Raw genomic sequence first — 55,477 nt, 5'->3', positions numbered from 1 at the left:
AGCCGGAACATCCGGCTGCCGGCAGTGAAGCGCTGGCCGCGTGCAAACTGCCGCACAGCACAAGTGTCGCCGCACGCTGACCGACGCATCGCTCTGGTAGCTGTCGACCTTGGTCGACACGCGATGAGTGAATCGGATGGGCGCCGGCATCGGGATGATGCTGTGTGCTGGCACCGGGATTCTGGTGGGTGCCGACCGTTGGTCGGCACGTCCTCCCGCTCGCCAATCCCCCGGCCGGCCGGGAGAGCCAACCGACCAGGGGCACCACCCAACGCCCTAGATCACTTCTTCTCTTCCCACTGCACCACGTCCGGCTCGGCCGCCTTGACGCCCGCGGTCGACAGCAGCCGGGTGCTCGCATCCAGCGCCGCGTTCACCGACGGGTATTCCACGATGGCCAGACCCGCGGCCTTGGACACCTTCACCACGGTGCCGCCGGTGGCCTTCGCCGCGCGCTGTGCAGACGCCGCATCGGTAAAGAACACCTTCACCCGCGAGGTAGCCACCACAGGCGCACCGTCATTGGATACTGCCGCCGCGAACTTGCCGGCACCAGCATCAGCGCCGCCTGCTGCTGCACCATCCAGCGAACGCTTGCTGCGTGAGCTGGTCGTGGTCGCCGCCGCCTGCGGGGTGATCGTGAACTGACCGCCTGCGGCCTGCTTCACGGTGGTCGAAGGAGACAGCTGGAAACGCGCGCCGCCCACATCGAACGAACGGCCGGTGGCGGAGGCCTTCAGTTCCTGCGCATCCACGGTGGACAGGCTCCGGGCCGGTGGGGTCTGTCCCGAGCTCTGTGCCCAGGCAAGGGAGGTCATCGCCGCGAAGGCGAGCGTGCTCAACAGAATGGTCGTCTTCATCATCAGTGCCCCAGAACGCGGATCTTGAAGAATTCGAGGTTGCCGCGCGATGCAGCGTTCGCGGCCTGCCCCATGTCGGTTACTTCCAGCGTCCAGGTGCCGGTGGCGCTTTCATCCAGGAAGGCATTGCTGGACAACAGATCCCAGTTGGTGAAGTTGCGCTGCACGCCACCCGTACCGGAGCCGATCGCGGTGAAGGCCGGCTGCACCACGCTGCGGGTGCCGCTGGGCGAAACCAGCACAAACTGCAGCTGACGGGTGTTGCTGTGGTTGACCCGGAAGCCCAGCTGCACCGACTCGATGTTGCGTGCGCCATTGGCCACCTGGAAGGTCAACCGTGCCGCAGCGGCGGAGGTGTTGCCGATGGCCACTGTGCGCGTGGTGTTGCGCCAGCCCGTATCCAGCAGCGGGCCCAGCGACTGGAAGTTCTCCGCCACCTGCACGGCACGCGCCGCATTGACCACACCGAAGCCGTACCAGTTGCTGTACGCGCGGTTGGCGGCGTTCACCGTCCAGCCCGGCACCAGCGTGCGCCCGTCGGCCAGCGTCACTGCCGGCTGGTTCGGGTGGTTGCGGGTAGCGGTGGTGGCCAGGATGTACTTCACATCGCGGTAGGACAGGTTTGGATTGGCCTCCAGCACCAACGCCGCCACGCCCGATACCATCGGCGCCGACGCCGACGTACCGTTCATCTTGGCGGTGTAGTTGCAGGTGCTGTCGATCGCCGACAGGTTGCTGTCCAGCGTGTTCTGGCGGTTGGTGTTCTTGTTGCTGCCCTGCGTGCAGCCGGTCACGTCGGTGGTGACGATGGCCGGATCGTATGCACGTGCAACCAGGTTCGGTGCGTACTGCGCCTGCAGGCCGTATTCGCCGCCAAACGCCGACACCCACAGTGCCGAACCGGTGGACGAGTACGACGAGCGCACGCCGTCGGCGCGCACTGCACCCACGGTTATCACATTGAACAGGTTGTTGCGTGGATCGCGACCGGCCGGCACGCAGCCGGTGTTGCGGTTCTTGGTGTCGGTGGTGCAGACGTCCTGGGTCTGGCTGATCGAGGCGTTGTTGAAGTTGTTGCCGGCCGACTTCACGTAGATGCCGCCGCGGCCACCGCGGGTGCCCGACAGTGCCTGCTCGTACGAACTCACCGTGTTCTGGCTGTAGGCCACGGGCAGGTTGGGGTTACCTGGGCCCGCGCCCCAGCTGTTGTTGAACACCTGCACATCGGCCGACTCGGCGCCATCCCACCAGGCGTATTCGATGTTGCTCTGCTGGTTGCCCTGCGCATTGGAGGCCAACACGTTGAAGCCCTTCAGCGTCGCCGCCGGGGCTACGCCGCGCACGCCCAGGTTGTTGGCGCCCACGGCACCAGCGATGCCGCCGACCATCGTGCCGTGGTTGTCGGCATCGGGATTGGACGGCGTGGGGTTGTTGGAGCCGTTGGCGAAGTTCTTGCCCGCCACCGCTGCCACGTTCGCGGCCAGGTCCGGGTGGGCGATCTGCAGGCCGTCATCGACGATGCCGATCACCACGCCCTGGCCACGGATGCCATTGCGGAACAGGCCATCGACGTTGAGATCGTTGCCGGCCACCGGCAGCGTATCGGCCGGCACCGTCTGCCCGGTATTGAGCAGGTGCCACTGGATACCCGCCAGCGGATCGGCCTGTTGTGCCTGGGCGGTAAGGGCCAGGCTGCCCAGTACCAGGGCAGTGGCCAGGGCCAGGCGCGCAGAGCGCGGTGGCGCGGAGCGTTGCGTGTGTCGCTTCATACACGAATCCTTCTGTTGTGAATCGGCATGGCAGGACGGCGGGGCGGATCTGCCCCATCGCAACGAGCCAAACGCGACACAACGAACAACCCCCTACCTCTTCACACAGCCAATGTGCTGATGTGCCAAATGCGTCACAAACACTTATGCCGTCTGGTAATCACGACTGCGCCGGTCAGGCCTGAGTTTCGGTAGATGCCAACCTTGGCTGGCACCGCGCATCCACGCCGGGAACCCCCCGCCATGCCACCATGTCTGCAGCTCCCGGAGGACACCGGATGAAACGCCCCAATGCCCGCGCCCGCGCCGATCTGGCCCCACTCACCGTGGCCAGCATCCGCAAGGTGGTGCTCTCGATGTATCACCGTCGCCACGATTACTGGACCGACGCTGACATCGCCGAGCTTCTGCCGGAGCTCACCGCATTCAACATCACCACGGTGAAGCAGCTGCGCCTGCTGATGAAACGGCACCGCCGCGCGCTGCTGCGGGAGGAGAGAGCAAAGATGCCACGGGCGCAGACGCTGGATCTACGGACCGAGGGCGGCTGGCGTGGCATCGATGTACACGCCAACACCAGCTGGTACGCCATTGGCGGCCTGGTCCGCATCAGCATGGAACACGAGTTCGGCTTCGAGACCATGCTGCCGTTCCATGAGGTACGGGACGCTGCCATGGAGCTGGATGCGGAGGCGTAGACGTGAAGACCCTGGCTTGGCTGTTGGCGTTGGCAGCCGTGCTTTACGTGGGGGGATGCTCGGCTACTTCCATCCTGGCCGAGCGCGGCATCGCTTCCCTGCAGCCCGGGGACCGTCGAGAGGCGGTCATCGATGCGCTGGGCGCACCCGATGTCACAGAGCCGCGTGGACAACGGTTTTCCCGCTATGCCAGCACCCCATGCAGTGGCACCTGCGTGGAACGGCTGTGGTACGAAAATCCATTCCTGCCCCATATCGAGGCGTGGTCGGTGGAGCTGGATGGCACTGGCCACGTCGTGCGGACTTCGCATTGGGCATCGCCATAGCGTCGAGGCCATCCGATGCCCAGGTCATCGCACCCCCTCCCGCCCCCCTGTGCTACTACAGCCCGTGCACCCTTCCGTCCCGGAGCACGACCATGGCCAACCCCGTAGCCCAGGCCCACCGCGGCCTCGGCACAACACTCTTCAGCCTGTTGAACCCCATACCGTTCGGCTTCTTCGTGGCCGGCCTCATCTTCGACATCCTCTACCTCAACACCGCTGAAGTGATGTGGGGCAAGTCGGCGGCGTGGCTGATCACCTTTGGCCTGCTGATCGCCATCCTGCCGCGGCTGATCAACCTGTTCGCGGTCTGGCGCCGCAACGGCACCGCCACCGGCGCCGACCGCCTCGATTTCCTGCTCAACCTGGTCGCCATCGTGCTGGCCGTCTGGAACGCCTTCGTGCACAGCCGCGACGCCTATGCGGCGGCCGTGCCGGGCACCATCCTCTCCGCGCTGACGGTGGCACTGATCGCGTTCGGCTTCATCGTGCTGTCGCTGCAGCAGCCGGTGCTGCAAGGAGCCCGTCATGGCTAAGCGCATCCTGCCCGCCGTGGGCGTGCTTTCGCTGGCCATGGCGCTGGCCGCGTGTGCCGGCAAGGCCGAATACCACCCGGCCGACCAGTCCGGTGCACAGCCACCGCTGCCCGCGCCGCAGAACTACCTGATGCCGCCGATGCAGGTGCCCAAGGGCGTGGGCTGGGCCGAAGGACAGGCACCGTCGGTGGCCGACGACCTGAAGATCGAACGCATCGCCGCCAACCTGCAGCACCCGCGTCGACTGCTGTCCCTGCCCAACGGTGACGTACTGGTAGTGGAAGGCAACGGCCCTGGTGAAGAGCCGGTCACCACGCCCAAGCAGTGGATCGCCGGCAAGGTGAAGGCGCGCTCGGGCAAGGCCGGCAAGGGCGGCAACCGGGTCACGTTGCTGCGGCGCACGCCGGGCACCGGCACCTGGACCCAGCACGTGTACATCGAAAACCTGCACTCGCCGTTCGGCATCCAGCTGATCGGCGACACGCTGTATGTGGCCAACACCGGCAACATCATGAAGTACCACTACGTGCCGGGCGAAACCCGCATGTCCGACAAGGGCAGCGAGTTCACCGACCTGCCCAGCACCATCAATCACCACTGGACCAAGGAACTGCTGGCCAGCCGCGATGGCAGCAAGCTGTACGTGGGCGTGGGCTCCAACAGCAACATCACCGAGAACGGCCTGGCCGTGGAGTACCGCCGCGCGGTGGTGCTGGAAGTGGACGTGGCCACCAGCGGCAGCCGCATCTACGCCTCGGGCCTGCGCAACCCCACCGGCCTGGACTGGGAGCCGAGCACCGGCAAGCTGTGGGCAGTGGTGAACGAGCGCGACGAAATCGGTGCCGACCTGGTGCCCGATTACCTCACCTCGGTGCAGGAGCACGGCTTCTACGGCTGGCCCTACAGCTACTACGGCCAGCACGTGGACGAGCGCGTGCAGCCGCAGCGGCCGGATCTGGTGGCCAAGGCAATCCGCCCGGACTTCGCCATCGGCTCGCACGTGGCACCGCTGGGCCTGCTGTTCTACACCGGCCAGGCGTTGCCGGCGAAGTACCACGGCGGTGCCTTCATCGGCGAGCACGGCAGCTGGGACCGCTCACCGTTGAGTGGTTACGAAGTGGTGTACGTGCCGTTCAAGGACGGCAAGCCGGCCGGCCGCCCGGAAGCGGTGGTGAGCGGGTTCGCGTCCAAGGATGAGAAGACGCTGATGGGCGCGCCGGTAGGCATGGCCATCGATGCCGAAGGCGCATTGCTGGTCGCCGACGATGTGGGCGACGTGGTGTGGCGGGTGTCGGCACGATGAAGGCCGCTGGCTGGCACCGGATGACCCGATGCCGGTCATTTCGTTACGATGCTCCCCGTCGATAGGGAGCATCTTATGAAGTTGAATCATGAAACGTCCAACGTGGTCGCGTTCATCCAACACCTGCATCGCGAACTGGAGAGATCAGGGCATAGTTCCTACATCGCGCCAACCGATCACCAGGATATTTGGCTGGGTGCGGACGTGCTTGCTTCAGATGGCCGGAGTTTCTCGCTGATCGAGTTCAAGGATGAGCAGGGCGATGCACGAACTGAAGGGAACAAGCCGCGCAGAAAGCAGCTGTGCCGCTTCCTGGGTAGGTGGTCTGACATCCATGCAAGCTGCCACCTGATCGGCTGGCGATCGACCCAGGGGGCCAGTATCGAGTTCCCCGTGAGGAGCTACGGGACCTATGTCTGTACGCCAGCGATCATCAAACTTCCTCAGGCTGATATCACCTTCTGCAGCTCCATCTCCATCCAGTGCGACACGGTCCAGCAGTTTGCACAGGCGCTGGCGTCGCAGAAAGTCGGAGTCGACTTTCAGGACTTCAGGGAATACGTACTATGGCTGCTTTCGCTGGATGACGACACCGACGACAAAGGCGAAAGTAATGATGCCAACGACGTTGAACTGCTGATGAGCTGTGTGGTCGACGGCAAGCTGTACACCATGGAGTTCGCAAACCTCGCCGAACTCAAGCTCTGGATCGACAACCCGCCCGGCCCCAGTACGCGTAGCACCTTTGGGATGTGACCTGCGTCCGCGTCCACCGTGGCGCGGCCTCGCCCGTATGCCAGACCCTGCAGCCGAGTATCAGATTGAGTTGCCACGCAGCCCACTGAACACCGATTCGGCCGCAACCCCCACACCGCCCAGCAGCACGCCGAAATACACCACCGACGCCACCACGAAGCCGTAGCCGGCCGCCACCGCGGCGCCATCGCGCTGGATGAAGCCGATCGCAAAGGACATCAGTGCCAGCGCCGGCAGCGTGTTGCTGAGGGGAATCGGCCCGGCCGGCAGCATCAGCAGGATCGTGGCGAACACCAGCACCAGGTTGTTCAACCGCATCATCTTCTTCGAGCGCACCATCGCTGCCAGCCGCATCGGCCGTGACAACCGCTCCATGCGGTGCACCCATTTCAGGGCACGGCCCAGGTTGGCTTTCAGCTTGTCGGTGGCGATCTGCTTGTCGGCCAACCGCTGCGGCACCCACAACGGTCGGTCGCGTACGCGGCTCAGGCCGATCAGCAGGATGGATGCACCGAACACCGTGCTCAGCCCGGGAATCGATACCGGAATCAGGAAGATCGCCGACAGCAGGATCACCACCAGCATCAGGCCTTCGTCGCCCAATGCGTGCAGCAGGGTGCCAACGCGGATCTGGTCGCCAGGCAGGCCGTCGATCAGGTCTTCAATCTGCTGGGCCAGCGGGGCGGTGTCGCTGGTGTCGGGCGCTTGGTAGGTCATGCGTCGAAAGAATGTCCAGGGAAGGGCGGTCGATAGGGCCGTCCTGCGGTGGGGGACGCACAGGCCCGATGAGTATCTCCGGCCAGCGCTGCGCGGAGGTGAACGATCCATGAGGCCGGCAGCGCCAGGCGGCCTGGCCTAAAATGGGGGTCCCCCGCACTGGTTGAAGATGATGGACATGGGTCGCAGGCAATCGACCATCGAACTGGTCGCCATCGATATGGATGGCACCCTGCTGGACCCCGCCCACAAGCTCACCCCGCGGGTGAAGCAGGCCATCGTCGAGGCGCGCGCGCTGGGCGTGCACATCGTGCTGACCAGTGGCCGCCCGGTGCCGGGGCTGGCGCCGTTCCTGCATGAGCTTGGCATCGAGGGCGACGATGACTACTGCATCGCCTGCAACGGAGGCCTGGTGCAGCGCATCGGCCCGCGCGAGACCGTGGTCGAGTATCCGCTCAGCTTCGACGACTTCGTGTACTGCGAACAGGTCGCCCGCGAGATCGGCGTGCATTTCCAGGCACTGGACGCACAGCGCATGTACACGCCCAACCAGGACATCAGCATCTACACCGTGGCCGACTCGCATCTTTCGCGCATGCCACTGTCGTACCGCCGCGTGGCCGACATGGACCCCGGCATGTCCTTCATCAAGCTGATGATGATCGACGAACCGGACGTGCTGGACGCCGCCATCGCGCGCCTGCCGGCCGCGCTGACCGAGCGTTTCGCGGTGCTGAAGAGCGCTCCGTTCTTCCTGGAAGTATTCGACCACCGCGCCGGCAAGGGGCCGAGCCTGCAGAAGCTGGCCGAGCACCTGGGCATCGACCGCGCCAACGTGATGGCCATCGGCGACCAGGAAAACGACCTGACCATGTTGCAGTACGCCGGCACCAGCGTGGCGATGGGCAATGCCATCGATGCGGTGAAGGCAACCGCACGTTTCGAGACCACGACCAATGCCGATGAAGGGGTGGCCAGGGCCATCGAAGCCTACGTGTTGAGGTGAGCGGCAACCTTGGGCGGTGGCTGCCGGTACATGGCTTCCCCGTTCAGTTGCAACGATTCAGATCGGCGTCGCCGCCGCTTTTTTCCCGCCCGTTGTCCACGTTCGTGACGGAGTGATTCGCACGCCTCCCGGCGATGGCTGATTCTCAGCGCTTTTCACTGGCTGGGAAAGGGGGCGCTGATGGAGACGCAAGACAGACCGCAGGAGCGGCATTTTTCACACTACCGCATCGGTACAGTGCTGGGCGAAGGGGGCTTTGGCCGGGTCCACTCGGCATGGGACGAGCGCCTCGCGCGTGATGTGGCCATCAAGTTCGCTGTATCCGGCCCGCAAGGCAGCGCTGGCTTGCGCAACGAGGCGCAGCATCTGGCCGCACAGCAGCATCGTGCGTTCGTTGCCGTGCACGCGCTGGAAGAGCATCGCGGAGAGCTGGCACTGGTCATGGAGCGCGTGCACGGCAGTACGCTGGCCCAGATCCTGAAGCTGCAGGGGAGTCTGGCGCAGGCGCGGGTGATCGATCTTGGTACGCAAGCGGCCGAAGCGCTGGCAGTAGCGCATGACCAAGGTTGGGCGCACGGCGACCTGAAGCCTTCCAACCTGATGCTGGCCGCAGAAGAACGGCTGCGCATTCTCGATTTTGGTGCGGCCGACACCCTCGATCCGCTGCAGACGGTACAGGCGGTTCCCGCAGGCAATGCCGGTGGAACGCTGCGCTATCTTGCGCCCGAGCGCCTACTGGGGGCACGGGCGAGCGCGGCCGCCGACATCTATTCACTGGGGCTGGTGCTGTTCGAGGCACTGGGTGGTCCTGCCACCGGTGAGGACGAGGACGAGGCCTCGTGGCCGGTACTGCATCAACGCTTGTATGGCGATCGCAGGGGACGGCAGTTGCCGGCCCGCTTCGAGCCGGCGCTACGCGAGCTGATCGAGCGCATGACCCGCCACCGCGCGCAGGATCGTCCGCCGACCATGCTGCAGGTGCATGAACGCCTGCGGCAGCTGCGGGCCGGCGGCGATCGCGCCACCACGGCCTGCGGTCGCCGCTGGCGCACGGCGGCGAGGGTGGTCGTACTCACGATGGCGTTGTTCATCAGTCACGATCGCGCACTTGATGCCGATGCCGAACCGCGCGCGATCCCGCCGGGTGCGCAGCAGGCGGACCCGGTTACTACGGCCGAGCGCCTGCTCGCGGACTTCGACACGCCCGGCGCGCTTGCCCAGGCCACAGCGGTGCTGCAAGGCACGCTTGCCCGGGACAGTGGCGATGCCACTGCGGCGGCCGTGCTGGCCATCGTGTACTGCCTGCGCTATGCCGGTGACGAACGGGACGAAGTGTGGCTCGACCGTGCGCGCCAGGCCGCTGCGCTGGCCGAGCAGCACGAACCGCATCTGGCGGTCGTGCAGTCTTCGCGTGGTTGGGTCGAGGAATACCTCGGCAACAAGGCTGAAGCCGAGCAACACTATCGGCGCTCGCTCGCATTGGATCCTGGCGGTCGATACGCCCTGCTGGGTCTGGCACGCCTCTATGCGGGGTGGAACCGTAGTGCAGAGGCGCGCACGCTGCTGGATGAAGCCATCACCCGCCATCCGACCGAACGCTGGTTCCATGACACCCTGGGGGGGCTGCTCTATCAGCAGAACGACCTGCAGGGATCCGAGCGCGCACTGCGCAGGAGCATTGCACTCAAGCCCGATGGCGTACAGGCCTATGTCAGCCTCAGCGGCGTGCTGCTGCGCGCCGAGCGCAGCGAAGCGGCGTTGCAGGTGCTGCAGCAAGGCTTGCGTCACGGCAGCAACGGTCGTCTGTATGGAAACCTGGGTACCGTGCTGTTCGCGCGCGGCGACTATGTGGAGGCCGCCAATGCGTTCGAGCGGGCGATCTCGCAGGCCAGTGGCAGTCCCAACGACTACCTGAAGTGGGCCAATCTGGGCGACGCGCTGCGTTGGTTGCCAGGGCGCGAAGAGCAGGCGCGCACGGCCCACACACGCGCACTGCAGATGACCACCGAGCTCCTGCAGCGCAGCCCTGGCAGCGCCACACTGGCCAGTCGCAGCGCGGTCTATGCCGCACGCGTCGGTCAGCTGCCCCTGGCCCGGCAGCGAATGGCCAACGTGCTGGCCACGGGCGCCGACAGCGCCGACATCCGCTTCCGCGCCGCGATCGTGGCCGAGCTGACAGGTGACCGCAGCCAGGCGCTGCAACATCTGCAGAGCGCTTTCGCCCAAGGCTATCCGCCGAATATGATCGCCAGCGAGCCGGACTTTCTGGCTCTGCGCCGGGATCGGCGCTATCACCAGATCATTACAGAGGAAGTTCAGTGAACGCGAATGACTTGGAAGCGGATGCTGCGATCATCCGGGTGAGTTTCGATATCGAGCAGATCAGTTCGGATCTGGTGTGGCGCGCTGCAGAGGTGAAGAGCAACCGCGATCTGTTTGCTGCGGTCGGTCGTTTCGCCGGGGCGGTGCATCTGCGCCAGGACGACGCGGTCACGGTGCAGGTCACCGCCTACGGCGGTGAAGACGCGCTGGTCACCATCAACGTCATCGACGCGATGCTTTATACGGTGCCGCATACCTCCGGCGGTGTCTTCTGCGCACCGTCTCCGTTCTCCAAGGTGCGCGCGACCACCCCGGTCGGGCAGTGGTCTCCGGCCGAGATCCATCGGTGCCACGAGCGCAAGCTGAAGCTGGCAGTGCAGACGTCGTTGGCACCGTTGCAGGTCGTGGAAACAGATGGACGCTGGAAACTGTCGTTGATCATCACCGTGCTGATCGAACGATACGTCGGCAGCCAGAAGATCAGCGAGATTCGGGTGTTTTCCTTCGATCCGGAAGCTGAAGTGGGTTCGGGCACCGAACCGCCTACGGAAACCGTCCCGTCATCCAGCTCACGCGGATGATGTAGTGCACCGCCATGTTGCGTGCGCGGGTTTCGTGGACGCTGGTGCGTGCCGAGAGCGGGTCGGAGGTCGGGGTATTCGGCAAGGGCGGTTCGCACGCCAGTCCCTTGTCGCCTGACAGCGCTTTCTTCCCGGGCGCGTCGTAGCCGTGCTGATGAACCTGCAGCGCATCGAGCTGGAGTGATCCCACCCCGGCATAGCTGCCCGTGCCGTCGGCATGGGTGCGCGTGCCGGTGTCCGGGTCTGCACCGGCACCGTTGTCGACGCCGCGCACGAACAGGCCGCGCAGGTCAGGCAGGCGGAAGACCCCGCGAGTGGGGTCTCCGCCATGCAGGGTGCCAATCACCGCGTACAGTTCTTGATACTTCCAACACAGCAGTTCGCGGCCGTCGCAGACCATCCAGCCCATCGCCTCCAGCAGCGTGCCTGGGTGCCCGGCGGCCCCGGGCGTGGGCAACACGTCGGCTTGTGAGGGTGCCGGCCAGGCCGGGTTGGAAGACGATGCCAGACAGGCAACATCACCCATGTACAGGCATACCCCGCCAATCGGAACCTCGACGATCATGGCACTTCCAGGAAGCCGGGCAGTGCGTCCCCATCCTGCAGAACGCTCAGGTCGGTAGGCAGCGTCAACGACCAGGGTTCGCGTGAGGGTGGCGGCAGCGGCGCGGCATCCACTGATTTCAGGGCGTCGGCCAGATCGAGGTAGCGCTGCGTGGAAGGCCGCCTGGAGTGGCCATCGTCCAGCGTGCTCTCGAAGACGGGTGCCATCGAATCGTGTCCATTCCAGACCATGCCTGAGGCGAGGAAGTACAGCACGGAACGTTCGTGTTCGGCCGACACCGGAATCAGTACCCGCGCACAACGGGCCTGCAGGAACGCCGTGAATGGCGCCACCTGTTCGTCCAGGGACAGGGCTGCCTCGGGATGATCGATCAGCGTGTAGCTCATCTGCGGCCATTCAAGCGCGGCATCCAGCCAGAGATGGAGTGCAGGTGCCAGGCGCCCGCAGTCGGCGTACTCGTCACTGGTGCGCGCGGCCAGCTGCAGCAGGCTTGCCTGGCCGGCACGCTTCAGTGACTGGCGGATGATGCGCTGTTGCGACTGTGGATCCATTCGGGCCCCGGGACCGACGCCCGCCGCCTGCAGGTACTCGGATTGGCTGCGTCCATATGCGGCCAGCACCTGGCCATACACGCCTGCTTTCCACGCCAAGAGATGGGCGGGAAGGCAATCAAGGCAGACTTCGATGTTGAGCCCGTAGCACGGCTCCGAAGGCAGGGTGTCCGGCGGCGGAGCAAGCGAGACGGGGAGGCAGCGGGTCTGCCCGTCCAACGTGACGTTGAGCGTGCTGGCCGGGTCGCCCAGCAGGAAACCGGCGGCGCCGATGCAGCCGCCAATCTGCAGGCCGGGCTGGAGTGTGGCCAGTGACAGCGTCGCAGTCGTGGCGGCATAGCCTTCAGGCAGCGTCATGCGCTGGCTGGTCAATGCAGCCCCACCTTCCATGGTCGCACAGGCATAGGCAGTGGCTGTGGGCGGCTGTTGCTTCAGCTCCACACCGTAACGGGCGCACAGCGTGACGTAGTAGCACTCGCTGCTGGGATCCAACGAAACGTCCTGCGCACTCAGGAGGCCAAGCCGCGCCGGAGGAAGGGGTTCTTCCCACTGCGTTCCCAGCTGTTGCCGTTGCGCAGCGATCAGCTGCGCGGCCGGCTGTGGTACGAAATATTCCAGCATGATCCGGCGTCCGACGCGTTCGATCCAGCACTGGTAGTGCGCATCAAGCCAGCGGTAGATGCCGCGTTGATTCTGGTCACGACCGCGTCGATTGAAGCACTGCGAGATTTCGTTGCGGCGGGCGTGATGGCGGCGCTGCAGGCGCTGCTCGGTCAACTGGCTGGAAAGTCGCTGCGCACCGCGCTGGGTGAGCTGCCGAACCAGGCGGCGATCCTGGTCCAGCGCCTCGCGTGCCGGTGCGTCCCCCACCGGAGCGACCGTGTACGAACCGGTCTGCCTGCTTTCGGTAGGGGGCCCATACTGGGTTACGTAATCGATCTGGAAATGCTCGCGCACAGCGGCGCTGACCTGCGAATCCAGGGTCAGGCGGCACCCTTCCTGGTGACCTTCCTGCACATCGTCCTGGTGTTCGTGCGAAGTGTGCTGCGACTCCGTGGTCAGCAGGTCATGGCGTGAGCGCACCTTTTTCTCATCGGCCATCACGTTCTCGATATGGCTGATCGCGCCCAGTCCATAGCCCAGCAGCCTGCGCTTGACCTGGCACAGCTCACCGATGGCGTACGGCAGCAGGGTGACCGTCGGCGCGGTGGCACCATCGCCTTCGGCAATGGCCGGTAGCGGGAACACCGGCTCGGGCAGCACCAGCGTCGCGTGCAGGCACTCGTGCAGACGCTGTGGCGTCCACGGGGCGCCATCCAGGTTCGCGCCAATCAGCGCCAGGCGTTGCAGGAGGCTGGCCGAGCGGATGCAGGCGGTCAGCGCCTCCATCGTTGCCGTCGTGTAGCCTGCAAGACAGCTGAGGGCAAACACGTTCTGCCATGCGCGATCAAGGTGCTCGGCAAATTCGATTGATTGGAGGATCTGGGCGACGTCCTGCCAGGGCATGTCCCAAAGCCGGGAAGCCAGTTCGGTCAATCCCTCGACAGTGGCTGGGTGTTGCTCACGCGCTTCGTGCGCGAATCGCTCCAGCGCGGAGAAACCTGGCCCGAGGTGCCCCGGGTCAGGCACATGCTGGCCCTGGTAGGGCGGCTGACCCTGCACGAAGGCCAGCGCCTGGTCGAGCATCTTCTGCCGTGCTCCGGGGGTGCTGCGGTCGACGGCAGCCAGATGGCAATACAGGTGTGGGTCGTCCGGGCTGCAGCCCGCGTAGGTGTAGAACACGAAGCGATCCCACAGCGTCTGGGGTGCCGCCGGCGGCCAGTTGTTCAGATGGATGTAGGGGAACAGATCACCTGTCTGCTCGATCAGGATCTCCCCGGCCTGCTGCGCGCTCGCCTCCGGCGGCGGCACCGGTGGTGGTGGCGGAACCGGCTGCGCTCCTGCCAGTTCAACGTCGCTGACGCTGCCCGCGGGACAGCGCAGGCGGACCAGCAGCAACCGGCCGGTTTCCGGGTCGAAATCCACCTGGCCGCCCATACGCATGTGAGGGTCGTACTCGCTACGGGCATCGAACACCAGTTCGGTATCTGATCGTCCCAGCACCTTCCTGGCCATCAACTGCCCTCGCCAGCTGACGTCCACCTGGCAGGCACGGGTATCCTCGGTCAGTGTCCAGGCAATGCAGACATCCCATTGGTGGTAGCGCCCGGACCTGTCGAACTCCGCCGAGGGCAGGGTGGCGCTCATGCTGTCGGTCCTGAAATCTGCGCTTCGGCGGTGAAGCCACCCGGGTAGTGCGCATCCAGCAGCCAGAGTTGCAGGATGCCGTGGTCATCGGCGCGCAGCACGAACCTGCCGCAGAGCAATGTCGTACCGGACTGGCCATCCAGCAGCGAGTAGGGAACCTGCACCCGCTCGGGACTGGACATCAACGTGTACAGGATGATCCCGCTGTCGCCCGCGGGGATCAGGGAGCGGTCCATCACCTGCAGCGCGACGCTGAAGGTGCCGGATCTGATGCAGTCCCAGTAGACGCAGATGCTGGCATTGCCGTCGGGCATCCAGGCCTGGGAGGGAAGTGAAAATGCATGTGAGGAAAGGCTGTTGGGCATGATGGCAGGCTCGCTGGATGGGACCGCAGTGTGGAAACGGGACGGAGGGAACTCCGTCCCGTAGGGGTCAGGCCTTGCTCAGGGCATATCCCTTCCACTTCGAACCGGTCACCGTCAGCGCGTCACCCTCCAGCACTTCGGTCTGGGTGATGCTGATTTCCTCCTGCACCAGGCGCTGGCCCTTGTACGTGAACTGGGACACGACCGCGACGTACAGGCTTGCACGCACGTCTTCCATGAACAGCCCGCCCGGCCAGATGACCTGGGGCTCATAGATCGCATCCTGGCCACGCAGGATCGAGGCTTCCACGCCGATGCTGAAGTTGTTCTTGACCCGGACTTCGTTCAGTACCAGGTCGTTGAACGTCTGGTTGATGACCGCACCATTGGCCAGCCGATCCTGCGACATCACGCTGTCGATGGTGAAGGCCGCCGAGGTCTCGGCGAAGGACACCGGCTTTGCCGAGGTGTCGAGGTTGTCCGGGCGGTTGGGATCGTTGGAGTAACGCGCATGCAGGCTGAAGTCGTCGGGCAGGGCGACGATGGAAGTGCCGCCCGGCGGCGGTGCTGCAATCTGCCAGGCGATGGTGGCCAGGGTCGGGTTGTACACCGGCTTCTGGAAAATGGCCAGGCGAATGGTTTCGGCGGTGTTGTTGACCAGTACGATATTCGACATGAGCTGATTCCTTTTCCTTGGTTGAGTGAAAGTGAGGTGCGTCTGCGCCTCAGGGGTTCCATTCTCAATTTCCATGCCAACTTTCCAGACCGCCCAGACAGGGGGTTTATGCAGATAACTGCTTTCCGCAGGCGTGTCGATAATGTCGGCCGACACGTCCGACATGTCGGAAACTGCGATCCTACCCACAGTCGTTGCTGCAGACCTCGGTTACGATCCGCAACTTGGAAGAACGGGGGCGGAGACATGGGGTCGAACAGACAGGATCGGGAAGCCACGCTGGAAGCACCTGCCGAAGTGCTGGCAGCGCAGCCGCAGAAGCTTTTGGGCCTTACCGTGTTGTGGCATCCGAATCGCAAGCGCATCGGCGAACAGGCAGTACTGATGTTCGAGGGTGACCGGTGCGAGGTGCACCGCACTGCGCCCGATTTCCAGCGAGCGGGCAGCGACGTGGGTCAAGCGCTGGATCACCACGGGATTTCACGTACACCAATCCGGTTCCTGCGCAACGCCGATGGCAGCATCACCGTGCATAACAGTGCCAGCCGCATGCATTTCGAGGTGGACGGCAACGTTGTTGCTGCCTGTGCCGCATCGGAGGGGCTGCTGCTCGGTGTGCAGCAACTCGCCAATGGCGTGGTACTGCGGCTGGGAGGCAGCGTACTGCTCTGCCTCGGCCATGTCGGGCTGCTGCCATCTCCGCAGCGGGACAGCGCGCTGGCGGGTGTCGGCCGGGCGATGGCGCGGGTGCGGTCGGCCATTGCCCAGGTGGCGGCCACCCGGTTGCCGGTGCTGATCCTCGGCGAGACGGGGACGGGCAAGGAGCTGGTTGCGCAGGCCATCCATGCCGCCAGTACGCGGGAAGGGCAGGCAATGGTGAGCGTGAACATGGCGACGCTGGGTGAATCGCTTGCGGCAGCCGATCTGTTTGGTGCCTGCAAGGGCGCCTATACGGGCGCGCTGGGGGCACGCAAGGGCCTGTTTGCCGAGGCGCACGGTGGCACCCTGTTCCTGGATGAGATCGGCGATACGCCCGCACAGGTGCAGCCGATGTTGCTGCGCGCGCTTGAAACCGGGGAGTACCGGCCACTGGGAAGTGCGCGCACCGAACGGGCGGACGTACGCCTGATCGCAGCCACCGACAGAGACCTGTCATCGGCCGGCTTCAACCAACCCCTGCTACGTCGGTTGGAGGCCTACGTGATTCCAATTCCGCCTCTGCGCGAGAGGCGCGAGGACATCGGAATACTGATCGCACAGGGGCTGTCACGCTTCGGTGGCATCGACACGCCGGTACCCGAACTGCCGGTTTCGGTCATCCAGGCGCTGTGCCTGCACGACTGGCCTGGCAACGTGCGGCAACTGCAACATCTCCTGCAGCGCCTGGTACTGGCCCTGCAGGTGGGCGATCCATTGGAACTGCCAGGATTCGAGCCTGCGCCTGCATCGCGGGCTGATGTCCCTCGCGTGCCGCCTGCAGAGGCTGCGAACAAGGCGACGGCGGTGCGCTACCGCATGCCGGCCTCGGTGAGTGAAACGGAAATGCTTGAAGCACTGGAAGCGCATCAATGGTGCGTACGCAAGGCTGCCGAGCATCTTTCCCTGTCACGGCCTTCTTTCTACGCCCTGCTGTATGCCTCGCCGGCAATCCGCCGTGTTGAAACCATCCCGTTTGAAGAAATAGACGCAGTGGTACGCAGTGCGCCTGACGATCCCGCCTACTGGGCATCGCAACTGCGGACGCCACGTGAAACGCTACGGCGGCATGTGCAGCAGCTGGGCCTGCTGACGCGCTAGCGCGCTGCACAGGCGCTTGGCACGGATCATGCGTTAAGCCCGGTTGACAGGTAACGGACCTGTCTCAACCACACAAGGGGCAAGCACATGATACGTATCGACTTCGTCGGTCGCGGGCTCGTTTTGTCTGCGATCCTGCTGTTGAACGCCTGCAGCACGCTGCCGACGCCACCCTCACTCTCACCCCCACCGTTACCGCCACCGCCGGCTTCCACATCGGAGAAGGAGATGGCGGTCAGTGTCATCGATCCTGGCAGGCTGGTGATCCATACCCTGCCCATCGGCGCAGGCAACTGCCAGATAGCCCAGTGCCCGACAGGCAACAAGCTCATCATCATGGACTGCGGCTCAGGCGGTGCCGGTAGCCAGAACTGGAGTGCCGATGACGCCCGCACGTATCTCCATGGCCTGGTGAACGCCTCCACCGAGATCGCGGTGACGGTCAGCCATCCGCATGTCGATCACTACCGCTACCTGCCGCGCGTGCTGGACGTTCTTCCGGTACGCAACCTGTACATCTCCCGTCAGCTGTCCAGCTACAACGCGGATTTCCGCAACTGGGTCCATCAGCAGCAGGTGCACGCAGGCATGAATGTCATCGCCTATCCCGGGTTCTACGCCTCGACCACGCCCGAGGCTGCACTGGGCTGCTGGGCGCCGAATGGACATGGCGGACTGAACAGCGAGGCGCAAAGCTACATCCTCGGGGTGAACACCGGCACCGGTGCCAACGAAGGCAGCATGGTGGTGGCCATGCGCTATGGCAACTTCCGGACAACCTTCACTGGCGACATGACCGCTGCCACCGAAGCGCAGCTGCATGTTCCCGCCGGCCTGGGCACCCTGCGCAGCAACGTGCTGACCAGCCCGCACCATGGCAGCGAAAGCCATGGCAGCAACAGCACCACCTGGGCCGCCTCCACACAGCCGGAGCTGGTGCTGTTCAGTGCAGGAACCCGCTTCCACCATCCCCGGTGTTCGGCGGTGGCGGTCTATTGGGGTTACGTGGGCGCAAACAGTCCCGGCCACACTTTCCATTGTGGCGACAATGGCGGATGGACGAACGTGACCAACACACGCAATGTCCTGACCACTGATTCCAACGGTCTGATCCGCGTGGGCGCCGCTTCGGACGGTACCTTCAACTTCAGTTGGGGACTGTAGCGGCATCCGCGTTGTCCTGCGCTGTGCGATCAGTCGTGGCGATCACGCAGCGCAGGACGGCTCCTATACCCAGGGATAGCTGAGCAATCCGTCAGGGCAGTGTTGCCTTCCCAATGCGCAATGGCGGTATGGGCGGGCAGATGCAAGAATTCCGCACGTCGAAATCACACCACCGAATCCCACGGCAGATGATCGTCTTCATCCGCCACTGACCGGCGCGTACCGCGCCGTGATCACTTCAACGCAATCGCCGCCAGCCAGCGCGCCGCACACCGGCGCTGCATCGCGCTGGGCGTGCGCCTGCACCACCTTTCCCCTGCACCCTGGATCTGGCCATGAACACTCCACCTACGCTTATTGCCCTGGCGATCGGCACCACTCTCATTGCACCGCTGCACGCTGCCGAGTCGACCGACGCCGCCCATGAAACACCCACCACCCTGAACGCGCTGCAGGTCATCGCCACGCCGCGCGGTGCTGCTGTCGCTCCGACGCAGGTGGTGGGACCGAACCGCTACGTCATCAACGCCACCGACCTCGATGCGATGGTGTCGGGCAACAACGGCCTGTCGATGCTGAAGAACGTGCCGGGCGCGAGCTATACCGCCACCGACGGTCTCGGCCTGGACATCTCCGCCACCAGCCTGTTCGTGCGCGGGTTCCGCATGAATGAAATGGGCATCACCTTCGAAGGCGTGCCGCTGAACGACAACGGCTTCCTCTCGCTTACCGGCACCAGCGTGGTCAACGTCGGTGTGCCCGATGGCATCGGCTCGATCACGGTCAGCCCGGGCGGTGCGCCGGTCAGCGTGTTCTCCAGCAGCGTCAACGGCGGCAGCCTCGAATACCGGCTGGCAGAGCTGCAGGAAACGCCCAGCATGCGCATCAAGCAGGGCGTAGGCAGCAACAACACCCTGGTCACCACGGTCTCGGGCCAGAGCGGTCAGCTCGGCGAGCACGGCCCGAAGCTGCTGGTCGACCTGCAGCGCGTGTCGGCCGACAAGTACCAGGGCGCCGGAACGCAGAAGTTCCTGCGCGGCGACCTGAAGGCCCAGCAGGATGTGGCATGGGGTGACTTCACCGTGTTCCTGTCCGACAGCAAGGCCGCGGTGTGGGGTTACAACAACATCTCCTTCGACATGATCCGCAAGCTCGGATGGAAGGCCGACAGCTTCTATCCGGACTATGCGTGGGCGTACTACGTGGCCTCGCCGGAGAACGCCGACAAATCCTGCGGCGCCTACACCTGCGGTGAGCTGTCCGAACTGATTCCCTACGACACCGGCCAGGTGACCCGCGACCGCGTCGCTTCGATCAACCATCGTTTCCAGATCACGCCCGCGCTCAGCGGCAACGTGCAGCTGTACAACGCCAACAGCCACACCCAGGCCACCTTGACCGACCCGACCGTTCCGTCGCCCAATGGCGCGCCCTTCTCCGAACAGGTGCAGACGCCGCATCTCAACCGTTTGGGGGGCATGTTCAACCTGCAGTTCGAGACCGGTGCGCACACCATCACCACCGGCTTCTGGCAGGAGAAGAGCAATGCGGCCGCCAAGACCGAGTGGTACCAGCAGCCGCTGCTGGGCGAAGGTAAGCCACTGAAGGCCACCGGGCCGTTCGATGTGTACGGGCCGGCGTTCCAGACCGACAACGTATCGAGCTGGGTGACCCGTTCACGGCAGTTCTACCTGCATGACAACTACGCCGTCACCGACACGCTGGTGCTGGGCCTGGGCTTCAAGGCGGTGGACTTCAGCACCACCGGGGGTGGTATCGGCGATGCGCCGGAGCGGCCGGTGAACGGCACGCTGCGCGCCAAGAGCAACTTCCTGCCGCACGTGTCGCTGTACTGGAGCCCGACCGAGCGGACCGATGCCTTCATCGACCTGGCCAACACCATGAACGGCTATCGCGTGGCCCAGCGCGGCAACATCGGCTATACCGCGTCGGCCTGGACCATCACCGACCAGGAAGAGTTCGACCGCGTCGCCGGCACCCTGCGGCCGGAGAAGAACTGGAACCTGACCGTCGGTGCCAGCCACCGTTTCGACCGGCTGACGGTGACGGCGGACGTGTTCTACAACGACATCCGCAACCGCCTGCTGTCGGCGGCGATCGGCACCCAGTTCGCACAGATCAACACGGTGCGGTTGATGCCGAAGATGCACGTGATCGGTGCCGATCTCGGCATCACCGCCGACCTGACCGATCATCTGCAGTTCTACCAAGGCATCGCGCTGGCGCGCTCGTACTACGACAGCGATTTCGTGGTGGGCGATACCGTGTACCCGATCAAGGGCAACGCACAGCCGGGCTATCCGCAGTTGTCGCTGGTCAGCGACCTGTCCGCGCACTTTGGCGGCTGGCGTTTCGGTGCCACCAGCACCTCGTACCTGCGCCAGCCCTTCACCTATGAAAACGACATCCGCGTGCCGACGTTCTGGCAGGTCAACGCATACACGGCCTACAAGCTGGGGCCGGACAGCCTGCTGCCGGGGCTGGAGCTGCGGCTGGACGTCAGCAACCTGTTCAACCGCAACAACATCGGCACCGCCACCATCGCCGGTTCGTCGTTCTCGGGGGATTACCAGACCCTGCAGCGCAGCGCCCCACGGCAGGTGATGTTCAGCACCTCGATGTCGTTCTGATCCTCTGCCAGTAGATCCACGCCATGCGTGGATGCACTTGGCGTTCCTCGGCGGCTGCCATGACCGGGGTCGGATCCCTCTGCATGGCAAAGGGCTCCGACCCCATCCGCTGTTTGCACGATCTGCACTGATTTCGTGGCACCAACGCAAGGTTCCCACAATGTTGCTGGGCCAACCTGTAGGCATGGCACAGCAGAACCCCCGATTCCCTCCGGTCCGCAGGCGCGCCCATGGACGTCCGCGTCCGGTGCCGTTCGCAGCACCGGCGGTCGACCTGGAGGCTGAGTACCAGTTCTGGCAGGTCTATGACCGCGTGGTACGCCCCTTGCCCGGGGGCGGGTTCCGCCTGGCCTGGCTGGTGCTGCAGACCGTGTACCGGGCGCGGACGCGCTATCCCGCCGACAACCACAGGACCGCGCTGTCGCGGGTACTGTTCGGTACCAACATGACCGACGCGCGCGCGGCCGAGCTGGAAGAACTCTACGGGCTGGTCAGCCGCAGGCTGGCGGCGGTGGCAGTGCGCACGCTGGCACCCGGCAGCACCGCCTAGCCCGCCTTGCAGGGCATGCAGATCCGTCCCACCCCGCCGGCACCGGCGCGCAGGTCAGGGTCGAAGAACTCTTCCTGGCTGCGGATCTGCCCACAGCGGCTGCAGACCTTCTTCTCTTTCGATTCCAGCCCCTGCACCTGCTCGATCACCTGATCGACCGCTGCCGAACGGATCTCCGTGCCGGCCACTTCAATCAGGCGATAGAGGCGGTCGGACAGCGTCTGCACCGGGTCGCTGCCGAGGTTGAACCGGTTGATGCGCAGGAAGCGATAGCCGTAGCTTTCCAGCGTGAGCTGACGCTCGACATCGGCCTCCACCAGATAGCGCTCGTGGTTGCCCACATGCACCGGCTTGTCGCGGCGGAAATGGAACTCGAAGCCGTCGTACTCGATCACGATCTGCAGCGCGCCGCGCACGGTCTGCACGGTCACCAGAAAGTCCACGCGCCACGCTGGATGCTGGTAGGTCGGGTCAAGCTGGCGCAGGTAGTCGCCCACCGGGAACTGCGGAATGATCTCGACCGCATCGCCATGTTCCAACACGAAGGGCGTCTGCTGCAGCCACTGCAGCACCTTCGATTCCATCGGGCTGCGTGCGTCGGTCTGCGCGGCGTCGGGCGCGGGGCGGTCCAGCTGGCTGGCGTAGTAACGCAGCGCATGGCCAATCGCGCCGCGGAACGCATCCACCGGCATCGAATGGACGAACCAGATCGCCTCCTGCGCACGGGAGAAGCCAACATTCAGGCGCTGCACCTTCAGCTTGTCCTCCACCGCATCCACCGCGCCGGTCAGGCTGACCGGGAAGATGTAGTTCAGCGCATCCTGGCCGGCGGTCGCCACCATCGAATAGAAGATCAGCCCGCGTTCCTCACCCTGGCAAGAGTCGACCGTCATCACCTTCAGGCGAAGCCGTTCTTCGAACTCTCGGCCGCGCGGATGGTTGAACAGCGCCTTGGACAACAGCGTCTGCTGCTCGCGGAACGGCGTGATGATGCCCACCGTGGGCGGCGCATCCGTATCCAGCAGTTCCACCAGGCGCTCGGCGATGAAGGCCGCTTCGGCGTCGTTGGTGCTGCGGCTGGTGCGGTGCCCGCTGGCATCGACCTGGCTGAAGCGGATCACCTCCTGCAGCGGCCGGCTGCGGATCTTCAGTGCCTGCAGCTGGTGGTTGTAGAAGGTGGAGGACGAGAACCCGATCAGTTCCGCATAGCTGCGGAAATGCTTGCGCAGCATCACCGAGTACGAGGCGGAGAGCGAGCAGAACTCCAGCACCGAGCGCTTCACATCGAACATGGCCAACCGCTCCAGCACGTCGGCCTGCTGGCTGACGTTGGCGCGGAAGTAGTTGACCAGGTCCGAGCGGTACTTGTCGTTCAGCGCGATGCTGGCGTTGGCCGCCTTGACGTTGGAGAACTGCTTGGAGTCGCCCAGCACCACCACCTTGCGCGCGCGCAGCAGCGCCGGCAGCGCCTGCGCCACCGATACCTGCGAGCCTTCATCGATCACCAGCACGTCGAACAGGTCCGGTGCCAGCGGCATGTACTCGCCAAACTCGCGGATGCTGGCGATCATCACCGGGAACGACTCGCGCACGCTCTCGAACTTGTCCACCGGGAATTTCTGCCGGTTGGCGATCACGCCTGCCAGCGCCCGTGCGTCGGCGCGGTGATGATCCATGAAGCTGATCAGGCGCCCATCCACGTGGGCATTCATCACCGAGGTGTTCAGGCGCTCCAGCTTGGTCTTGGTGCCGACATAGTCGTACTGCGGTGCGTCGACGAAAGCCTTGCGCGTGGCCATCCAGCCCTGCAGGAAGCGCAGGGTCAGCGCCCACAGCGCCGGATCGTCCTTCGGCTCGGCCAGCAGGGTCTCGACGATGGCCGGATTGAGCCGCGCCAGCAGGGTTATCGCCTGCCGTGCAACCGCTGCACCCGGTTCCGGCGCAGCGCCGTGGGCAATCTGTCGATAGCTGGCCGGTAGCTGCGTGCCCAGGCCTTCGGCCTCCAGCTTCATGCGCAGCGCGTTTGCGCCCTGCACGATGTTCTGCAGGACGGCTGCATCCTGCTTGAGCAGCAGCGGGCGTGTGGTGCCGAGCTGGTTGAGTTGCAGTTCCAGCCCGCGCACGGCATTGCCGCGCAGCAGATAGCCCAGTACCGGCATCTTCAGCTGCTGGTACTGCAGCAGGAGCGTGCCCAGCAGCCGTACCTGGTCGGCATCCAGCCATTCGAACAGCTCCCAGCCGTCAACCGGTCGGTCAGCGAGGAAGGCCGTTGTCACCGCATCGCGGCGGATGCGCTCGTCCAGCGATGCCGGGGTGTAGTCGGTGCTGCCGAACAGATCGGAAAGATAGGCTTCAAGCGCGTCGACCTGTGCGGTTACCGTTTCCAGCTCGGCCAGCACGTTGGCATCCATCACCGCATGCACCTGCTGCAACACCGCAGGCGCGCGCTCGCCCAGTTCCGCTTCCTGCTCGTGCATGGCCTTCACGGCGGCAAGCGAGACACGCCCCAGCGTCTGCACGGTGCTGGAGATGGCCTGCCGGAGCGTCTGCGCCGTGTCCTGGCGCTCGCTCTCAAGTGCCGGCTGGTTGGCCTTCATGGCCTTGGCGAAGACCGAAATCTGGCTGATGGTGCCGGTGGAAGTCAGGCGCTTGAAGTTGGCCGCCTGCTGGCCCAGCCGCAGAATCGGGTTGGGGAAATCACGATCGTGGCGAACGCGGCTCATCGCATCGGACAGCTTGTCGTACACCACGTCCAGCGCCTCGGTCTTGTCCGACAGCACCAGGCAGCTCTTCTTGTTGAACGCACAGTCGGCCGCAATGGCCGTGATGGTGTGCGACTTGCCGGTGCCGGGTGGGCCTTCAACCACCACGATCCGCCCCTGCGGCTCGCGCACCGCCAGCAGGATCTTGCGCTGTTCCTCGTTCAACGGAATGGGCGAATCGAACACCATGCGTTCCACCAGCGGCAGCGCATCCAAGGCCGATTCCACCCGTTCCCCGATCGGCTCGGGGTTGCGCATCAGCACGCCTTCCACCATGCCGTGGAACAGATCCACCAGCTTCGACCCACCATTGCGGGCCTGGTCGATGATCTCCTCGAAATCATTCAGCAGCGCCTCGTCGGCGCGCTCGAATGCAGCCAGGTGCAGGGCCGGCGACAGCGCGACGGTGGCGGTGGATGCCTCGCTGGCGGATGAGGACAGCGAGACCTCGCCGCCCAGATCCACCGCGTTGGCCACCTGCCGGAACAGCGATGCGGCCACTTCAAACAGGCTTTGTGCCGGGTCGAGGTACTGGATGCGCTCCTGGATCGGCGACACCCACTCGCGCGCCATGCCCACGGCCAGTTCCTGCAGCACGAAGTCGATCGCGCGCCGGTTGGCGAACAGGCGGTTGCTGAGGGTCAGGGTGTAACCCGAACCATCCTTGGCCCGCACCACGTCCAGCGGCAGGTAGAACACCGGGTACTGCACGCCCGCGTACTTGAGCGTGCCCACGTAGAGATACAGCTGCAGGCCATCGCCGGTGGCGACATAGGTTTCCAGGTCGCGGAACTCATGGAAGGCATCGGCCGCCACGAAGTTCTCGAAGAACGCCAGCAGCGCGTTGATCGTGCCGTCGCGGGTCAGCTGGTGCTCGCAGGCCTGCTGCAGCGGCAGTTCGTCGCCGGTGGCCAGCAAGCGCGCCAGCACCTCCGGCAGGGTCTGGTACAGATCCACAACGGAGCGGGTGACCAGATCCGACTCGGCCGCGTGCAGCGAATCCATCACCCAGTACGCCTGGCCCTGCAGCGGGCCGGCCAGATGCGCGATCAGCGGCCGCACCACCTGCACGCACATCGCATCCACCAGGCTGCCCTGCACCGATTCCACCCAGGCTTCCGGGTCTTCCAGTGCGCCGGCCATGCTGGCACGCGCCGTGTCCAGCACGGCTACGCGCACCGTGGCGATGGCGGTCTCGGAGATGGCGTTCACCTGCTCTTCGACAATCCGGCGCAGCGTCGCGCTGATCGGCCGGGTATAGCTGCGCGGGCCGATGGTGAAGGAAAGCTCCTCGCCGGATGGCCGGCTGAGCAGCTTCCACAGCTCCTTGTCCAACGCCGGGTACGGCGCGCTGCGCATACCCGCGCGGAAGCCGGAGTCGCTGGTCAGCACGATGCGGCGCCGCGGTGCCTGCGCGCGCTTGAAATCGGACTCAAGGAAATCGCGGAAGTACTGCGAGATCCGCACCGCGATCTCGCGCATCTTCGTTTCACCCAGTGGCCCGCCGCCGCCGGTTGCCGCAGGTGTCAGCGGGGTGGACGCATCGGAGGTAGGCAGGTGCGGCGGCTGGGGAGTGCTCATGAATGGCTGGGCGGGCACCTGGCGAGGCAGGCACCGCTAGGGACTGGGTCCTGCATGGTCGCACGCGTCGCCCACGGCGGGGAGGGGGCCAGTGCCCTCCAGTACCGACGGCAGGATCATGTGCGACGTCAGCGATCGCCAGAACAGCGACTCGTCGTAGCTGTCAAAGTCGGTCCGGACCAGAATCGGCGACGGTAGCCCCTGCGCGCGCAGACGCAGGCGGATGCTGGCGACTTCCTCGCTCAACCCCATGCCGAACAGCACCAGCTGCACCTTCGCATCGCGCAGCACGAACGACTCCTGCAGGCGCTTGCCAAGACCGGCCGCCAGGAACGTTCCCACCAGATCGTAGTTGCGCCACTCCAGCACCGACAGACCGCTGTCCACGCTGTAGATCGATTCCATGCGGATCAGGCCGCGCCGTCCTATCGTCCTTGATATCCGCTGACGGGCGGCTTCCTGCCCGCCCATGATGAGCATCCTGAGCAAACCGCGTCTCCTTGTGTATGGGCTCGCGGAAATGGTCAGGGCGCAGGTGGCATGGCAGATATCAGATGAATCTGATTCCTTCGTGCATGCTGCGGAGCGCTAGTTGCCTGGCTTGCCCCGGTCCAGCTGCCGGTAGCCGATAGGTGGCTGATCCGATAGATCCGCTCACGCTTGAGCATTCCAAAGAGGCCTTCGCAGGCAGCGTTGTCGCCACAATGTCCCACTGCGCTCATTGAACAGACCAGTCTGTTGGCCATAGATGGCGCTGCTAGTCACCACCGCGGAACTGGCTGCCGCGATCAGAACGCAGGATCCTGGCCTGCATGCCGCGCCGCTGCCAGAGCGCCATCTGCAGGACCCGGATAACCATCTGGCGGTTCTGCCGGTGGCGTGTCGACCACCCCACCCCACGCTGGTCGAACAGATCCAGCACGGTGCACAGATACACCTTTTCCTGTCGGGTCTTGATCTCGGTGATATCGGTGACCCATTTAGTTCCCGGCTCGAAGCCAGCAAAGTCCCGCTCCAACAGGTTGCTGACCGCTGCGGGTGTCATTGCCGGGGTGCCCCATCGTCCGGGCCGCTTGTGTCGCGGACAACGGGCGTAGCCGAAGTGGCGCAACTGCGCGGCGATAAGCACATGCGTCTGCACGTGGTCCGCGTTCTAGAGCGTCACCGCCAAGCTGCTGTCGTAAAAAGCGCGGACCTGCTCCAAAGTCGACTGTAGTTGTGTTTTGGAATTCACGGTCATGCTCCGATGATCCAGACGCCGTGCGCGGTGGCAAGATGCTGGCGGTGCCGTTTACCCAGTCACCCAGTCCTGCGGCCGACGTTCGTCAGATGCTGCGCGAACTGCGCGAACTGCGCGAACTGCGCGAACTGCGCGAACTGCGCGATGGCTCGACTGTGCGCGTGGCCCACATCGAGCACTACTTGCCCAGTTTGAGCCGGTTCTGCCGCGGGCTGGAGCAGGTGCTGCATATCCCGATCCGTGCCAACCTCTACATGACCCCGCCGTTCAGCCAGGGCTTCCAGCCGCATTACGACCTGGACGACATCTTCGTCGTGCAGGTGCTCGGCCAAAAGCAGTGGTACTGGCATTCCGGTTATGCCAATCAGGCCGATCTGCCGAATGCCGACATGGGCTTCGATGCGGCCAGACACGCTTCATCGAGGCCGCCCACGCCGATTCTCCGGCGCTGCGGTGACGTGCTGTACATGCCGCGAGGCTTCATGCACGAGGCGCGTGCCAACGAGCACGCCTCGATCCACATCACCTTCGCCACAATCGGCCTCAACCTGGGTCAGTTCGTCGAGCAGTTGGTGCGGAAACTAGCGCTCAGCGACGTGCGCCTGCGCCGCAGGGTCCGCTTCGATCCGGCGGTAGAACCGGACCCGCGCGAACTCGGTGAATTTGCAGCGCTGATCGGCGTCTGCCTGAGCAAAGTAGCCTCGTCCAAAGCACTGGCCGAGGTATCAGCTTTCATGCGACAGTCGATGGCGAATCATCGCATCGCCGACCTGCAGGGGCGCCTGATGCGCGGATTGAACGAGGGCTTCGAGCAGGACTGAGGGGATGTATTAACTCCGTGTTAGCGGTTACCGCATGGACCATGCATGCGTCGGGCGAATGCTTGGAGCGGGCATGTCCAGAGCGAAGCAGCCTGCGGGCAGGCAGACTGAGAGCAAGCAGTTTGCGCAAGGCACGCCGCATGCAAGGCCACAACCGTATGTATTCCTACTGAAGAGAGGCAAGAAAAATGATCGATCAGATGAAGTTCGAACTACCCGGAAAACCGGCCTACTGGATTGCCGCCGGCATACTATGCGCGCTGACCGGCCTGGGCATGGACATGGGCGTGAGCGGCACCGTGCTGTCAGTGAGCGAACCGGCCAAGTGGGGTGGTTTCGGAGCACTGATCGGTACCAGCGTCGGTCTGATGGCCGGGTTCGGCAAGCGTTCCGCGCAACGCTGACCGCGCATCGTCGAGCCGCCGCGTGTGCGATGGGTGGCGTCGTTCCGCGACGAGCTTCGACGACGTGGTCGTCGCCAGCAGTTGGCTGCATCGCCTCGTCGGTGATCAGCTAACTATGCTCATCTCGTCGACGATCTGTAGTGTGCCGACGTACAAGCTGACCACAGTGCAGCTGCGGCGCCCTCATTCGCGGGTCTTGCGCGCACATCGCCGGGTTGCAGCTGTGTGGCAGACAAGATGATTCACCCGCGATAGCCAAACAAGTCAACAGCGCGAAAACGGGAGCGCTATGTGCCGGGTCTTCCCCGATCCAGCTGCCGATAGCCGATGGCCTCAGCAAGATGCGCGGTCTGGATGGTCTCGCTTTCGGCCAGATCGGCAATGGTGCGTGCCACCCGCAGGATGCGATGCATCGCCCGCGCCGACAGCTGCAGGCGCTCGATGGCGTGTTCCAGCAGGTCCTGGTCTGCTTCGCTCAAGCGCGTGCACGCACGCAGGGCGGCAGGAGGCAGGTGCGCGTTGAGGCCACCACGCGACTGTTGCCGCGCATGTGCCGCTTCCACCCGCGTACGCACGCTGGCGCTGGGCTCGCCCAAGGGTGTGCTCTCGCGCAACTCCACCGCATCCATGCGGCTCACGTTGATGTGCAGGTCGATGCGATCCAGCAGCGGGCCCGATACCCGTGCGCGGTAGCGGGTGATGCGCTCGTCGCTGCACAGGCAACGGTTGCTGCGGTCGCCGGCCCAGCCGCAGGGACAGGGGTTCATCGCCGCCACTAGTTGGAAGCGTGCCGGGTAGACCACGCTGCGCGCCGCGCGGGAGATGCGGATGTGACCCGACTCCAGCGGTTCGCGCAGGGTTTCCAATGCGCTGCGGTTCCACTCCGGCAGTTCATCCAGGAACAGCACGCCATGGTGCGCCAGCGAGATCTCGCCGGGGCAGGGCGGATTACCGCCCCCCACCAACGCCGCCGCGCTCGCGCTGTGGTGCGGCGCCCGGAACGGCCGCTGCCGCCAGCGCTTTGGGTCCAGCCCTTCGCCACTGACCGAGGTGATGGCCGCCAACTGCAGGGCATCAATCTCTTCGGAATCCGGCAGCAGGCTGGGCAGGCGCGAGGCCAGCAGGGTCTTGCCGCAGCCGGGGCTGCCAATCAGCAATAGATGATGACCACCAGCGGCGGCGACTTCCAACGCCCTGCGTGCGAGCGCCTGCCCGCGTACGTCGGCCAGATCCGGCAATGGCAGCGGTGTGGTGTCGACGCGCTCCACCTGCGGCAGCAAACGTGGATTCCCGAGCCCGGCACAGCATTCCAATAGAGTGCGCGCCACGCGCACATCGGCATGCTGCGCGAGGGCAGCTTCGGCAGCGTTGCCCGGCGGCACGATCAGGATGCGCCCGGCTTCGGCGGCGGCGATTGCGGCGGGCAGCGCGCCGGATACCGGTCGTAGTTCGCCGGTCAGGCCCAGCTCGCCGAGGAACTCGTACTGCAGCAGCGATTGCGGATCGACCTGACCGCTGGCGGCGAGGATGCCAAGGGCAATCGCCAAGTCGTAGCGCCCGCCTTCCTTGGGCAGGTCGGCGGGCGCGAGGTTGAGGGTGATGCGACGCTGCGGGAAGTCGAAGCGCGCGCAGAGCAGGGCGGCACGCACACGCTCGCGCGACTCGCGCACGCTGGTCTCGGCCAGGCCGACAATCTGGGTGACGGGTAGGCCACCGGAGAGATGCACTTCGATCCGCACCAGCGGGGCGTCGACCCCGGCGCGGGCACGGCTGTGGACCAGCGCCAGGCTCATGTGTGGTTTCCTGCAGAGGGCGCTTGATGGTGAGGGGGCGACGTGCCGATCACCATCGGAATACTTCGGCAGGGCATCTAGGATTTGTCCGGCCAGCCACTACGTGTGGTTCAGTCGTCGGGACGACGTCAGATATGGCGTTCGGCAGACCTCATCAACTCAACAATGTGGTCGAGGAAGGAGATCGGAAGGTTGCGCGATGCCGTCAACATGCGGGCTTCCATTTGCAGGCGCATTCCTTCCGGCTTCCCACCATCGGCGATGGTGTCACCCGAAATCAGCCAAGATTCGCTCACGCACGTGACCCTGCTCAGCGCATGCAGGTGGTCGATAGACGGCACGAAGCCTAGTTCGCGCTCCCAGTGGCCCACCGTCGCCCGATTCACGTTCAGGGCTTTGGCGAGATCGGTTTGAGATAGCCCGTTGCTGATACGCGCAACGCGGATCCGGGCTGACAGTGAATCAGTGCGGAACTCCATGAATACTCCCCTTCCTAGGCTGCCTTGCACAGGACATGCGGGGAAGTGTGTGAGTGCCAATACAGATCGTCAATTCTGTAGCAGGTCTACTATGTCGGTTCTCGCACGAATCTCTTCTTGAATTCGCTGAGAACGCTGCTTCTGACACGTGGCGATATGGGTGAACGTCGCGCCATCCCCATCTTTGGCCAAGACGTTAGCGACAGTGACGTCCTTTCAGGGCCAGCACACAAGTGCAAATGCAAGCACTCAACCCGTGATGGTTGCCCTCTGGACGTAGTGAAAGCTGGGGCGCAACCGCCCAAGCCCGGCGGAAGCTGTGCGCGGCACAGCAGCGAGGTTGCAGCTGGATACCGGCGGGCCGTTGAATCAAGTTGAGCCACAACGCTGATCACGTTCGCAGCTCAGAAGATCCAATGCCCACCATTACATGGAGTAAAGAAAAATGACCCAACGCACTGCTGTGAAGACTCTCTCGTCCCTCACGCTGATCATTGCGGGTGTCGCGGCCGCAGGTTCGGCTTCTGCTGCTGCATCGAACGGAACTTTCGCCAATGATATTGCGGCGTCGACGTCCATCCAGGCGGATATGCAGTCCCTGAGCATTAGTGAGTTCACAGACGAAAAATCTGCGCTTCTCGCAGATGGGCACCATCACTCCGATTCTATCGGGTCGCATCACCATCACGACACGGCGAGCAAGCAGGTGGCATTTGCTTCGCGCAGTTCCGCCGATTCCCGATTCGACGTCTGAAGGGAGAGGGGCGGGGATCTCTCCGCCCCTTGCACGTAGATCACTGTCATGCAGAGCCTATAGACGCCAGAGGTGGTTTTCGATCTTTGGCCTCAAGTTGGATTTGAAGGGTGGATAAGAGCGGCCAGGTGCAAGTAGCGAGGACGGCGATGACTGCATGGAGGAGAAAAATGAATTCGATGACCCAGGCGAAACGGACTGATGTAAGAAGCCCGATCTGCCTGATGGAGATCGCAGACACATCAGAATGCATGGAGTCGGTCGTCGAGGGCATCCTGTGGTCAAGACTCCGCAGGATGAGAGCGCGACTTCAGGAAGTGCTTGCTGACCAGAAATACGGAGTCACGACTCGTGCCATGCACCAGATTTACCAGTCAATCGGGCCCGATCGCCAAGCCCGTGTGCTGCTCAGTTCCGAATTCTGCGAGCAATATCTGTGCCTGGAGTCTGCGCGGAAGGGCAGGGTGGAGTCAGGAGCCGACGAGCAGGAGAGGGCAGAGGAACAGGCCCGCGCGCTTGGCGCGCTGCACGATATCATCGCTCGGGAGAAGTCGATCGCCGAGCTGGCGCAGGGACGGACCGACAGGTATTTGAGAGAGGCACGGCAGTGGCAGCTCTACAGTCCGGTTGGAGACTGCGTTGCGGAAAAGGATGCCACGGGCGTGTGGACCCTTCGGCAGTTGCCGAAGCTGGGTGACTGTATCGCGCTGGATCTTGAGAGCCCACCGGCGCGGCACCATGAGCCACGCTCTGGAGTGCTGAGCCAACCGTGCCTACCGCTGACCGATGCGGAACGCGAGCATGTCTCGCGAAAGCTGGCAGAGGCGCTGGCAGCGATCGACCGGTCAGAACCCATGTACGGCCTTCTCATCCGCAACTTCGTCCGGCGGATCACCGTGCGCAAGTCGGCAGAGGTCACGTCCGATGAAGCCGGCCGCTACGGCTCCGAGCATGTGCCGAGGCAGCCAGGTTCCATTCGACTGCTGAACACGCATAACCCGGAACTTCTTGTTGAGGCGTGCATGGAAAGCATCATGCATGAAAGCACCCACAACTATCTGGCCGCATGGGAGCTTGCCAACGGGTTCTTCGTTGCCAATGACTACCGGCACCGTGTCGTGTCTCCGTGGTCCGGCAATCCCATTCCCAACTCCTCCTACATCCACGCGGTCTTCGTCTATTACGTGTGTCACCGCCTGCTCAAGCGTCATCTCGAGATTTCTCCGGACCTGGGTGAAGCCGCCAAGCGCCACGTCCAGCGCAGGTTGGCCGTCTGCGCCGCCGGCTTCCTGATCGAGCAGGATCTCAGTGGTCGGTTGATGACCAAGGACGCCATCAATGGTGAGGTCGGGCAGATGATCGACCAGATGCAGGCCGAGATGAAGCGGCAGTATTGCTACGGGGAGTGGCATCAATGAGCAGAACGGTCATCATCCATGCGGACCACCTTGACCCGGTCGCGCTGCGGGCGCTGGCTACGGGTGTCCCTGCCATACACATTGATGAGCTGATACCAGTAATGGAGGGCCAACCCTGGCCCGAGGTTCTCCGCTTGAGCCCAAGTGCGCACCTTGAGAGTCTGTTCCGCGGAGCCAACGTGGTGAACCGGGTCTTCTCTCTGGAAGGAACGCAGATCGAACGGTTTCTGGCTGAGCACGGAGTGGACGCCCGCTGGTTCCATATCCGCCTGCAGCCGCTTCTGGCGCTGGGGGTGAGCCTCTGTCACGACACCGGCACGCGCGGCGTATCCCGATGTCTGGCCCCGCTGAACGTGCAGTGGTTTGAACTCGAACGCGCCCTCCCGGAGGCGAATACGCCTGACTTCGCCTACAGCTTCGGCTACGAAGAACCAGACCTGTCCCGCATCGAGGACCCCATGCAGAAGTCGGTCTGGTCGCTTTTTGATTGGCGACAGGAACGGCAGCTTGATGACGAAGAGCGCCGCAGGCATCAGTTCCACGTGTCCAGGCCGAAGGGCGTCCCCGTGATCGCCTGGTTCCTTGGGCGGGACTACAACGGAATCCACTTTCCCCGTGCAAGCGCTGAGGTCGATGATGCTGTGTGCGGGCAGCTGACGCGAGCAGCTGCACAGGCCTTCCGTTCCGAAGCAGGAGAGATGCTCCTGTACGTGACGGATCAAGCAATCACCTTCCATGCATTCTCGCCCTACCTTCGTTCCGTCGCCGCCGACACCGCTGTGCAGACTGCATTGGACGCGTGGTTGCTTACCGGCAGCGCCGGAGGTGTGAATGCTACTTGAGAAGCTGAGCTCGCTGCGCGAGTCCATGGGCTGGGTCTACGGAAGCGAGGACCTGTGCGTACTGTTGTACAGCCTGGTCAAGCGGACCCGCCCGCGCATCGTGGTCGAACTGGGCACCGGCTTTGGCGTCACTGCGGCCTGGATGGCCGGTGCATTGCGGGAGAACGGCAGCGGTGTCATTCACACCTATGACAATGGTTCGCACTTCTCCAGTGAGCCAGGCATCAGGTTTGTCGAGGGCCTGCAGGGGCCGCTTGCAGATTCACTGCGGGAGATGGGACAGGACTATCCCGCTTTCCTGAAGCACGTATTCCAGTGGGCCGGGGTCGAGAATCACGTTGTTGCCAACTGGCAGGAGATCGGCTTTGCCGAGATTGCCCGGGCCCCCGCCTTTGACGGCGGAATAGACATGGTCTTTTCCGACTTCAACCACTCCCAGGACAGCATCCAGGCCTTGCTTGCAGCGTTTCTGCCGCGCATGGCGGAAAGCGCCTCGATCTTCATCGACAGCGCCTCCACCCAGCGGCTCAGCTACCTGACCCTGGAAGCCGTTGTGGACGCCCTGAATCAGAATAAGATACCCAAGGCGTTCATCAAGGATCGCAGCGAGCAGGACATTGACGCGCTGCTGCGCATGGTCCAGCGCTCGCGCTTTCGCCTGATGCATCTGCTGGAAGCCTGCGATAGGGCGCAGAACAGCACGGCGTGGATCTCGATTGAACCGGTGGACGTGATTCCGACTGCGGCCACCTTCCTGCATTAGAGAGACGTATATGTTCGGCTATTACTTTGCGTTGGCCCGCACAAGGCTTCTGGAAACCAAGGGGATGAGCGCCGCGCTGATCCTGGCGCTGGGATTGGGCATCGGCGCAAGCATGACGATGTTGACTGTCGTGCGGACAATGACGTGGGATCCACTGCCGGGGCGAAGCGAGCATCTCTATCACCCCTTCATTGACGCACTCCCCACGTCGTACGACGTCAGGCCGGGCATGGACCCTCGCGTGGCCCTCACCTGGGTGGATGCGCAGAACCTGCTTCGGCAGGCCCCCGCCTCCCATCAGACCGCGCTGGCATCTGCCCGTCTGTTGGTGGATGCGCAGCGCAGCGTGCAGATTCCATTCTTCACGCAGGGGCAGTATGTCACTGCAGATGCGTTCGCCATGTTTGGCATCCCAGTGGCGCAGGGCAGGGCCTGGACGCGTCAAGATGATGCTGCCCACGCCCGGGTTGTCGTGCTGAGCCAGGATCTGGCTGACCGTTTGGGCAGTGAAGGGCTGGTGGGAGCAACCGTCCGCCTTGGCGGCCAGGCATTCAGGGTGGTGGGTGTTGCCGGTCCGTGGAGCCCGCGTCCCCGGTTCTATACGGACCTTCAGCAGGATGTGTTCAAGGGGCGCGAAGACTTCTTCATCCCGATTGGTGTTGCAGCGGAAATGCAGATGGCGGTGTCCAGCAGCGTCTTCTCATGGAGCAGTGACAAGCCCCTCAATCGCCTGCAGGACGCCCGCACATCTTGGGTCCAGTTCTGGGCCGAGTTGCCTGACGCGGCCAGTGTCGAGCAGTACGAGCGCTTCCTGGGCAACTACGCACGTACACAGCAGCAGGCAGGAAGGTTTGACAGGACAACCGCGCCGCGCATGGTGTCCTTGAGGGACTTCCTGGTCGAGCATCGCATCATCCCCAACGAGGTGAAGCTGCAGCTGGCGCTGTGCCTGGGCTTCCTGATCGTTTGCCTGCTGAACATGAGTGCCCTGATCTTCGCCCGCTTCATCCGCCGGTCCCATGAAATATCGGTCCGTCGGGCGCTGGGTGCGCGCCGGCAGGACGTCATCTATCAGCTCTGTACCGAAGCACTGATCATCGGCGGCTTGGGCGGGGCGGTAGGGTTGATCGTTGCAGAGGCCGGCCTCTACCTTGTGCGGATGCAGCCGGAAGACTACGCCTCGCTGGCCAACATGGATCTCAGCATGGCCGCTCTCACCGTGGGCCTGGCGTGTGTCTCCAGTGTCATCGCTGCGTTCTTCCCTGCGCTGCGCGCTACCTCAGGCCGTCTGGCCATGCAGATCAAGGCGTCAGAATGAGCATTGCAGAAGTCCCCCTTATCGTCCGCGCGCTCACCCGCAACCGCGTCATCGCGTCCATTCTTCTGGTGCAGGTGCTGGTTGCCACCGCGTGCGTGACGAACCTTGCGTTTCTGTTGTCCGAGCGGCTGGGAACCCTCACCTACAATACAGGCCTGGAAGAGGCGAACCTGGGCGTCATCGAGACCGAGTACCTGGGGCCTGCCGCAGCCAACCCTGCAGCCTCGATCAAGACCGACCTGGAGACCATCCGGCAGCAGCCGGGCGTGGAGCAGGTTATCGCAACAGAGTCGCTTCCCCTTTCCCAGCGCAGCTGGACGGTGGGATTCACCAACAAGGTGCTTGAAGGGAATGATATCTCCGGCATTGTCGAGGCGGAACCAACTGTCTACACGGCATCTTCGCCTGCCGCCAAGGTGCTGGGCCTGACCCTTGTCGCCGGCCGTGACCTGTCTGCGGGAGCGTTCGTGCCGATGGAGGCCAGCGCCGACTATGCCGGGCTCTACAAGGCGAGCGAGGCCGTCATCTCGCAGGCACTGGCAGACAAGCTGTTTCCGGAGGGCGGCGCAGTCGGCAAGTTCCTGTATGCCGATGCGCAGCACCCCATCCAGGTGGTCGGCATCGTCAAGACGCTTTCCCGGCCTGTTCTGAAGACCGATGCAGACAATGACATGTCACTCATCCTGCCGCTGATTCCGGACGGGCCTCGCGTGATGTTCGCCATCCGCAGTGCTGATGGGCGAGTGGCGGACGTGATTGCGTCCAGTGAGGCCGCGTTGTCGCAGCGCGACGCAAACCGCACCATCGCCCGCAGCACCTCGTTCCGCGAGCTGCGCGCCGATTACTTCCGCCACGATCAGACCATGGCGATCATGTTCCTGAGCTCCGGGTTGGCGCTGTTGGTGGTAACCGCTACGGGCGTATACGGACTGGCCAGCTTCTGGGTTCGCAAGCGATATCGACAGATCGGTATCCGGCGCGCACTGGGCGCCCGGAAATCCGACATCCTCCGGTACTTCCTGGTGGAGAACCTGATCCTCACCGCCACCGGGTCTGTTGTTGGCACCGCACTGGCCATCGGCCTGAACATGGCCGTGGCCCGATACTACGAGGTAGCCAGGATCGAGGCGCCATTTCTCGCGATTGGCGTGCTGACCGTGCTTCTGTTGGGCCAGGCCGCAGCCTATGTTCCGGCTCGACGAGCAGCCAAAGAAGCCCCGGTAGCGATCCTGCGCAGCGCTTGACGCCGACGGGCCGGTCATTGCGTTTCATGGAGTATGCATTGTCACGCTGCCATCAGCCCATCCGCGGCCCCTGCCGGCTCTGCTCCTGCTCTTGCGTCTGCGCTTGCGCCAGCTGCTGCGACCGCTCCTGGTCCTGAGCGCCGAGGCTCCGGTTGGCCGCTGCATATTGCTGCTCCGGTGCGGCAGCCAGCGCGTCCTGCGTCGATATATGCACCCGGTTGGCAGCGGGATCTGATGACGCGCCCGGCCCTGAGCGCATCACGAACAGTGTGGTACCAGCCGCACGGGTTTCGGTGGCCTCATTCAACGCCAGGTCTACTTTGTCGCTGGGCTTGAACCCGGCTTCTGCCGCAAGCCTGTAGGCGCTGGCCAGCAGGCGGTCGCTGCTCTGATCCCACGGTTTGTTGTGCTTTTCATCCAGCATGGCCACTGACGAGCGCAACTGCCCCAGCAGCCCGGCGTCTTCCGGGCGCAGGGCTGTGCCGTGGTGCTGGTCTACTTCAGTTCTGTGCTGCGTGGCGGGCGTGGTGGTGTGTGGCGAGGGTGCGCTCGGAGGAGCGACCGCGGGTGGCTGTTCCTGCCCTGCGGTAGCGCGCTGCGCGTGCGCCTGTGCAATCTCCGCCGGCGTGGTGACGGAAACGATCTGCATGCGCTCGTCATCTTTCCCGGCCAGTGTAGCCAGCGAGCCATCCTTCTGTACCTGCAGCATGAAGGTGCTGGAGCCGGGCAGGGAGCTCGCGTGGTCCTGGGCAACCGCGGCTACAGCGTCATCAATTTCTTCTGCGTTGCGCGCAATGCCGGCGCGACGGTAGGCGTCCACCACCTGGCTGCGTAGGCCGTACTCGGTTGGCGTGGGATCGGCGCGGGCAATGTCGGCCATGGACATCAGCTCCTGCACGCCGACCTGCTGGCTTTGACGCGTGCGATTGAGCTCCTCGATGATGCTGCCCTCGGCCGGGTTGGTGCCATACACCCAACCCGGTGTCTGCCACTGCCCGTTGGCGTCCTGTGTGTACTTCTCGCCGTTGGAAGCGCGCAAGGGCTGGGTCTGGGTCTGCGCGTTGGCGATCACCTCCGGTACCGGCTCGATGGTGGCGAACTCGTGCCAGTTGTACTGGTTGAACGCCACCTGGTAACGGGCGGCGAGTGCCTCCGGCGTGTTGGCGGCGTTCTGGGCAATGATGCGCTGCGATTCCAGTTCCAGTTGGCCAGCCTTTTCCGGGCTGACTGACACGCTGTGGTCGAAAGGGACGCGGCCATCAATCATTGCGTGGATGGAGAGGTTCCATTCGCCGTTGTGCGGGTTGCGCACGTAGTGGCGGTTGGTTTCAAACGGTTCGCGCGGGGGCGTGTTCTCTCCGCTTGCATCCAGCTTGAAGGGGTTCTGCGGTTTGGGCAGGTTGGCCATGCCCAGCGAATATGAGTCGTTGGCGGCTTTGTAGTTCAGCTCATCCGCCAGCCGGCCACCGGCGGCCACCGTGGTATCGCGGTAGCTTCCGTCGGGCTGCGGCGTGCGCACGCTGCGGCTCCAGGTGCCATTTGAATCTTCCGGGTCGCGACTCCATTCGTTGCCGCTGCGATCCACTTGGGTGTAGACCGCTTTCTTGTCCTGGTACTGGGCCCAGTACTCACCGGCGAAGCCACCGGCCACGCCGCCCAACAGCCCGGTAGCCAGCGCACCTGGTCCGGTCCACGAGCCGGTAACGACTCCGTACCCTGCGCCCAACAGGAAGCCGCCGCCAAAGCCGCCCGCGGTACGCCCGACGAAGTGGGTGGCTGCAGATTCTGCGCCGGCGTTGTTGCCCTCGCTGCGCAACTCGGCCACGCGGTGGCCGGTGATGGCGAAGTCCACGGCCAGTGCGGCGACGCCAGCGGTACCGAGTACGCGCGCGCCACTAATCTGCCCGCGTGTGGCGACGGCAGCCTCGGCGGCACCTTCCGCAGCGCCCGCTCGCCCTGCCGTGCCAGCCAGTTCCGGGGCGGCGGTTGCCGGGCCAGGACGCACGATGGTCAGTGGCATTTCCGGGTTGAACGCAGTACGCACGCGGACGGCGGTGTGCTCGCTCAACGGCAGGCGGCCGCCCTGGTTGGCCTCTTGAATGGCGGTGCCCAACGATGCGCGGCCACCCCAGCGCTCGCTCAGGGTGGAGTTGCCGGGTTCGTCGATGGCATCCAGCGCCAACCTCACGTTGGCTTCGGACTGGGTGACGCCGCGCCAGCGCAATTCGGACGGATTGAGCGTCTTCAGTTCCGCAATCTGCGTGGCGTGGGTACGGTGGTAGCCGTCCAGATCAGAGAAGAAGGTGCGGACCTTGGCGTTGGCTTCCGCCGGGGTCATGTTCTCGGGCGTGTTGGTGACCAGGTCGCCGTTGAGGATGCCGGCGCGAAGGGTATGTTCGAGGTTCTGGATGCGGGCACCCATCCGCTCGGCCGCGGCGGCCCGCACGTCCGGCGGAGTCTCCTTCGACAGCAAGGCTCGGCCATCGGATGTTTCCGCGAGGTCGTCGAGAACGAACTTCAGTTGATCCGAGTACGCACTCAACGGGCCGCCTGAGTGTGGCGAAATACTCAACCTGGTCGCCAGCGCAGGGTTCGCGGGCAGGTTGAGAATGTTGTCGGGTCCGTGGAGCGCGAAATGACCGCTCCTGGCAAGCGACTTCAGCAGCTGGCTCTGTTCAAACGCAATCTGTTCGATCAGATGGTGTCCCTGAAAAACCGGTGTGTCGGCCATGCGCACCACCTCATTCAAGAATCCGTTTGAAAGAGCTCGTCTTAAATATCGGCTACATCGCGCAGCCGTACGCCGGAGAAGTTGGCTGCACTCAAAGCATCAAACATCGCGCGGTCGCAGATGGGAGGTGCTCCCATGCGATCCTGGCGGAAGATATGGGCATCTCCCACAACATCCTGTTTGAACACCAGGCTCGCTCCGCCGACGAGGCTGTAAAGTTTCTCGTCCTCGCCGGTCTGATAATTGTGGTCGAGCTTGATCCTCACGCGGGAAGAGGCTTCATCCAGGGCATCGAGCCTGCGCAGCACATTGCCCAGGTAGTACTGAGGGCCGAGGCTGCCGTCAGCAAGGCTGAAGTCGCAGGCCGCAAATGCAAACGCCTCGGCGTCCAACTGCTCAAGCAGCTGCTTCAACGGCTCCGACACAATCCATATGCCAGCGAGCTCTTCCAGGTCGCGTGGCATTCCGCCCTTTTCCGGTACATGAACCAGGTGGGGACGCTCCGGATACTGGTCTGGCGTTCCGTCAGGACGCGAGACGACATTCATCCCAGGGTCGATCAGCTTCTCTTCGTTGGCGATTTCTATGCCGGGAACCTTGCCATTGCCCAGGAGGCCGGCGTCGATCAGGAAGAATTCGCCCTTGTGAGATGCGGCTTCGCATGAAACTTCAATGGGGGTCGATTCGGTCACGGGGGCTTCCATCATGGATGCGGGGGCAGGACGGGAAAGCAGTCGAGCCGATGCTAGCGGGGCTGCAGCGCAGCCACAAGTTCCACCGAAACGGTGCCGCGATACCCGATTTACGTGAATCTCGGGAAAATTCGGGACAATGCAGAATATGGTGCTGTGACTCAGTCGACTGCCTGCAGTAGTCCGCGGGATGGACGAAGAGATCAGGGGGAAACCTGCCAACCGCGGCCCGGGTCCTCAAACAGACACCGCTGCTGATCAGGCACTGCCCCTTCGAAGCGCCCAAACCGCGCCTCAAGCCACGATGGCCCAGCACCTTCCACCAACAGCTGCCCCTGGCTCTGGTGGAGATCCAACCAGCGTTCGAAACTGAGACGCAGGCGTTCGATGTCCGGCGCCCGCCACAGTGCATCGGCAGGCATCCGGATCAGCACGCGTGAAGGGGCGTTCTCCACGTCCATCACCAGAACGCCCTTGCACCGGATCTCGAAGGACGTCACCCCTGCATAGCGCGTGTGCAGTTCAAAGCCCTCATCCGCTTTGACGGTCACGAAGCCGAGTGCATCACTGTGCAGCAGCCGGTAATCGGCCGGGCGCAGTTTCTGGTAGGCCCACACCTGTTCGCCCGCTGGCTCCGGCCACTCCGCCCATACCGCGCCGATCACCACGATGCACACCGCCGCAGCGGCAAGGCCGTGTTTCTTAATTCATCACCCCGCACAAGAACAGAACGTCACGCCCACAAGCTGGCCCTCAGTCCTGTGGCCGCATCCGTTCGTGGATGAAGGCCGTGAGTGCGATGTCGGCCATTACCAGTCCCTCCATTACACGATCGCCCACGTACTGGTCGGACTCGCCGTTCTGGCGCGTGCGTTCGGCTGCCAGCAGGATTTCCTGCACGATGCGCTGGCCCGTCAACGCGCAGTCGGCGTCGGACAACTGCATCTGCCGGCTGCGCAGGTGATGGCGTTCGGGCCAGGGCTGGCCGTCGGCTGCAGCGCCTGCGCCGATGCTGCGCAGGATGGCGATGAGGCTGTTGGGGTCCAGCGCAGGGCTGGGCGAGGGCGCCTCCTGGATGGGGCGCGGGGGAGGGGAGTGCGGCGTGGTCATGGCAGGCTCCGTGCAAGCAGGCAGAAGCCGCCACCGATAAAGGTGGCGGACGATGCGTGGCTCGAAAACCGGGCTAGGGACAAACCGGCGGGTACAAGACCCCCACGCACCGCCCGCCATAGCCGGCAGACGGATTGCCAGCCGGCACCACGCGTGGCGGTGCCGGCTGACAAGCGTAAACAACATCCCTAGAACTCGGGTTTTCGACGCCCGGCCACCCGTTGTCGGTGGCTCTACCAGAGTTGCCTGATGTTGTTGGAAATGCCAAGGGGGTGGGGTAAATGCCGCCAAAGCCCGAGACGTTTTTGGCATTGTTGCATAGCGTGGAAAGTGGCGAGAGCCTTGTGTTACGGGAAGACTGGCACTTCTGGAACGGAGTCGTCAGAACCTTCCGCCAAAGATGCAGGGTGCGGCAAATGCGACAGCATTCGACGAGCGGTTCTTCATGGCACTGGCAATAGAGCACGTGTTGCGGGCTTCACCTCCAGGCGAAGCGCAAGTCACGGCTTCACCCTGCTATCCATGTTTGATATAGGTGGAATTTCCAAGCCGTGAATGCACGCATGACCCTGACGGACCTACTGGCTTCTGCCGCCTACCGCGACTATCTGTTCGCCTTGGACGCGTACCTGAAGAAGCAGCCCTTCAAGCATGAGGCGCCGATCGATCCGGTCATTGCTCGTTTACAGGAGGGGTGGATGGGGCACGCCAGTATCGAGGCAGATGCACTTCTTCAGTTGATCAGAGCCGAGCGCGCTCAGACCTTCAGCTACATAGCGCAGAAATTGGCCGCCTATTCGGAACCAGACGGAGGGCCAGACAACATTGTTAATCTGCCCGCAACCTTGCACATGCCTATCGGTCACCTGATTGAGTACTTTCTTCTTCGTGACGACGCGGCAGCAGTGAAAAGTTACCTGAAGAAGATTCGTATGCCGGATGTCGTTGCCTATGCCAGGGAAATCAGGGTGATGTTCCTTTCCGCCCGAGCCGCCACTCAGTAGGGCAGGGTGGGCGATTCAAGATCTCGGCGAGGATGGCGCAAGGTTCTTTGGCGCTGGTGGAAGCATGAGCGGATTTCGATCAGGTCATCTCTGGCACTGAGTCACGCGATCCCTCGTCTATCGAGATTGCAGCGCTCCCAAGCTGTTCTTCGATGCTGGCGCCTCGGTTAGCGAGAGAGGGGGATGGTCGCGCGTCCCTTCTGCTATAAGTGACGCAACCGCGCCCAGAGGGCCTTCAATTAGATTGTGGACGCATGGATTTGCACTGGCGCTTGTTCACCAATTGCACATCGCCGCAGGCGGCTCTCAAGGTCGCGGCGCGGATCTTTCAGCAAGCTGGTCTTGGAGTCAGCAATCTCCACGCCGAGCCATATCACAAGGGCGGCTTCATGGTGAGTACCTGCTCGAGTCATGCCGCTCAATCGTGGCCTGAATTTGTGGTTCTTGCCCTGACTTCGGCTCAGTCCACCGGCCGCGGATGGCTCTTGAGTGGCTCAATTGCAGAGGAGCTGGATGCTTGGTCCAGTCATTCCTCGGTTTCCGGTGTTTCGTCCATCAATATTCAGGCGGAAAGGCACGAATGGCTCATCGCTGGGGCAGATTCCGAGTGCCGGCATGATGCAGCTCCAGAGACCGAAGTCGCTAGCCGGTAATCATCTTGCGTTAGCGAGGTAAGGCTTGAGCTTGAGAATCGCGCATCGCGTATCCAGCCGGGCCTGACGGAGCTCATAGTCTCGCGTCGGTGTTCCGCGATATGGAAGGCTCTTGCTCTCGCGATTGATGTCCGCTCCTGGCCGAAAGCGGACGACCTCAACACACTCTGCCCGCATCCACTTGCCCCAACCCTGCATCCAGGTAGAGCAGTCGACGGGACATATGTCGGCTGGGCGGCTAGCGAGAGGGTGCCCGCGGGAACAGCAACCTGGGGGTTGCGAACAGAAGCAGCCACGCACTCATGGCAGCCGCATACGCAAGTACACCACCCACCAGGAAGGTGCCGAGCAGGCTTCCGGTGAATAGTCGGTACAAGCCGCGGCCCCGGCCCGCAGCGTCTTCTCCCATGACGAGTACGATCACTGGGAGGATCATCATTCCGCTGCAGAGGATGAGCGAGAAGAGACCCAGCAGCCAGCGCCTTCCGGGTGGGTTCCAAGGCACTGGGTAGCCCGACAGCAGTCGTCGCATCCGGAGAAACAATGCTGGAATCAAGAACAAGTACATCAGCGCCACATACAACCAGGTGCGGGTGTCGGCATGGACGGAGGCGAAGACCGCCTGGGGATAGGCGCTTGTTCGGTGGAGCACCTCCGCGCAAGCCGCCATGGCAGCACTCATGACCATTGCAGGCCAGAACAGCTTCGATACGTTGGACCACTGTGCATCACGCTGTTGCTGCTTTCCGTCGGTCGTTCTAGACATGAGATTCCTCCTGCTAATCTGCTCTAACGAAATCGAAACGGAGTTGGTCGGTAGAGGAATGCACGATCGCATCGATGCACGAGAAAGCCACAGAGGGCGTAACGCTGCAAGGCTGTCAGCCTTATCCGCGAGAGCGCCCCCCCGCCCCAGTAGTTCCCGGCGCCCCAAGTCTAGCCCTTCGTGTAACAGTCGCCGACAGGGTCCAATGGACTGCTTCTGGCCGATAGCTGACCTTACGTCGATGAGACGTATGGATTGGAAGTGATTTCGAAAGGACAACTGGATTCCGATGGCAGCATTCGATCATTCCTTGGTGACCCTCCGATTCTTCGGAGACGACCTCCTGCCCGAAGAAGTCAGTGCCTTGCTCGGGGCGACTCCGACCGCTTCACATCACAAGGGCCAGGAACTCAAAGGCAGCCAATCAGGCGCCGTGCGTATCGCCAGGTTCGGAAGCTGGCGACTCAGTGCGGCTCGGCGTGAGCCTGAAGATCTGGAAGCGCAGATCTTCGAGATCCTCGATCAACTCACCGGCGATCTCGCCGTGTGGCAGTCATTGGCACGCTTCCGGCCTGACCTGTTCTGCGGCCTCTTCATGGGCAGCAGCAACGATGGTGTCTCGCTTTCGCCCCGCGCGCTGCTTGCCCTGGGGCAGCGCGGCATCGAGCTCGGGTTGGACATCTACGATGCCGATGAGGAAGCGTGCAATGCTCCCTGCCCAGAGGCCATCAATTAATGATCTCCCCACTCCCCGAAGCAACAAACGCCTTCAACTGCCGAACGAACTCCGCGTCATAGAGCTCCCACTCCACAATCTCCCCAACCACCAGCAACGGCTCCGCACTCCGATACGACCGCGTCGGATTCCCAGGAAATTTCTTGTTGGTCACATTCGGATCGTCCTCGAACGGCCCGTTCGGCTCCACCACATACACACGCGGTCGCCCCTCACCCCGGGCCATCTCCGCAGCCAGCCCGGCGCCCTTGGCAATGGTGGTGAAGTAGATGTGGTTCATCACCACGCTGTCGCGATAGTTGGACCGGAATCCCGCGCTCAATAACTCGCCCACCGCGAGGTCAGCGCGGGTGCCGTGATAGAACGGCCCGGCAACCTGGTCGCAGGTGTCATGCGAAACGGGTGTCCATTCGGTGTCCTGTGCCATCGGGCATTGCCCCTACCTGTTCTGCCGGATCGACAGGCCGGCGAGTCTAGGGCGCCGGGCGGGCCTTGCGGCAAGGCCCCATCAGGGAAATACTCTGTAAGTGGGAGGCGCGGTGCGCCTCCTTTTTTCATTCTGCCTTGCCGCGGCCTTCCAGCTCGCGCACCGCTGTTTCCAGCGCATCCAGCTTCTCGCGGGTCTTCAACAACACCGCACGCTGTACTTCAAATTCCTCGCGGGTCACCAGGTCCAGCTTCGTGAGCCCTGCCTGCAGCGCGCTCTTGAAGGTGGCCTGCAGTTCCTCGCGTGATTCGCGCAGGCCCGGCGGCACCAGGTCGCTGAGGCGACGGGCGAGGTCATCGATTTGGTTCAGGTCGATCATGGGGTGCTCCGAGGGGTGGTGGGCCTGCGCATCCGGCGCGGCCACGGCGGTTCGGCCGTAAGGATACTGCTGGCTCCGGTCCGCCGGACAGGCGCAGCGGGTTTCGCACCGGCCGCGTTCAGGCGCTATCCTCCACGCCGGAATACAGGAGATAGACGATGAAGATGGTCATGGCGGTGATCAAGCCGTTCAAGCTCGACGACGTGCGCGAAGCGCTGGCCGAGCGCGGGGTCACCGGGATCACGGTGACGGAAGTGAAGGGCTTCGGTCGCCAGAAGGGCCATACCGAGCTGTACCGTGGCGCCGAGTACGTGGTCGACTTCCTGCCGAAGGTGAAGCTGGAAGTGGCGGTGACCGACGATCAGGTGGAGGTGGTGGTGGAAGCCGTCGTGAAGGCGGCGGGCACCGGCAAGATTGGCGACGGCAAGGTGTTCGTGTACGACCTGGGCAGCGTGGTGCGTATTCGTACCGGTGAGCTGGACGCGGACGCGTTGTAAGCCGCTGAGAGGGACGTGACCGGCGGGGTTTTGCGTCGCCGGAACGAAGAGCGGTCGAGCAAGCTCGACCCCCACCAGAGCGAAGCGGCTACCGGCGCTTGGCCCACTTGTAGAACCGCTTCCAGCCTTGACGCACGGCCGCCACCCAACCGGGGTCGGCCACCAGCGCCGCCTGCGCAGCACTCGGCGCCTGGCCGGTCACGCGCTGGCGCATCTTCAGCAGGTTCTTCATGTCGCTGCGGCTCAGCTGCCGGCTCAGCGGGTTGCGGCGCAGCCAGCGCGGTACGCGCCAGGCCGAGGTGAAGTCCAGCAGCACCGGTACGCCGGCGCTGACCACCACGTTGGTGCCATGCAGGTCGTTGTGGGTGATGCCCGCCGCATGCAGGCGGGTGATCGCGTGCTGCAGCTGTTCGAACACTTCATTGCCCACGGCCTGCGCGGTGCTGAGCGTCTGGCCGGGGATGAATTCCATGCCGAGCGCCAGGCCACCGAGGGTGCCGAGCAGGGCCGGGGCGTGCTTCCAGCCGCCCAGGCGCTCCAGCATGCGCGCCTCGCGGCGCACCATCAGCCGGGCGATCGGCGACACCGGGGTGCCACGGTAACGGGAGTAGTCCTTCACCACCGCCGGACGGCCGTCCAGGCAGGTGCGGTAGACATCAGGGGCGAGGAAACGCTCGCCGCGCTTGAGCAGCTGCGGCGCCACGGCGTCATCGCCGCAGGACGGGGAGGGGGTAATGGAAGGGATCATGTGGGGTCTCGGGCGACCCGGTGGGCGGCGCTGAAGCGTCAAGCGAACCGGTACGACGGGGGGAACTGGCTAAACTTTCGTTAAGTCAATTTTAGTACCGGCAAGTTCGCTATTCCACGATTTGTCGGAGAAATGTCGGCGTCGTGGCTGGAACAGTTCGTCGCGCTTTTTCGGACAATTCTGTCTCACTTTTAGGAAAGTGATTTTATTTCAACAACTTGCGAAGACGGCCGGCAGCGTTCGCGGCGCAGCGCTGCGGCCCACGCACGCTTGGCTTGACCCCGGCGCACGGCCTGCCGACCATAAGCTGTTACACGCGACATCGACGGCCGCACCCACCCGGCACGTCCCCGTCTCCTGCCGCGTTCCCCCACTGATGCCGGCCCTGCGGCCGCATCGCCCTGTTTCCCTGTCCGGCGCGTGCTGGAGGAAAGTGCTTTGATCATCAAAATCGTACTTGCGGCGCTGTTCGTGTCCTGCGTGCTGTACATCCACTTCCGTGGCAAGGTCCGTGCGCGCTGGTCGCGCCAGCTGCTGGACCACTCCAGCTTCATGGCCCCGATCAACGTGGTCATGTACATGTTCTCCAAGGTGCCGACCACGCCGTTCCTGGACCCGGGCAAGGAGTTCCCGCAGCTGGAGCCGCTGCGGCAGAACTGGCAGATGATCCGCGACGAGGCGCTGGCGCTGCGCGATGCGCAGGCGATCGCTGCCTCCAGCACGTTCAACGATGCCGGCTTCAATTCGTTCTTCCGCCGCGGCTGGAAGCGCTTCTACCTGAAGTGGTACGGCCCCTCGCACCCGTCGGCCAAGGCGATGTGCCCCAAGACCACCGCGCTGCTGGAATCGCTGCCGGACGTGCGCGCGGCGATGTTCGCGCAGCTGCCGTCGGGCAGCGAGCTGCGCCCGCACCGCGACCCATTCGCCGGTTCGCTGCGCCTGCACCTGGGCCTGGCCACGCCCAACAACGATGCCTGCTACATCGAAGTGGACGGCATCAAGAAGAGCTGGCGCGACGGTGAGTGGATGATGTTCGACGAAACCTACATCCACCATGCGCACAACGAGACGCCCGAAGACCGGGTGATCCTGTTCTGCGATATCGCCCGCCCGCTGCGCTTCGGCCTGCCGGGCCTGTTCAACCGCCTGGTGGCGTCCACGCTGCTGGCCGGTGGCGCCTCGCCGAACCTGCCGGGCGACCCGACCGGTGGCGTCAACAAGGCCTTCGGCAGCGTGTACAAGGTGCGGCTGAAGGCCAAGGCGCTGCGCGAGCGCAGCGTGGTGGCCTATCAGGTAATCAAGTGGGGCCTGGTGGTGGCGGTGATCGCGGGTATCTGGGCGCTCTGATGCGTTGGGTTTGATGAGGTTGCCGGCCAGCGGCCGGCACTACCCGTAAAAGCAAAAACCCGCGCTGTTGCCAGCGCGGGTTTTTTCTTGGTGGGTGCCAACCTTGGTTGGCACACCCCAACCCCGGTAGGTGCCGACCGTTGGTCGGCACGCCTTACTTCAGCGCCGCCTTCACGAACGGCGGGGTCACCAGCACGCCGGTGTGCAGCGCGGCGGTGTAGTACAGGGTGTCGAAGGTCTTGGCGGCCGAATCGGCCTGGCGGAAGTCGAAGCTGCTGTCGCCCTTGCGCGCCAGGGTCACGCTCCACCAGCCGGTGGGGTAGCACGGCTGCGGGAACGGCAGGGTCTTGAACGAGCCGAAGCCGGCCTTGCCCATTTCGGCGCGCATCTCGTTGATCAGCTCCAGCTGCATCAGCGGCGACTCGGACTGCTGCACCAGGATGCCGTCGTCCTTCAGGGCCTTGAAGCAGCTCTCGTAGAACGCCTTGTTGAACAGGCCTTCGCCCGGGCCGACCGGGTCGGTCGAATCGACGATCACCACGTCCACGCTGCCGGCCGGGCAGTTGGCCATGTAGGCCACGCCGTCATCGAACATCAGCTCGGCGCGCGGGTCGTTGTTGGAATCGCACAGTTCCGGGAAGTGCTTGCGCGCCATCACCGTCACCTGCTCGTCGATGTCGCACTGGGTCACGCTCTCCACGCCCTTGTGCTTGAGCACTTCGCGCAGGGTGCCGCAGTCGCCGCCGCCGATGATCACCACGCGCTTGGGCGCGGCGTGGGTGAACAGCACCGGGTGGCTGATCATCTCGTGGTAGAAGAAGTTGTCCTTGCTGGTCAGCATGATGGCCCCATCGATGGTCATCAGGTTGCCCCAGTCGGTGGTCTGGAAGATCTCGATCTTCTGGAACGGCGACTGCACTTCGTCCAGCTTGCCGGTGATGCGGTAGCCGATGGCCGAGCCGGTGCGCTCGAAGTGTTCGATGTACCAGTTGCTGTTGTCAGTCATGGGAAAGCATTCCTGTTCGGAGGGGATGGAGCCGGGCTGAAGGCGGGGTGCCACGCATCCGGACGGATCGGCCCGTTCAGGTTCAGACCTGCCACGGGCGCGGGCGCGCATGATAACGAACCTGTGGGCATATAGGCGTTATCATGCCCCCCCTTTTATTTGCCACAAGGCCGACTGCAATGACCGATTGGTCCCTCGACCAAGCCCGCAAGACCTACTCGATCCCGCACTGGGCGGATGGTTATTTCGACGTGGATCAGGCCGGGCACATGGTGGTGAGACCGACCGGGGCGGATGGCCCGGTGGTGTCGCTGCCCAAGGTGGTGGATGCCGCGCGCGCGGCCGGCGCCAAGCTGCCGCTGCTGGTGCGCTTCCCGGACATCCTGGGCCAGCGCCTGGGCAAGCTGCAGGCGGCGTTCGCCCAGGCCCAGCAGGATTGGGACTACCCGGGCGGCTACACCGCTGTGTACCCGATCAAGGTGAACCAGCACCGCGGCGTGGCCGGCACCCTGGCCAGCCACCACGGTGAAGGCTTCGGCCTGGAAGCGGGCAGCAAGCCGGAACTGATGGCCGTGCTGGCGCTGTCGCGCCCGGGTGGCCTGATCGTCTGCAACGGCTACAAGGACCGCGAGTACATCCGCCTGGCCCTGATCGGCCGCAAGCTGGGCCTGCAGACCTTCATCGTCATCGAGAAGCCGTCCGAGCTGAAGCTGGTGCTGGAAGAATCCAAGGCGCTGGACGTGAAGCCGGGCCTGGGTGTGCGCATGCGCCTGGCCTCGCTGGGCGCCGGCAAGTGGCAGAACAGCGGTGGCGACAAGGCCAAGTTCGGCCTGTCCCCGCGCCAGCTGCTGGACCTGTGGAAGTCGCTGCGTGATACCGAATACGCCGACTGCCTGAGCCTGCTGCACTTCCACATGGGCTCGCAGATCTCCAACGTGCGCGACATCGCCAACGGCATGCGCGAAGCCACCCGTTACTTCGTCGAGCTGTCACAGCTGGGTGCGAAGATCACCCACGTCGACGTGGGCGGTGGCTTGGGCGTGGACTACGAAGGCACCCGTTCGCGCAGCTTCTGCTCGATCAACTACGGCCTGAATTCGTACGCCAGCAATATCGTGCAGCCGCTGGCCAATGCCTGCGAAGAACACGGCCTGACCCCGCCGCGCATCGTCACCGAGTGCGGCCGTGCGATGACCGCGCACCACGCGGTGCTGATCGCCAACGTGTCCGAAGTGGAACAGGCGCAGGAAGGCCGCGTGCCGGACCAGCACGACGACGAGCCGGCCTCGATCCGCCACCTGCGCGAGATCCACGAAGAACTGGACGTGCGTCCGGCGGTGGAACTGTTCCAGGAAGCACAGCACTTCCATGCCGAAGGCCTGTCCAGCTATGCGCTGGGCCAGATCGACCTGCCGCAGCGTGCGCGCATCGACGATCTGTTCTATGCCATCGCCCATGGTGTGCGTGCGCGCCTGAGCTATGACGAGAAGAGCCATCGCCCGGCGCTGGATGAACTGAATGAGCGCCTGGTCGACAAGTACTTCGTCAACTTCAGCGTGTTCGAGTCGATTCCCGATGCGTGGGCGATCGACCAGGTGTTCCCGATCGTGCCGATCGAGCGCCTGAACGAGACACCGGATCGTCGCGGCATCATCGCCGACATGACCTGTGATTCCGATGGCATGGTCAAGACCTACGTCGAGAACGAAAGCCTGGACAGCTCGCTGCCGCTGCACGCGATCAAGCACGGCGAAAGCTACCGCATCGGTTTCTTCATGGTCGGTGCCTACCAGGAAATCCTCGGCGACATCCACAACCTGTTCGGTGATACCGACGCGGTGGAAGTGCTGGCCGATGCCGATGGTTACGCCATCACCCAGCAGCGTCGCGGCGACACCACCGACGTGATGCTGGACTACGTGGGCTACAAGCTGGATGACCTGCGTGCGGCCTACGCCGACCGCGTGGCATCGGCAGACCTGTCGCCGGAGCGCGCGCAGGAACTGTCCGAAGCGCTGGAAGCGGGCCTGACCGGTTACACCTACCTGTCCGACGAACCGCTGATCTGAGGGTGACGGGAACGCCGGGCATGGCCCGGCGCTACCGGTGCTGATGAGCGCCCGCGCGATCTTCCACCTGTTCCTGCATGCAGTCGTGCCAGCCCTGCTGGCATGGCTGTTCTGGCGCAAGCGTTTCGCCTCGGCGTGGCTGTTGCTGCTGCTGGGCTGGATCATCGATCTGGACCATCTGCTGGCCGATCCGATCTACGCCCCGAACCGCTGCAGCATCGGCTTCCACCCGCTGCATACCGCGCCGGCGATTGCCGTGTATGCGGGCCTGTGCGTGCCGAAGAAGACGCGGCTGGTGGGGATTGGCCTGATGATCCACATCGTGCTGGATGCCATCGATTGCTGGTGGATGCATCACCGCTGATGCTTGATGCGTGTCGACCAAGGTCGACACCTACCGGGGCGCACGATAACCCACGGAACTGACGCACTGCTTTGGTAGTTGCCGACCTTGGTCGGCGCACTTGATGCGTGTCGACCAAGGTCGATACCCACCGGGGGCGCGTGATCCGGTAGCGCCGGGCCATGCCCGGCGAGCGCAGCGGCGCGTCACCCCACCGGCAACCACAACGTCGCGCGCAATCCCGGTTGCGCGTTCTCCAACGCCAGCCGGCCACCATAACTGGCGGCGATATCACCCACGATGGCCAGCCCCAGGCCGCTGCTGCCTTCGCGCTCATCCAACCGCACGCCGCGTTGGGTGACCTGCGCCAACGCCTCGGCTGCCAGACCCGGGCCGTCGTCGCGCACGTCGATGCGCACCTGCTCTTCTTCCGCACGCGCGGTAACAGTGACTTCCCGCTGTGCCCACTTGCCGGCGTTGTCGAGCAGGTTGCCGAGCATCTCTTCCAGGTCGGCGCTGGCACCGGCGAACTGCAGGTCGTCGGCAATGCCTTCGGCCTGGAACTGCAGCGCACGCTCGCCATGCACCCGTGCCATCAACCTGCACATCGCCTGTGCCACCGTGGCCACCGGCGTACGCTCGCGATGGTCGGCAGTCAGTCCGGCGGCAAGATAGCGATCAACGCTGGCCTGCATGCGTGCGCCCTGTTCGCGCAGCGTCGCGCGCCACGCGCGGCCCTCGCCATCGGCTTCGGCGGCGAGCACGCTCAGCGGTGTTTTCAGCGCATGCGCCAGATCCTGCGCGCTGGTACGCGCGCGCGCCACCATCCGTTGCTGGTGGTCCAGCAGCGCGTTGAGCTCGTCACCCAGCGGCGCGATTTCAGCACCCAATCCGGCCGTATCGATGTGCTGTGCATCACCGCGGCGCACACGCTCCAGCTGCGTACCGAGGCGTTGCAGCGGGCGCAGGCCGAAATGCACCTGGCTGGCCAGTACCGCCAGCCACGCGGCAACCAGTACCGCCAGCGCCATCGCGCTGCGTTGGCGGAACGCGGCCACGTCCGCGTCCAATGCACTGCGGTCGGTGGCGACCACGGCAACATAGGGTTCGTTGGCGCGTGGCAGGCGCACCTGCTGCACGCGCGCGCGCAGCGACTGCTGCAGCGGGCCCGGCAGATTGCGTTCGGCTGCGCCAGTGGCGGCCACTGGCAGCGTTTCGTCCCATAACGAACGTGACTGCAGCAGCACCTTGCCGCTGCTATTGGTGATCTGCCAGTACGCGCCGGAGAACACGCGCTGGAAGCGCGCATCGTTGGGTTCCTGGCGCAGCTGCAGCTGGCCATCGGCATCGATCTCTGCCTGCGCCAACAGGGTCAGCATGTCCTGCTGCAGTTCATTGTCCAGGCGGTCGCGCGCGCTGCGCTTGAACAGTTCGCCCAGCAGCGCACTGGCCAGCGCCGAGACCAGCAGCAGGCCGATGCCACCGGCCAGCAGCAGCCGGCGTCGCAGTGACGGTTGCCGGCTCACGGCGCGGCCAACCGCCAGCCCTGGCCGCGCACGGTCTGGATCAGGTCGGTGCCGAGCTTGCGGCGCACCCGCCCCAGCAGTACGTCCAGCGCATTCGAATCGGGGTCATGACCGCCATCGAACACATGTTCGCCCAGGCGGTCGCGGCCGATCACCTGGCCGCTGTGGTGGATGAAGTAGCTCAGCAGGCGGAATTCCTGCGGGCTCAGCGCCAACGCCTGGCCATCCAGGTCGAAGCGCCCGGCATTGACGTCCAGCTGCAGTGGACCGCACTGCAACCGTGGACTGGCATGGCCGTGGCTGCGGCGGATCAGCGCGCGCAGGCGCAGCACCAGTTCGTCGGCCTGGAAAGGTTTGGTCAGGTAGTCGTCGGCACCGGCGTCGAAGCCGGCCAGCTTGTCGTGCCAGCGTCCGCGCGCGGTCAGCACCAGCACCGGAAAGTCGCGGCCGTTGCCGCGCCAGCGCTCGATCACGCTCAGGCCATCCAGCCCGGGCAGGCCCAGATCGACGATGGCGGCCTGCAGGTCTTCCACCTGACCGATCTCCTCGGCTTGGCGGCCATCGGCCACCACGTCGACCACGTAGCCGGCCTGCTCCAGCAGCGGCTGCAGGCGCTCGACCAAGGCGGCATCGTCTTCGGCCAACAGGATGCGCATCAGTCGTCCAGCTCCGTCTTCAGCAGCCTGCCGTTGCGCGCATCATAGTCCAGCTCCACCACCACGCCGTCGGCGCGCAGGATCTCCACTTCATACACGCCATCGTCCAGCTCCACTTCCAGCAGCTGGCCGGGGTGGCGCTTGAGTGCATCGCGCACCACGCTTTCCAGTGGCACGTAGCGGCCCTGTTGTACGGCCCGGCGCGCGACCTGCTGCGCCGGGTCCTGGGCAGGGCCGGTGGCGGTCGGGGCGCTGGCCAGCGCCAGCAGCAGGGACAGGGAAGACAGGATCGGCACGTGGATGCTGGGGAATGGGGAACAGGCGCGAGTGTGCCGCTGCCGACTAACGGTTGGCTAACAGCGCTGGCTAAGTGGCTGTTAACCGCGCCGCGCATCGTGGCGTTGCCGGGATGGTCCGGCACCGAACAGGAGAACCCCCATGTTGAAGTCGCTCACCCTCGCTACTGTCGTTGCGCTTGCCCTCGCTCCCGCTGCCCAGGCCGCACCGCTGGGCATGGCCCAGGTCGAACAGACCCTGCGCAAGGCCGGCTACACCCAGATCCATGAGATCGAGCGCGATGATGGCCTGTGGGAAGCCGATGTCAGCCGTGCCGACGGTCGCTTCAGCGAGGTGTATGTGGACCCGAAGACCGGCGAGATCTTCGACGAGCACGATAGCCGCGCACAGCTGAGTACCGAACAGGTGCTGGCCAAGGCGCAGTCGCAGGGACTGCGTGAAATCCATTCGCTGGAACGCGATGGTGCAACGTGGTCGCTGGAAGCCCGCAATGCCCGGAATCAGCGCGTGGAAGTGCGCCTGAGTGGGTACGACGGCCGCATCCTGCACAGCGAGCGTGACGGCTGGCTGGATTGATGCCTGCTGGGGTGGGTGTGTCGACCAAGGTCGACACCTACCGGGTAGGGCCGGCCGCTGGCTGGATTGAGCTGCGCTTCGGTAGATGCCGACCTTGGTCGGCACAGGGCCGGAAAAGCGTGTCGACCAAGGTCGACACCTACCTGGTGGAGCCGGCCGCTGGCTGGATTGAGCTGCGCTTCGGTAGATGCCGACCTTGGTCGGCACAGGGCCGGAAGAGCGTGTCGACCAAGGTCGACACCTACCAAGCGTGGGGTGTCCCGAACGATGGAGCGGGCCCTTACCAGCCGTATGGCGGCGGGTAATCCCAATAGCCCGGGCCACCACCGTAATACCCGCCACCGCCGTACGGCCCGAAGAAGCCCGGGCCCTTGCCTTCGCTCACGTGGATGTTGACGTTGACCCCGCGGGTCTTGCCTTCATCATTGGTGTAGTTCTTGCTGAGGTTGAGCGTGGCGGCGTTGTAGTGGGTGTTGCCGTAATTCTTGGCGTAGCCGATGCCGGTGGTGAAGCTGCCGGAGACCTTGACCTTGTCATCCGTCACGTCGGCGATCCTGCCGTCGCCATTCACGCGCGGGCCGGTCTTGTCGCCGTAGAAAGTGCCGGGCGGATCCTGCTGCAGGGCCGGATCGTTGAGATAGCGCATAGGCGTCTGCGGCACGGACAGGTCCAGGCCGGAGGCCTGCGGCGCGGTGGCGCCGGCGGCGGACTGCGCCAACGCGGTCCCGGGCAGGGCGGCCAGGCACAGCAGCAGGGTCAGGGGGCGGATCATGACGGCACTCCAGCGCAGAGGGGCCGCTCAGCACGCGGCGGTACAGGCCGACGCTAGCAGGCGTTGCTTGAATGATGCCTGTCGGCGCCCGCTTGCGGTAGAGCCAGGCCATGCCTGGCTGCACGCTACAACCGCCCGAACCCGAACAGGTCCTGCAGCGGGTGCCGGCGCCGCTCGATCCGCGCCCGCAGCAGCCCGGCGCCGATCATCGAATAGGTGATTCCGTTGCCACCATAGGCCATGGCGAACTGCACTCGCGGGCCCCACTGCGCATGCGGCCCAAAGA

55 protein-coding genes and 1 pseudogene (2 of these 56 only partly in view) are annotated in these 55,477 nt (G+C 64.2%); 30 read left to right on the top strand and 26 right to left on the bottom strand.

The window, feature by feature from the left end:
• On the top strand, positions 1-80 hold the 3' portion of the coding sequence (locus ACEF39_RS19815) for an SCO family protein (RefSeq protein WP_500286307.1). It extends 607 nt beyond the left edge of the window; the window shows 80 of its 687 coding nt (coding positions 608-687); its start codon lies beyond the left edge, outside the window; it ends in the stop codon at positions 78-80.
• 201 nt (positions 81-281) lie between these two features.
• Here the strand turns inward: ACEF39_RS19815 and ACEF39_RS19810 are convergent, their stop codons facing one another.
• Together ACEF39_RS19810 and ACEF39_RS19805 are read right to left on the bottom strand one after the other, a co-directional pair.
• Complete coding sequence (locus ACEF39_RS19810) at positions 282-863, bottom strand: S8 family serine peptidase (protein WP_500286306.1); 582 nt, start codon at positions 861-863, stop codon at positions 282-284.
• Positions 863-2,629 carry a S8 family serine peptidase gene (locus ACEF39_RS19805; protein ID WP_447935800.1) on the bottom strand — a complete coding sequence of 589 codons (1,767 nt, stop codon included), beginning with the start codon at positions 2,627-2,629 and terminating at the stop codon, positions 863-865. The genes ACEF39_RS19810 and ACEF39_RS19805 overlap by 1 nt, the downstream gene beginning before the upstream one ends.
• A 278-nt stretch (positions 2,630-2,907) precedes the next feature.
• On the opposite strand from ACEF39_RS19805, the gene ACEF39_RS19800 reads away from it, so the two are divergent.
• The 5 genes from ACEF39_RS19800 (at position 2,908) to ACEF39_RS19780 (ending at position 6,245) form a co-directional block, all read left to right on the top strand.
• On the top strand, positions 2,908-3,327 hold the full coding sequence (locus ACEF39_RS19800) for a hypothetical protein (protein ID WP_500286305.1): 420 nt from the start codon (positions 2,908-2,910) through the stop codon (positions 3,325-3,327).
• 2 nt (positions 3,328-3,329) lie between these two features.
• Complete coding sequence (locus ACEF39_RS19795; protein ID WP_500286304.1) at positions 3,330-3,653, top strand: hypothetical protein; 324 nt, start codon at positions 3,330-3,332, stop codon at positions 3,651-3,653.
• A gap of 92 nt (positions 3,654-3,745) precedes the next feature.
• A complete protein-coding gene (locus ACEF39_RS19790; protein ID WP_500286303.1) occupies positions 3,746-4,186 on the top strand; it encodes a DUF2231 domain-containing protein in 441 nt (146 codons plus the stop codon).
• On the top strand, positions 4,179-5,489 hold the full coding sequence (locus ACEF39_RS19785) for a PQQ-dependent sugar dehydrogenase (protein WP_500286302.1): 1,311 nt from the start codon (positions 4,179-4,181) through the stop codon (positions 5,487-5,489). Before ACEF39_RS19790 ends, ACEF39_RS19785 begins: the two co-directional genes overlap by 8 nt.
• Positions 5,490-5,564: 75 nt before the next feature.
• The gene (locus ACEF39_RS19780; protein ID WP_500286301.1) at positions 5,565-6,245 is read left to right on the top strand and encodes a hypothetical protein; all 681 of its coding nucleotides are present in this window, start codon (positions 5,565-5,567) and stop codon (positions 6,243-6,245) included.
• A gap of 60 nt (positions 6,246-6,305) precedes the next feature.
• Here the strand turns inward: ACEF39_RS19780 and ACEF39_RS19775 are convergent, their stop codons facing one another.
• Entirely contained in the window at positions 6,306-6,962 is a 657-nt protein-coding gene (locus ACEF39_RS19775) for an exopolysaccharide biosynthesis protein (protein ID WP_500286300.1), read from the bottom strand.
• Between the two features lie 172 nt (positions 6,963-7,134).
• On the opposite strand from ACEF39_RS19775, the gene yidA reads away from it, so the two are divergent.
• From yidA to ACEF39_RS19760, 3 genes are all read left to right on the top strand, one after another.
• Positions 7,135-7,968 (top strand): sugar-phosphatase, encoded by an 834-nt coding sequence (gene yidA / locus ACEF39_RS19770; RefSeq protein ID WP_500286299.1) that lies wholly within the window; start codon positions 7,135-7,137, stop codon positions 7,966-7,968.
• Between the two features lie 180 nt (positions 7,969-8,148).
• Positions 8,149-10,290: a protein kinase domain-containing protein gene (locus ACEF39_RS19765; protein WP_500286298.1), complete on the top strand. Its 2,142-nt coding sequence runs from the start codon at positions 8,149-8,151 to the stop codon at positions 10,288-10,290.
• The gene (locus ACEF39_RS19760; protein ID WP_500286297.1) at positions 10,287-10,871 is read left to right on the top strand and encodes a hypothetical protein; all 585 of its coding nucleotides are present in this window, start codon (positions 10,287-10,289) and stop codon (positions 10,869-10,871) included. Before ACEF39_RS19765 ends, ACEF39_RS19760 begins: the two co-directional genes overlap by 4 nt.
• Here ACEF39_RS19760 and ACEF39_RS19755 read toward each other — a convergent pair.
• The 4 genes from ACEF39_RS19755 to ACEF39_RS19740 all read right to left on the bottom strand — a co-directional run bounded on the left by ACEF39_RS19755 (position 10,834) and on the right by ACEF39_RS19740 (position 15,275).
• Positions 10,834-11,436 (bottom strand): tail fiber protein, encoded by a 603-nt coding sequence (locus tag ACEF39_RS19755; protein ID WP_100462115.1) that lies wholly within the window; start codon positions 11,434-11,436, stop codon positions 10,834-10,836. The two genes, ACEF39_RS19760 and ACEF39_RS19755, sit on opposite strands and share 38 nt — an antisense overlap.
• Positions 11,433-14,234, bottom strand: coding sequence for a hypothetical protein (locus ACEF39_RS19750; RefSeq protein ID WP_500286296.1), 2,802 nt, complete (start codon positions 14,232-14,234; stop codon positions 11,433-11,435). Before ACEF39_RS19750 ends, ACEF39_RS19755 begins: the two co-directional genes overlap by 4 nt.
• Positions 14,231-14,599: a hypothetical protein gene (locus ACEF39_RS19745; protein ID WP_500286295.1), complete on the bottom strand. Its 369-nt coding sequence runs from the start codon at positions 14,597-14,599 to the stop codon at positions 14,231-14,233. Before ACEF39_RS19745 ends, ACEF39_RS19750 begins: the two co-directional genes overlap by 4 nt.
• 67 nt (positions 14,600-14,666) lie before the next feature.
• Complete coding sequence (locus ACEF39_RS19740; protein ID WP_100462118.1) at positions 14,667-15,275, bottom strand: hypothetical protein; 609 nt, start codon at positions 15,273-15,275, stop codon at positions 14,667-14,669.
• A gap of 36 nt (positions 15,276-15,311) precedes the next feature.
• On the opposite strand from ACEF39_RS19740, the gene ACEF39_RS19735 reads away from it, so the two are divergent.
• The 4 genes from ACEF39_RS19735 to ACEF39_RS19720 all read left to right on the top strand — a co-directional run bounded on the left by ACEF39_RS19735 (position 15,312) and on the right by ACEF39_RS19720 (position 21,437).
• Entirely contained in the window at positions 15,312-17,072 is a 1,761-nt protein-coding gene (locus ACEF39_RS19735) for a sigma 54-interacting transcriptional regulator (RefSeq protein WP_500286294.1), read from the top strand.
• A gap of 228 nt (positions 17,073-17,300) precedes the next feature.
• Complete coding sequence (locus tag ACEF39_RS19730) at positions 17,301-18,236, top strand: ComEC/Rec2 family competence protein (RefSeq protein WP_500286293.1); 936 nt, start codon at positions 17,301-17,303, stop codon at positions 18,234-18,236.
• A gap of 335 nt (positions 18,237-18,571) precedes the next feature.
• Positions 18,572-20,887, top strand: coding sequence for a TonB-dependent receptor (locus ACEF39_RS19725; protein ID WP_500286292.1), 2,316 nt, complete (start codon positions 18,572-18,574; stop codon positions 20,885-20,887).
• Between the two features lie 247 nt (positions 20,888-21,134).
• On the top strand, positions 21,135-21,437 hold the full coding sequence (locus ACEF39_RS19720) for a hypothetical protein (protein WP_500286291.1): 303 nt from the start codon (positions 21,135-21,137) through the stop codon (positions 21,435-21,437).
• On the opposite strand, the gene ACEF39_RS19715 is transcribed toward ACEF39_RS19720, so the two are convergent.
• The 3 genes and pseudogenes from ACEF39_RS19715 to ACEF39_RS19705 form a co-directional block, all read right to left on the bottom strand.
• Complete coding sequence (locus tag ACEF39_RS19715) at positions 21,434-25,780, bottom strand: AAA domain-containing protein (protein WP_500286290.1); 4,347 nt, start codon at positions 25,778-25,780, stop codon at positions 21,434-21,436. The two genes, ACEF39_RS19720 and ACEF39_RS19715, sit on opposite strands and share 4 nt — an antisense overlap.
• 36 nt (positions 25,781-25,816) lie before the next feature.
• The gene (locus ACEF39_RS19710) at positions 25,817-26,269 is read right to left on the bottom strand and encodes a hypothetical protein (protein ID WP_500286289.1); all 453 of its coding nucleotides are present in this window, start codon (positions 26,267-26,269) and stop codon (positions 25,817-25,819) included.
• A gap of 143 nt (positions 26,270-26,412) precedes the next feature.
• Positions 26,413-26,864, bottom strand: a pseudogene (locus ACEF39_RS19705) (DDE-type integrase/transposase/recombinase); the annotation flags it as partial.
• A 176-nt stretch (positions 26,865-27,040) separates the two neighbouring features.
• Between ACEF39_RS19705 and ACEF39_RS19700 the strand changes: the two are divergent.
• Both ACEF39_RS19700 and ACEF39_RS19695 read left to right on the top strand, forming a co-directional pair.
• Positions 27,041-27,841 (top strand): JmjC domain-containing protein, encoded by an 801-nt coding sequence (locus tag ACEF39_RS19700; protein ID WP_500286288.1) that lies wholly within the window; start codon positions 27,041-27,043, stop codon positions 27,839-27,841.
• 200 nt (positions 27,842-28,041) lie between these two features.
• Positions 28,042-28,245, top strand: coding sequence for a hypothetical protein (locus ACEF39_RS19695; protein WP_500286287.1), 204 nt, complete (start codon positions 28,042-28,044; stop codon positions 28,243-28,245).
• Positions 28,246-28,532: 287 nt separating this feature from the next.
• On the opposite strand, the gene ACEF39_RS19690 is transcribed toward ACEF39_RS19695, so the two are convergent.
• Both ACEF39_RS19690 and ACEF39_RS19685 read right to left on the bottom strand, forming a co-directional pair.
• The gene (locus ACEF39_RS19690; protein WP_500286286.1) at positions 28,533-30,038 is read right to left on the bottom strand and encodes a YifB family Mg chelatase-like AAA ATPase; all 1,506 of its coding nucleotides are present in this window, start codon (positions 30,036-30,038) and stop codon (positions 28,533-28,535) included.
• Between the two features lie 128 nt (positions 30,039-30,166).
• Entirely contained in the window at positions 30,167-30,517 is a 351-nt protein-coding gene (locus ACEF39_RS19685) for a helix-turn-helix domain-containing protein (protein WP_500286285.1), read from the bottom strand.
• Between the two features lie 445 nt (positions 30,518-30,962).
• Here ACEF39_RS19685 and ACEF39_RS19680 point away from each other — a divergent pair, with 445 nt between their 5' ends.
• The 6 genes from ACEF39_RS19680 (at position 30,963) to ACEF39_RS19655 (ending at position 36,856) form a co-directional block, all read left to right on the top strand.
• Complete coding sequence (locus ACEF39_RS19680; RefSeq protein ID WP_500286284.1) at positions 30,963-31,271, top strand: hypothetical protein; 309 nt, start codon at positions 30,963-30,965, stop codon at positions 31,269-31,271.
• A 170-nt stretch (positions 31,272-31,441) separates the two neighbouring features.
• Positions 31,442-32,689: a hypothetical protein gene (locus tag ACEF39_RS19675; protein WP_500286283.1), complete on the top strand. Its 1,248-nt coding sequence runs from the start codon at positions 31,442-31,444 to the stop codon at positions 32,687-32,689.
• Complete coding sequence (locus tag ACEF39_RS19670; protein WP_500286282.1) at positions 32,686-33,531, top strand: hypothetical protein; 846 nt, start codon at positions 32,686-32,688, stop codon at positions 33,529-33,531. The genes ACEF39_RS19675 and ACEF39_RS19670 overlap by 4 nt, the downstream gene beginning before the upstream one ends.
• The gene (locus ACEF39_RS19665) at positions 33,521-34,294 is read left to right on the top strand and encodes a class I SAM-dependent methyltransferase (RefSeq protein WP_500286281.1); all 774 of its coding nucleotides are present in this window, start codon (positions 33,521-33,523) and stop codon (positions 34,292-34,294) included. Before ACEF39_RS19670 ends, ACEF39_RS19665 begins: the two co-directional genes overlap by 11 nt.
• 10 nt (positions 34,295-34,304) lie before the next feature.
• Entirely contained in the window at positions 34,305-35,612 is a 1,308-nt protein-coding gene (locus tag ACEF39_RS19660) for an ABC transporter permease (protein WP_500286280.1), read from the top strand.
• A complete protein-coding gene (locus ACEF39_RS19655; protein ID WP_500286279.1) occupies positions 35,609-36,856 on the top strand; it encodes an ABC transporter permease in 1,248 nt (415 codons plus the stop codon). The genes ACEF39_RS19660 and ACEF39_RS19655 overlap by 4 nt, the downstream gene beginning before the upstream one ends.
• Before the next feature lie 52 nt (positions 36,857-36,908).
• On the opposite strand, the gene ACEF39_RS19650 is transcribed toward ACEF39_RS19655, so the two are convergent.
• Entirely contained in the window at positions 36,909-39,302 is a 2,394-nt protein-coding gene (locus ACEF39_RS19650) for an XVIPCD domain-containing protein (protein ID WP_500286278.1), read from the bottom strand.
• A 189-nt stretch (positions 39,303-39,491) separates the two neighbouring features.
• Here ACEF39_RS19650 and ACEF39_RS19645 point away from each other — a divergent pair, with 189 nt between their 5' ends.
• Complete coding sequence (locus tag ACEF39_RS19645) at positions 39,492-39,617, top strand: hypothetical protein (protein ID WP_500286277.1); 126 nt, start codon at positions 39,492-39,494, stop codon at positions 39,615-39,617.
• Between the two features lie 11 nt (positions 39,618-39,628).
• Here the strand turns inward: ACEF39_RS19645 and ACEF39_RS19640 are convergent, their stop codons facing one another.
• From ACEF39_RS19640 to ACEF39_RS19630, 3 genes are all read right to left on the bottom strand, one after another.
• Positions 39,629-40,291: an imm11 family protein gene (locus ACEF39_RS19640; protein ID WP_500286276.1), complete on the bottom strand. Its 663-nt coding sequence runs from the start codon at positions 40,289-40,291 to the stop codon at positions 39,629-39,631.
• Positions 40,292-40,482: 191 nt separating this feature from the next.
• On the bottom strand, positions 40,483-40,986 hold the full coding sequence (locus ACEF39_RS19635; RefSeq protein WP_500288056.1) for a cold-shock protein: 504 nt from the start codon (positions 40,984-40,986) through the stop codon (positions 40,483-40,485).
• Positions 40,987-41,032: 46 nt separating this feature from the next.
• On the bottom strand, positions 41,033-41,389 hold the full coding sequence (locus tag ACEF39_RS19630) for a hypothetical protein (RefSeq protein ID WP_500286275.1): 357 nt from the start codon (positions 41,387-41,389) through the stop codon (positions 41,033-41,035).
• A gap of 563 nt (positions 41,390-41,952) precedes the next feature.
• Here ACEF39_RS19630 and ACEF39_RS19625 point away from each other — a divergent pair.
• Positions 41,953-42,393, top strand: coding sequence for a hypothetical protein (locus tag ACEF39_RS19625; protein ID WP_500286274.1), 441 nt, complete (start codon positions 41,953-41,955; stop codon positions 42,391-42,393).
• Between the two features lie 254 nt (positions 42,394-42,647).
• Positions 42,648-43,046, top strand: coding sequence for a hypothetical protein (locus ACEF39_RS19620; protein WP_500286273.1), 399 nt, complete (start codon positions 42,648-42,650; stop codon positions 43,044-43,046).
• 238 nt (positions 43,047-43,284) lie between these two features.
• On the opposite strand, the gene ACEF39_RS19615 is transcribed toward ACEF39_RS19620, so the two are convergent.
• Positions 43,285-43,812: a transporter gene (locus tag ACEF39_RS19615; RefSeq protein WP_447945676.1), complete on the bottom strand. Its 528-nt coding sequence runs from the start codon at positions 43,810-43,812 to the stop codon at positions 43,285-43,287.
• A gap of 289 nt (positions 43,813-44,101) precedes the next feature.
• Between ACEF39_RS19615 and ACEF39_RS19610 the strand changes: the two genes are divergently transcribed.
• Entirely contained in the window at positions 44,102-44,548 is a 447-nt protein-coding gene (locus ACEF39_RS19610) for a DUF4279 domain-containing protein (protein ID WP_088101766.1), read from the top strand.
• Here ACEF39_RS19610 and arr read toward each other — a convergent pair.
• Both arr and ubiK read right to left on the bottom strand, forming a co-directional pair.
• Entirely contained in the window at positions 44,541-44,975 is a 435-nt protein-coding gene (gene arr, locus ACEF39_RS19605; RefSeq protein ID WP_500286272.1) for an NAD(+)--rifampin ADP-ribosyltransferase, read from the bottom strand. The genes ACEF39_RS19610 and arr overlap by 8 nt on opposite strands.
• A 127-nt stretch (positions 44,976-45,102) precedes the next feature.
• A complete protein-coding gene (ubiK, locus tag ACEF39_RS19600; RefSeq protein WP_500286271.1) occupies positions 45,103-45,354 on the bottom strand; it encodes a ubiquinone biosynthesis accessory factor UbiK in 252 nt (83 codons plus the stop codon).
• Between the two features lie 158 nt (positions 45,355-45,512).
• Here ubiK and ACEF39_RS19595 point away from each other — a divergent pair, with 158 nt between their 5' ends.
• The gene (locus tag ACEF39_RS19595) at positions 45,513-45,851 is read left to right on the top strand and encodes a P-II family nitrogen regulator (RefSeq protein WP_500286270.1); all 339 of its coding nucleotides are present in this window, start codon (positions 45,513-45,515) and stop codon (positions 45,849-45,851) included.
• An 88-nt stretch (positions 45,852-45,939) separates the two neighbouring features.
• On the opposite strand, the gene ACEF39_RS19590 is transcribed toward ACEF39_RS19595, so the two are convergent.
• A complete protein-coding gene (locus ACEF39_RS19590) occupies positions 45,940-46,599 on the bottom strand; it encodes an RIO1 family regulatory kinase/ATPase domain-containing protein (protein WP_500286269.1) in 660 nt (219 codons plus the stop codon).
• 441 nt (positions 46,600-47,040) lie between these two features.
• Here ACEF39_RS19590 and ACEF39_RS19585 point away from each other — a divergent pair, with 441 nt between their 5' ends.
• Complete coding sequence (locus ACEF39_RS19585; protein WP_025874561.1) at positions 47,041-47,946, top strand: aspartyl/asparaginyl beta-hydroxylase domain-containing protein; 906 nt, start codon at positions 47,041-47,043, stop codon at positions 47,944-47,946.
• A 154-nt stretch (positions 47,947-48,100) separates the two neighbouring features.
• Here ACEF39_RS19585 and speE read toward each other — a convergent pair whose 3' ends face one another.
• A complete protein-coding gene (gene speE, locus ACEF39_RS19580; protein ID WP_500286268.1) occupies positions 48,101-48,952 on the bottom strand; it encodes a polyamine aminopropyltransferase in 852 nt (283 codons plus the stop codon).
• Positions 48,953-49,131: 179 nt separating this feature from the next.
• Here speE and speA point away from each other — a divergent pair, with 179 nt between their 5' ends.
• Both speA and ACEF39_RS19570 read left to right on the top strand, forming a co-directional pair.
• A complete protein-coding gene (speA, locus tag ACEF39_RS19575) occupies positions 49,132-51,021 on the top strand; it encodes an arginine decarboxylase (protein WP_099819728.1) in 1,890 nt (629 codons plus the stop codon).
• Positions 51,022-51,064: 43 nt separating this feature from the next.
• Complete coding sequence (locus ACEF39_RS19570; RefSeq protein ID WP_500286267.1) at positions 51,065-51,385, top strand: DUF6122 family protein; 321 nt, start codon at positions 51,065-51,067, stop codon at positions 51,383-51,385.
• A gap of 185 nt (positions 51,386-51,570) precedes the next feature.
• Here the strand turns inward: ACEF39_RS19570 and ACEF39_RS19565 are convergent, their stop codons facing one another.
• The 3 genes from ACEF39_RS19565 to ACEF39_RS19555 are packed head-to-tail and all read right to left on the bottom strand — an operon-like array spanning position 51,571 to position 53,836.
• Positions 51,571-52,890, bottom strand: coding sequence for a sensor histidine kinase (locus tag ACEF39_RS19565; protein ID WP_500286266.1), 1,320 nt, complete (start codon positions 52,888-52,890; stop codon positions 51,571-51,573).
• Positions 52,887-53,546 (bottom strand): response regulator transcription factor, encoded by a 660-nt coding sequence (locus ACEF39_RS19560; RefSeq protein ID WP_500286265.1) that lies wholly within the window; start codon positions 53,544-53,546, stop codon positions 52,887-52,889. The genes ACEF39_RS19565 and ACEF39_RS19560 overlap by 4 nt, the downstream gene beginning before the upstream one ends.
• Positions 53,546-53,836, bottom strand: a complete 291-nt coding sequence (locus tag ACEF39_RS19555; RefSeq protein ID WP_089238156.1) for a PepSY domain-containing protein — start codon at positions 53,834-53,836, stop codon at positions 53,546-53,548. Before ACEF39_RS19555 ends, ACEF39_RS19560 begins: the two co-directional genes overlap by 1 nt.
• A 148-nt stretch (positions 53,837-53,984) precedes the next feature.
• On the opposite strand from ACEF39_RS19555, the gene ACEF39_RS19550 reads away from it, so the two are divergent.
• Positions 53,985-54,419 (top strand): PepSY domain-containing protein, encoded by a 435-nt coding sequence (locus tag ACEF39_RS19550; RefSeq protein ID WP_500286264.1) that lies wholly within the window; start codon positions 53,985-53,987, stop codon positions 54,417-54,419.
• A 280-nt stretch (positions 54,420-54,699) separates the two neighbouring features.
• On the opposite strand, the gene ACEF39_RS19545 is transcribed toward ACEF39_RS19550, so the two are convergent.
• Together ACEF39_RS19545 and ACEF39_RS19540 are read right to left on the bottom strand one after the other, a co-directional pair.
• Positions 54,700-55,191 carry a hypothetical protein gene (locus ACEF39_RS19545; protein ID WP_500286263.1) on the bottom strand — a complete coding sequence of 164 codons (492 nt, stop codon included), beginning with the start codon at positions 55,189-55,191 and terminating at the stop codon, positions 54,700-54,702.
• Between the two features lie 125 nt (positions 55,192-55,316).
• Positions 55,317-55,477, bottom strand: partial view of an NAD(P)/FAD-dependent oxidoreductase gene (locus ACEF39_RS19540; protein WP_500286262.1) — the 3' end only. 1,048 nt of this gene lie beyond the right edge of the window; 161 of the gene's 1,209 nt are visible here — the last part of the coding sequence; its start codon lies off the right edge, out of view; the stop codon is at positions 55,317-55,319.

It is taken from the genome of Stenotrophomonas indicatrix, from assembly GCA_041545745.1.
In the GTDB taxonomy this organism is placed as follows: domain Bacteria; phylum Pseudomonadota; class Gammaproteobacteria; order Xanthomonadales; family Xanthomonadaceae; genus Stenotrophomonas; species Stenotrophomonas indicatrix_A.
Note: the sequence above shows the minus strand (reverse complement) of the source record. Positions and strands in the feature narration are given on the sequence as shown.

Bases quoted from the DNA above. Each gene is read 5' to 3' on its own strand.
- speE (WP_500286268.1), bottom strand. From the start codon at position 48,952: ATGACTGACAACAGCAACTGGTACATCGAACACTTCGAGCGCACCGGC.
- ACEF39_RS19745 (WP_500286295.1), bottom strand. From the start codon at position 14,599: ATGCCCAACAGCCTTTCCTCACATGCATTTTCACTTCCCTCCCAGGCC.
- ACEF39_RS19640 (WP_500286276.1), bottom strand. From the start codon at position 40,291: ATGGAAGCCCCCGTGACCGAATCGACCCCCATTGAAGTTTCATGCGAA.
- ACEF39_RS19785 (WP_500286302.1), top strand. From the start codon at position 4,179: ATGGCTAAGCGCATCCTGCCCGCCGTGGGCGTGCTTTCGCTGGCCATG.
- ACEF39_RS19615 (WP_447945676.1), bottom strand. From the start codon at position 43,812: ATGTCTAGAACGACCGACGGAAAGCAGCAACAGCGTGATGCACAGTGG.
- ACEF39_RS19800 (WP_500286305.1), top strand. From the start codon at position 2,908: ATGAAACGCCCCAATGCCCGCGCCCGCGCCGATCTGGCCCCACTCACC.
- ACEF39_RS19550 (WP_500286264.1), top strand. From the start codon at position 53,985: ATGTTGAAGTCGCTCACCCTCGCTACTGTCGTTGCGCTTGCCCTCGCT.
- ACEF39_RS19750 (WP_500286296.1), bottom strand. From the start codon at position 14,234: ATGAGCGCCACCCTGCCCTCGGCGGAGTTCGACAGGTCCGGGCGCTAC.
- ACEF39_RS19755 (WP_100462115.1), bottom strand. From the start codon at position 11,436: ATGATCGTCGAGGTTCCGATTGGCGGGGTATGCCTGTACATGGGTGAT.
- ACEF39_RS19685 (WP_500286285.1), bottom strand. From the start codon at position 30,517: ATGGAGTTCCGCACTGATTCACTGTCAGCCCGGATCCGCGTTGCGCGT.
- ACEF39_RS19655 (WP_500286279.1), top strand. From the start codon at position 35,609: ATGAGCATTGCAGAAGTCCCCCTTATCGTCCGCGCGCTCACCCGCAAC.
- ACEF39_RS19775 (WP_500286300.1), bottom strand. From the start codon at position 6,962: ATGACCTACCAAGCGCCCGACACCAGCGACACCGCCCCGCTGGCCCAG.
- yidA (WP_500286299.1), top strand. From the start codon at position 7,135: ATGGACATGGGTCGCAGGCAATCGACCATCGAACTGGTCGCCATCGAT.
- ACEF39_RS19560 (WP_500286265.1), bottom strand. From the start codon at position 53,546: ATGCGCATCCTGTTGGCCGAAGACGATGCCGCCTTGGTCGAGCGCCTG.
- ACEF39_RS19625 (WP_500286274.1), top strand. From the start codon at position 41,953: ATGACCCTGACGGACCTACTGGCTTCTGCCGCCTACCGCGACTATCTG.
- ACEF39_RS19590 (WP_500286269.1), bottom strand. From the start codon at position 46,599: ATGATCCCTTCCATTACCCCCTCCCCGTCCTGCGGCGATGACGCCGTG.
- ACEF39_RS19810 (WP_500286306.1), bottom strand. From the start codon at position 863: ATGATGAAGACGACCATTCTGTTGAGCACGCTCGCCTTCGCGGCGATG.
- ACEF39_RS19620 (WP_500286273.1), top strand. From the start codon at position 42,648: ATGGATTTGCACTGGCGCTTGTTCACCAATTGCACATCGCCGCAGGCG.
- ubiK (WP_500286271.1), bottom strand. From the start codon at position 45,354: ATGATCGACCTGAACCAAATCGATGACCTCGCCCGTCGCCTCAGCGAC.
- ACEF39_RS19570 (WP_500286267.1), top strand. From the start codon at position 51,065: ATGAGCGCCCGCGCGATCTTCCACCTGTTCCTGCATGCAGTCGTGCCA.
- ACEF39_RS19715 (WP_500286290.1), bottom strand. From the start codon at position 25,780: ATGAGCACTCCCCAGCCGCCGCACCTGCCTACCTCCGATGCGTCCACC.
- speA (WP_099819728.1), top strand. From the start codon at position 49,132: ATGACCGATTGGTCCCTCGACCAAGCCCGCAAGACCTACTCGATCCCG.
- ACEF39_RS19765 (WP_500286298.1), top strand. From the start codon at position 8,149: ATGGAGACGCAAGACAGACCGCAGGAGCGGCATTTTTCACACTACCGC.
- ACEF39_RS19680 (WP_500286284.1), top strand. From the start codon at position 30,963: ATGACCCAACGCACTGCTGTGAAGACTCTCTCGTCCCTCACGCTGATC.
- ACEF39_RS19670 (WP_500286282.1), top strand. From the start codon at position 32,686: ATGAGCAGAACGGTCATCATCCATGCGGACCACCTTGACCCGGTCGCG.
- ACEF39_RS19780 (WP_500286301.1), top strand. From the start codon at position 5,565: ATGAAGTTGAATCATGAAACGTCCAACGTGGTCGCGTTCATCCAACAC.
- ACEF39_RS19630 (WP_500286275.1), bottom strand. From the start codon at position 41,389: ATGACCACGCCGCACTCCCCTCCCCCGCGCCCCATCCAGGAGGCGCCC.
- ACEF39_RS19645 (WP_500286277.1), top strand. From the start codon at position 39,492: ATGACCGCTCCTGGCAAGCGACTTCAGCAGCTGGCTCTGTTCAAACGC.
- ACEF39_RS19725 (WP_500286292.1), top strand. From the start codon at position 18,572: ATGAACACTCCACCTACGCTTATTGCCCTGGCGATCGGCACCACTCTC.
- ACEF39_RS19660 (WP_500286280.1), top strand. From the start codon at position 34,305: ATGTTCGGCTATTACTTTGCGTTGGCCCGCACAAGGCTTCTGGAAACC.
- ACEF39_RS19740 (WP_100462118.1), bottom strand. From the start codon at position 15,275: ATGTCGAATATCGTACTGGTCAACAACACCGCCGAAACCATTCGCCTG.
- ACEF39_RS19610 (WP_088101766.1), top strand. From the start codon at position 44,102: ATGGCAGCATTCGATCATTCCTTGGTGACCCTCCGATTCTTCGGAGAC.
- ACEF39_RS19695 (WP_500286287.1), top strand. From the start codon at position 28,042: ATGAAGTTCGAACTACCCGGAAAACCGGCCTACTGGATTGCCGCCGGC.
- ACEF39_RS19675 (WP_500286283.1), top strand. From the start codon at position 31,442: ATGAATTCGATGACCCAGGCGAAACGGACTGATGTAAGAAGCCCGATC.
- ACEF39_RS19665 (WP_500286281.1), top strand. From the start codon at position 33,521: ATGCTACTTGAGAAGCTGAGCTCGCTGCGCGAGTCCATGGGCTGGGTC.
- ACEF39_RS19805 (WP_447935800.1), bottom strand. From the start codon at position 2,629: ATGAAGCGACACACGCAACGCTCCGCGCCACCGCGCTCTGCGCGCCTG.
- ACEF39_RS19790 (WP_500286303.1), top strand. From the start codon at position 3,746: ATGGCCAACCCCGTAGCCCAGGCCCACCGCGGCCTCGGCACAACACTC.
- ACEF39_RS19545 (WP_500286263.1), bottom strand. From the start codon at position 55,191: ATGATCCGCCCCCTGACCCTGCTGCTGTGCCTGGCCGCCCTGCCCGGG.
- ACEF39_RS19690 (WP_500286286.1), bottom strand. From the start codon at position 30,038: ATGAGCCTGGCGCTGGTCCACAGCCGTGCCCGCGCCGGGGTCGACGCC.
- ACEF39_RS19730 (WP_500286293.1), top strand. From the start codon at position 17,301: ATGGCGGTCAGTGTCATCGATCCTGGCAGGCTGGTGATCCATACCCTG.
- arr (WP_500286272.1), bottom strand. From the start codon at position 44,975: ATGGCACAGGACACCGAATGGACACCCGTTTCGCATGACACCTGCGAC.
- ACEF39_RS19595 (WP_500286270.1), top strand. From the start codon at position 45,513: ATGAAGATGGTCATGGCGGTGATCAAGCCGTTCAAGCTCGACGACGTG.